This window comes from Brevibacterium casei CIP 102111 (assembly GCF_900169275.1).
Taxonomy (GTDB): Bacteria; Actinomycetota; Actinomycetes; order Actinomycetales; family Brevibacteriaceae; genus Brevibacterium; species Brevibacterium casei.
In genome coordinates this window covers 113,931-170,014 of the sequence record NZ_FXZC01000006.1, presented here as the reverse complement: position 1 = coordinate 170,014, position 56,084 = coordinate 113,931, and the positions used below count along the sequence as shown (strand labels likewise).

53 protein-coding genes and 5 pseudogenes (2 of these 58 cut by a window edge) are annotated in these 56,084 nt (G+C 67.2%); 34 read left to right on the top strand and 24 right to left on the bottom strand.

What is annotated here, in order from left to right; all coding sequences use genetic code 11:
• The 6 genes from BC102111_RS14290 to BC102111_RS14265 all read left to right on the top strand — a co-directional run.
• Positions 1 to 511: the 3' portion of a hypothetical protein gene (locus BC102111_RS14290; RefSeq protein WP_101624739.1), read on the top strand. Its footprint begins 173 nt before the window's first position; the window shows 511 of its 684 coding nt (coding positions 174-684); its start codon lies off the left edge, out of view; its stop codon occupies positions 509 to 511.
• A gap of 56 nt (positions 512 to 567) precedes the next feature.
• Positions 568 to 2,166, top strand: coding sequence for a M23 family metallopeptidase (locus BC102111_RS14285; protein ID WP_180960661.1), 1,599 nt, complete (start codon positions 568 to 570; stop codon positions 2,164 to 2,166).
• A 174-nt stretch (positions 2,167 to 2,340) separates the two neighbouring features.
• Positions 2,341 to 3,462, top strand: coding sequence for a tyrosine-type recombinase/integrase (locus BC102111_RS14280; RefSeq protein ID WP_232252487.1), 1,122 nt, complete (start codon positions 2,341 to 2,343; stop codon positions 3,460 to 3,462).
• A gap of 5 nt (positions 3,463 to 3,467) precedes the next feature.
• The gene (locus BC102111_RS14275) at positions 3,468 to 3,812 is read left to right on the top strand and encodes a helix-turn-helix domain-containing protein (protein WP_101624677.1); all 345 of its coding nucleotides are present in this window, start codon (positions 3,468 to 3,470) and stop codon (positions 3,810 to 3,812) included.
• Between the two features lie 266 nt (positions 3,813 to 4,078).
• Positions 4,079 to 6,004 (top strand): hypothetical protein, encoded by a 1,926-nt coding sequence (locus BC102111_RS14270; protein ID WP_232252488.1) that lies wholly within the window; start codon positions 4,079 to 4,081, stop codon positions 6,002 to 6,004.
• A gap of 350 nt (positions 6,005 to 6,354) precedes the next feature.
• Entirely contained in the window at positions 6,355 to 7,920 is a 1,566-nt protein-coding gene (locus BC102111_RS14265; protein WP_146001434.1) for a hypothetical protein, read from the top strand.
• Positions 7,921 to 8,282: 362 nt separating this feature from the next.
• On the opposite strand, the gene BC102111_RS14260 is transcribed toward BC102111_RS14265, so the two are convergent.
• Entirely contained in the window at positions 8,283 to 8,672 is a 390-nt protein-coding gene (locus BC102111_RS14260; protein WP_101624675.1) for a heavy metal-responsive transcriptional regulator, read from the bottom strand.
• Positions 8,673 to 8,767: 95 nt separating this feature from the next.
• Here BC102111_RS14260 and merA point away from each other — a divergent pair, with 95 nt between their 5' ends.
• The 4 genes and pseudogenes from merA (at position 8,768) to BC102111_RS14240 (ending at position 12,232) form a co-directional block, all read left to right on the top strand.
• Complete coding sequence (gene merA / locus BC102111_RS14255) at positions 8,768 to 10,198, top strand: mercury(II) reductase (RefSeq protein WP_101624674.1); 1,431 nt, start codon at positions 8,768 to 8,770, stop codon at positions 10,196 to 10,198.
• A 132-nt stretch (positions 10,199 to 10,330) separates the two neighbouring features.
• Positions 10,331 to 11,553 (top strand): IS3 family transposase gene (locus BC102111_RS14250; RefSeq protein WP_101624673.1). Its coding sequence is split into 2 segments (ribosomal slippage): positions 10,331 to 10,616 and positions 10,616 to 11,553, totalling 1,224 coding nucleotides; the frame shifts between segments, so codons are not numbered across the junction.
• 34 nt (positions 11,554 to 11,587) lie between these two features.
• A pseudogene (locus tag BC102111_RS14245) lies at positions 11,588 to 11,896 on the top strand (hypothetical protein); the annotation flags it as partial.
• Positions 11,897 to 11,920: 24 nt separating this feature from the next.
• Entirely contained in the window at positions 11,921 to 12,232 is a 312-nt protein-coding gene (locus BC102111_RS14240; RefSeq protein WP_101624672.1) for a metal-sensitive transcriptional regulator, read from the top strand.
• Positions 12,233 to 12,254: 22 nt separating this feature from the next.
• Here BC102111_RS14240 and BC102111_RS14235 read toward each other — a convergent pair whose 3' ends face one another.
• The 7 genes from BC102111_RS14235 to BC102111_RS14205 all read right to left on the bottom strand — a co-directional run bounded on the left by BC102111_RS14235 (position 12,255) and on the right by BC102111_RS14205 (position 19,347).
• Positions 12,255 to 14,132, bottom strand: coding sequence for a heavy metal translocating P-type ATPase (locus BC102111_RS14235; RefSeq protein ID WP_101624671.1), 1,878 nt, complete (start codon positions 14,130 to 14,132; stop codon positions 12,255 to 12,257).
• Between the two features lie 58 nt (positions 14,133 to 14,190).
• A complete protein-coding gene (locus BC102111_RS14230) occupies positions 14,191 to 14,919 on the bottom strand; it encodes a Crp/Fnr family transcriptional regulator (RefSeq protein WP_026139334.1) in 729 nt (242 codons plus the stop codon).
• 47 nt (positions 14,920 to 14,966) lie between these two features.
• Entirely contained in the window at positions 14,967 to 15,554 is a 588-nt protein-coding gene (locus BC102111_RS14225) for a class I SAM-dependent methyltransferase (RefSeq protein WP_232252490.1), read from the bottom strand.
• Positions 15,555 to 15,631: 77 nt separating this feature from the next.
• Complete coding sequence (locus tag BC102111_RS14220) at positions 15,632 to 16,537, bottom strand: NADP-dependent oxidoreductase (protein WP_101624669.1); 906 nt, start codon at positions 16,535 to 16,537, stop codon at positions 15,632 to 15,634.
• A 35-nt stretch (positions 16,538 to 16,572) separates the two neighbouring features.
• A complete protein-coding gene (locus BC102111_RS14215) occupies positions 16,573 to 17,004 on the bottom strand; it encodes a cupin domain-containing protein (RefSeq protein WP_101624668.1) in 432 nt (143 codons plus the stop codon).
• 15 nt (positions 17,005 to 17,019) lie between these two features.
• Positions 17,020 to 19,059, bottom strand: a complete 2,040-nt coding sequence (locus tag BC102111_RS14210) for a heavy metal translocating P-type ATPase (protein ID WP_101624667.1) — start codon at positions 19,057 to 19,059, stop codon at positions 17,020 to 17,022.
• 51 nt (positions 19,060 to 19,110) lie between these two features.
• A complete protein-coding gene (locus BC102111_RS14205; RefSeq protein ID WP_017791819.1) occupies positions 19,111 to 19,347 on the bottom strand; it encodes a heavy-metal-associated domain-containing protein in 237 nt (78 codons plus the stop codon).
• Between the two features lie 239 nt (positions 19,348 to 19,586).
• On the opposite strand from BC102111_RS14205, the pseudogene BC102111_RS14200 reads away from it, so the two are divergent.
• Positions 19,587 to 19,730 (top strand): annotated as a pseudogene (locus BC102111_RS14200) (IS3 family transposase); the annotation flags it as partial.
• A gap of 57 nt (positions 19,731 to 19,787) precedes the next feature.
• Here the strand turns inward: BC102111_RS14200 and BC102111_RS14195 are convergent.
• Positions 19,788 to 20,144 carry an ArsR/SmtB family transcription factor gene (locus BC102111_RS14195; protein WP_101624666.1) on the bottom strand — a complete coding sequence of 119 codons (357 nt, stop codon included), beginning with the start codon at positions 20,142 to 20,144 and terminating at the stop codon, positions 19,788 to 19,790.
• Between the two features lie 133 nt (positions 20,145 to 20,277).
• Here BC102111_RS14195 and arsB point away from each other — a divergent pair, with 133 nt between their 5' ends.
• The 3 genes and pseudogenes from arsB (at position 20,278) to BC102111_RS17885 (ending at position 22,231) form a co-directional block, all read left to right on the top strand.
• Positions 20,278 to 21,342: an ACR3 family arsenite efflux transporter gene (gene arsB, locus BC102111_RS14190; protein ID WP_101624665.1), complete on the top strand. Its 1,065-nt coding sequence runs from the start codon at positions 20,278 to 20,280 to the stop codon at positions 21,340 to 21,342.
• Positions 21,339 to 21,770 carry an arsenate-mycothiol transferase ArsC gene (locus tag BC102111_RS17890; RefSeq protein ID WP_197907865.1) on the top strand — a complete coding sequence of 144 codons (432 nt, stop codon included), beginning with the start codon at positions 21,339 to 21,341 and terminating at the stop codon, positions 21,768 to 21,770. The genes arsB and BC102111_RS17890 overlap by 4 nt, the downstream gene beginning before the upstream one ends.
• A gap of 30 nt (positions 21,771 to 21,800) precedes the next feature.
• Positions 21,801 to 22,231 (top strand): annotated as a pseudogene (locus BC102111_RS17885) (arsenate reductase ArsC).
• A 69-nt stretch (positions 22,232 to 22,300) separates the two neighbouring features.
• Here BC102111_RS17885 and BC102111_RS17600 read toward each other — a convergent pair.
• The gene (locus BC102111_RS17600) at positions 22,301 to 22,495 is read right to left on the bottom strand and encodes a hypothetical protein (protein ID WP_146001433.1); all 195 of its coding nucleotides are present in this window, start codon (positions 22,493 to 22,495) and stop codon (positions 22,301 to 22,303) included.
• A 318-nt stretch (positions 22,496 to 22,813) separates the two neighbouring features.
• Between BC102111_RS17600 and BC102111_RS14180 the strand changes: the two genes are divergently transcribed.
• The 6 genes and pseudogenes from BC102111_RS14180 to BC102111_RS14155 all read left to right on the top strand — a co-directional run bounded on the left by BC102111_RS14180 (position 22,814) and on the right by BC102111_RS14155 (position 29,288).
• Entirely contained in the window at positions 22,814 to 23,080 is a 267-nt protein-coding gene (locus BC102111_RS14180) for a DUF6112 family protein (RefSeq protein WP_101624664.1), read from the top strand.
• A 104-nt stretch (positions 23,081 to 23,184) separates the two neighbouring features.
• On the top strand, positions 23,185 to 23,514 hold the full coding sequence (locus BC102111_RS14175) for a DUF6112 family protein (RefSeq protein ID WP_101624663.1): 330 nt from the start codon (positions 23,185 to 23,187) through the stop codon (positions 23,512 to 23,514).
• A 49-nt stretch (positions 23,515 to 23,563) separates the two neighbouring features.
• The gene (locus BC102111_RS14170) at positions 23,564 to 25,009 is read left to right on the top strand and encodes a conjugal transfer protein TrbL (RefSeq protein ID WP_101624662.1); all 1,446 of its coding nucleotides are present in this window, start codon (positions 23,564 to 23,566) and stop codon (positions 25,007 to 25,009) included.
• A gap of 6 nt (positions 25,010 to 25,015) precedes the next feature.
• Positions 25,016 to 26,488: an SCO6880 family protein gene (locus tag BC102111_RS14165; protein WP_101624661.1), complete on the top strand. Its 1,473-nt coding sequence runs from the start codon at positions 25,016 to 25,018 to the stop codon at positions 26,486 to 26,488.
• An 81-nt stretch (positions 26,489 to 26,569) separates the two neighbouring features.
• Complete coding sequence (locus BC102111_RS18225) at positions 26,570 to 27,796, top strand: hypothetical protein (RefSeq protein WP_373270483.1); 1,227 nt, start codon at positions 26,570 to 26,572, stop codon at positions 27,794 to 27,796.
• Positions 27,793 to 29,288, top strand: a pseudogene (locus tag BC102111_RS14155) (putative type IV secretion/conjugal transfer ATPase). Before BC102111_RS18225 ends, BC102111_RS14155 begins: the two are co-directional and overlap by 4 nt.
• A gap of 9 nt (positions 29,289 to 29,297) precedes the next feature.
• Here BC102111_RS14155 and BC102111_RS14150 read toward each other — a convergent pair.
• The gene (locus BC102111_RS14150; protein ID WP_197907866.1) at positions 29,298 to 30,227 is read right to left on the bottom strand and encodes an endonuclease/exonuclease/phosphatase family protein; all 930 of its coding nucleotides are present in this window, start codon (positions 30,225 to 30,227) and stop codon (positions 29,298 to 29,300) included.
• A gap of 284 nt (positions 30,228 to 30,511) precedes the next feature.
• Here BC102111_RS14150 and BC102111_RS14145 point away from each other — a divergent pair, with 284 nt between their 5' ends.
• The 4 genes from BC102111_RS14145 (at position 30,512) to BC102111_RS14130 (ending at position 33,931) form a co-directional block, all read left to right on the top strand.
• Positions 30,512 to 31,018 (top strand): hypothetical protein, encoded by a 507-nt coding sequence (locus BC102111_RS14145; protein ID WP_101624736.1) that lies wholly within the window; start codon positions 30,512 to 30,514, stop codon positions 31,016 to 31,018.
• Entirely contained in the window at positions 31,015 to 32,799 is a 1,785-nt protein-coding gene (locus BC102111_RS14140; RefSeq protein WP_101624659.1) for a type IV secretory system conjugative DNA transfer family protein, read from the top strand. The genes BC102111_RS14145 and BC102111_RS14140 overlap by 4 nt, the downstream gene beginning before the upstream one ends.
• Before the next feature lie 87 nt (positions 32,800 to 32,886).
• Positions 32,887 to 33,348, top strand: a complete 462-nt coding sequence (locus BC102111_RS14135) for a single-stranded DNA-binding protein (RefSeq protein WP_101624658.1) — start codon at positions 32,887 to 32,889, stop codon at positions 33,346 to 33,348.
• Positions 33,349 to 33,358: 10 nt separating this feature from the next.
• On the top strand, positions 33,359 to 33,931 hold the full coding sequence (locus BC102111_RS14130; protein ID WP_101624657.1) for a hypothetical protein: 573 nt from the start codon (positions 33,359 to 33,361) through the stop codon (positions 33,929 to 33,931).
• 114 nt (positions 33,932 to 34,045) lie between these two features.
• On the opposite strand, the gene BC102111_RS14125 is transcribed toward BC102111_RS14130, so the two are convergent.
• Positions 34,046 to 35,542: a recombinase family protein gene (locus BC102111_RS14125; protein WP_197907867.1), complete on the bottom strand. Its 1,497-nt coding sequence runs from the start codon at positions 35,540 to 35,542 to the stop codon at positions 34,046 to 34,048.
• A 34-nt stretch (positions 35,543 to 35,576) separates the two neighbouring features.
• On the opposite strand from BC102111_RS14125, the pseudogene BC102111_RS14120 reads away from it, so the two are divergent.
• The 4 genes and pseudogenes from BC102111_RS14120 to BC102111_RS14110 form a co-directional block, all read left to right on the top strand.
• Positions 35,577 to 36,107: pseudogene (locus BC102111_RS14120) on the top strand (ABC transporter ATP-binding protein); the annotation flags it as partial.
• A gap of 49 nt (positions 36,108 to 36,156) precedes the next feature.
• Complete coding sequence (locus tag BC102111_RS14115; protein ID WP_101624656.1) at positions 36,157 to 36,519, top strand: TraR/DksA family transcriptional regulator; 363 nt, start codon at positions 36,157 to 36,159, stop codon at positions 36,517 to 36,519.
• Positions 36,516 to 36,812 (top strand): hypothetical protein, encoded by a 297-nt coding sequence (locus tag BC102111_RS17595; protein ID WP_063249314.1) that lies wholly within the window; start codon positions 36,516 to 36,518, stop codon positions 36,810 to 36,812. The genes BC102111_RS14115 and BC102111_RS17595 overlap by 4 nt, the downstream gene beginning before the upstream one ends.
• A 186-nt stretch (positions 36,813 to 36,998) precedes the next feature.
• On the top strand, positions 36,999 to 38,048 hold the full coding sequence (locus BC102111_RS14110) for a homocysteine S-methyltransferase family protein (RefSeq protein ID WP_009376063.1): 1,050 nt from the start codon (positions 36,999 to 37,001) through the stop codon (positions 38,046 to 38,048).
• Between the two features lie 144 nt (positions 38,049 to 38,192).
• Here BC102111_RS14110 and BC102111_RS14105 read toward each other — a convergent pair whose 3' ends face one another.
• Both BC102111_RS14105 and gnd read right to left on the bottom strand, forming a co-directional pair.
• Positions 38,193 to 39,335, bottom strand: a complete 1,143-nt coding sequence (locus BC102111_RS14105) for an aminotransferase class V-fold PLP-dependent enzyme (RefSeq protein WP_009376064.1) — start codon at positions 39,333 to 39,335, stop codon at positions 38,193 to 38,195.
• Positions 39,336 to 39,387: 52 nt separating this feature from the next.
• Complete coding sequence (gnd, locus tag BC102111_RS14100) at positions 39,388 to 40,914, bottom strand: NADP-dependent phosphogluconate dehydrogenase (RefSeq protein ID WP_100227382.1); 1,527 nt, start codon at positions 40,912 to 40,914, stop codon at positions 39,388 to 39,390.
• Positions 40,915 to 41,049: 135 nt separating this feature from the next.
• Here gnd and BC102111_RS14095 point away from each other — a divergent pair, with 135 nt between their 5' ends.
• Positions 41,050 to 41,604: a gluconokinase gene (locus tag BC102111_RS14095; protein ID WP_040341214.1), complete on the top strand. Its 555-nt coding sequence runs from the start codon at positions 41,050 to 41,052 to the stop codon at positions 41,602 to 41,604.
• Positions 41,601 to 43,001, top strand: coding sequence for a GntP family permease (locus tag BC102111_RS14090; RefSeq protein ID WP_101624655.1), 1,401 nt, complete (start codon positions 41,601 to 41,603; stop codon positions 42,999 to 43,001). The genes BC102111_RS14095 and BC102111_RS14090 overlap by 4 nt, the downstream gene beginning before the upstream one ends.
• A gap of 15 nt (positions 43,002 to 43,016) precedes the next feature.
• Here BC102111_RS14090 and BC102111_RS14085 read toward each other — a convergent pair whose 3' ends face one another.
• Genes BC102111_RS14085 through rsmA form a run of 3 tightly spaced genes read right to left on the bottom strand, consistent with a single transcriptional unit; the run spans position 43,017 to position 45,533 of the window.
• Positions 43,017 to 43,748 (bottom strand): FadR/GntR family transcriptional regulator, encoded by a 732-nt coding sequence (locus BC102111_RS14085; RefSeq protein ID WP_009376072.1) that lies wholly within the window; start codon positions 43,746 to 43,748, stop codon positions 43,017 to 43,019.
• Positions 43,741 to 44,691, bottom strand: coding sequence for a 4-(cytidine 5'-diphospho)-2-C-methyl-D-erythritol kinase (locus BC102111_RS14080; protein ID WP_101624654.1), 951 nt, complete (start codon positions 44,689 to 44,691; stop codon positions 43,741 to 43,743). The genes BC102111_RS14085 and BC102111_RS14080 overlap by 8 nt, the downstream gene beginning before the upstream one ends.
• Positions 44,688 to 45,533 (bottom strand): 16S rRNA (adenine(1518)-N(6)/adenine(1519)-N(6))-dimethyltransferase RsmA, encoded by an 846-nt coding sequence (gene rsmA / locus BC102111_RS14075; protein WP_095376454.1) that lies wholly within the window; start codon positions 45,531 to 45,533, stop codon positions 44,688 to 44,690. The genes BC102111_RS14080 and rsmA overlap by 4 nt, the downstream gene beginning before the upstream one ends.
• Before the next feature lie 123 nt (positions 45,534 to 45,656).
• Between rsmA and BC102111_RS14070 the strand changes: the two genes are divergently transcribed.
• Positions 45,657 to 46,877: a class I SAM-dependent methyltransferase gene (locus BC102111_RS14070; protein ID WP_101624653.1), complete on the top strand. Its 1,221-nt coding sequence runs from the start codon at positions 45,657 to 45,659 to the stop codon at positions 46,875 to 46,877.
• Positions 46,878 to 46,908: 31 nt separating this feature from the next.
• Complete coding sequence (locus tag BC102111_RS14065) at positions 46,909 to 47,742, top strand: sulfurtransferase (protein WP_063249322.1); 834 nt, start codon at positions 46,909 to 46,911, stop codon at positions 47,740 to 47,742.
• A gap of 31 nt (positions 47,743 to 47,773) precedes the next feature.
• Here BC102111_RS14065 and BC102111_RS14060 read toward each other — a convergent pair whose 3' ends face one another.
• Together BC102111_RS14060 and BC102111_RS14055 are read right to left on the bottom strand one after the other, a co-directional pair.
• Positions 47,774 to 48,871, bottom strand: coding sequence for a sensor histidine kinase (locus BC102111_RS14060; protein ID WP_425322158.1), 1,098 nt, complete (start codon positions 48,869 to 48,871; stop codon positions 47,774 to 47,776).
• A complete protein-coding gene (locus tag BC102111_RS14055; protein WP_101624652.1) occupies positions 48,864 to 49,538 on the bottom strand; it encodes a response regulator transcription factor in 675 nt (224 codons plus the stop codon). The genes BC102111_RS14060 and BC102111_RS14055 overlap by 8 nt, the downstream gene beginning before the upstream one ends.
• A gap of 86 nt (positions 49,539 to 49,624) precedes the next feature.
• Between BC102111_RS14055 and BC102111_RS14050 the strand changes: the two genes are divergently transcribed.
• A complete protein-coding gene (locus BC102111_RS14050) occupies positions 49,625 to 50,113 on the top strand; it encodes a M15 family metallopeptidase (RefSeq protein WP_232252491.1) in 489 nt (162 codons plus the stop codon).
• 83 nt (positions 50,114 to 50,196) lie between these two features.
• On the opposite strand, the gene BC102111_RS14045 is transcribed toward BC102111_RS14050, so the two are convergent.
• Positions 50,197 to 51,804, bottom strand: coding sequence for a glycoside hydrolase family 3 N-terminal domain-containing protein (locus BC102111_RS14045; protein ID WP_232252492.1), 1,608 nt, complete (start codon positions 51,802 to 51,804; stop codon positions 50,197 to 50,199).
• 83 nt (positions 51,805 to 51,887) lie between these two features.
• Between BC102111_RS14045 and BC102111_RS14040 the strand changes: the two genes are divergently transcribed.
• Positions 51,888 to 53,015 carry a glutamate--cysteine ligase gene (locus tag BC102111_RS14040; RefSeq protein WP_101624650.1) on the top strand — a complete coding sequence of 376 codons (1,128 nt, stop codon included), beginning with the start codon at positions 51,888 to 51,890 and terminating at the stop codon, positions 53,013 to 53,015.
• Between the two features lie 3 nt (positions 53,016 to 53,018).
• Here BC102111_RS14040 and BC102111_RS14035 read toward each other — a convergent pair whose 3' ends face one another.
• The 4 genes in view from BC102111_RS14035 to BC102111_RS14020 are tightly spaced (each overlapping or abutting the next) and all read right to left on the bottom strand, a layout consistent with a single transcriptional unit that may run on beyond the window.
• Positions 53,019 to 53,549: an NUDIX domain-containing protein gene (locus tag BC102111_RS14035; protein ID WP_095376445.1), complete on the bottom strand. Its 531-nt coding sequence runs from the start codon at positions 53,547 to 53,549 to the stop codon at positions 53,019 to 53,021.
• Positions 53,536 to 54,615, bottom strand: coding sequence for a tRNA (adenosine(37)-N6)-threonylcarbamoyltransferase complex transferase subunit TsaD (gene tsaD / locus BC102111_RS14030; protein ID WP_095376444.1), 1,080 nt, complete (start codon positions 54,613 to 54,615; stop codon positions 53,536 to 53,538). Before tsaD ends, BC102111_RS14035 begins: the two co-directional genes overlap by 14 nt.
• Positions 54,612 to 55,226 carry an SRPBCC family protein gene (locus BC102111_RS17830; RefSeq protein WP_095376443.1) on the bottom strand — a complete coding sequence of 205 codons (615 nt, stop codon included), beginning with the start codon at positions 55,224 to 55,226 and terminating at the stop codon, positions 54,612 to 54,614. Before BC102111_RS17830 ends, tsaD begins: the two co-directional genes overlap by 4 nt.
• Positions 55,223 to 56,084: the 3' portion of an aldo/keto reductase gene (locus BC102111_RS14020; protein ID WP_227007012.1), read on the bottom strand. Its footprint extends 86 nt past the window's final position; the window shows 862 of its 948 coding nt (coding positions 87-948); the start codon falls outside the window, past its right edge; its stop codon occupies positions 55,223 to 55,225. The genes BC102111_RS17830 and BC102111_RS14020 overlap by 4 nt, the downstream gene beginning before the upstream one ends.

The window sequence follows — 56,084 nt, the reverse complement described above, 5'->3', positions numbered from 1 at the left end:
AGGCGACCCGGTACCGGCCACGCCACCGCGACTTCCAGTCGTGCGCGCCTCGGCCGATCCGGAGACCTTCGCCCGCAACGTCGCCACCGCGCTGTTCAAATGGGACACCGGCTCAGGGTTCATGCCACTCGACTACACCAGCGTGATCCTCGATGTCGGCGACCCCACCGGCCAAGAGCAGGCAGGGCTGGCCTCCGATGTCGCCGCCTACCTCCCGAATCGGCAGGCGTGGATCGAGTTGCGTCAGTACGCCACCGCACAGCACCTGACCATCGAGAACATCTATGTCCCTGAGGCGTGGGACACCGCGCTGGAACAAGCACAGCCGGACCAGCTCCCCGAAGGTGCGGTGGCGTACACCATCGAGGGCACGCGCCACCGAAACGGGCTCTGGAACGACGAACAGGTCACCAGCGTGCACCCGGTGGCGTTCACCGTGTTCATCGCCTGCCCACCAGAGCAGACCTGTCATCTCCTGCGGTTGTCCCAGCTCGACAACCCCCTCACGTGAGGCCGGGGGTGTGACTGGTGAAGAAGGCATTGCTCGTTCTCCTCGCCGCTGCCGTGATGCTCGGCCCCTCGGTGGTGTTCCTTTCGGTCGGGGTGTTGTTGAATCCGGCCTCCCGCGCTGAAGCCACCGTCTGCGCGCCCGGGGACGCCGAGCTGGATGTCGAGGAGGTCCCGGACTCGTTGACGGCTACTACGCGTAACGGCGAGACGATCACGTTGGTGCGGTTCCAGTTGGAGCACGCGGCCACCATCATCGAGATCGGCTCCGAGACCGAGGGGATCGATGACCGAGGCGTGCTGATCGCGCTGATGGCCGCGCTCACCGAATCGGGTCTGCGGCAACTGGCCAACAGCACCGCCTACCCGGACTCGATCCTGTGGCCCAACGACGGTGACGGCTCCGACCACGACTCCCTCGGGTTGTTTCAGATGCGCCCAGAGATGGGCTGGGGCACCGTCTCTCAACTCATGCGTCCCGACTACCAGGCCCGCGCTTTCTACGGCGGACCAGAGGGCCCTAACCACCCCGATCCACCGGGCCTGCTGGACATCGACGGTTGGCGGGACATGGACCCCGGCGAGGCCGCCCAGGCCGTCGAACGCTCCGCGCACCCCGACCGGTATCAGAACTATCGACCGGTCGCCGAGACCATCCTGACCACCCTCACCGGCACACCACCCACCGGAACAGGCGATGACGACAGCTCGGTGCCGGAGACCAACCGGGTCGTCTTCCCGCTGCCAGAGGGCACCTGGGTCAAGACCTCCGACTGGGGCTGGCGCTCCGACCCCTTCACCGGTGAGCGGTCCTTCCACGCTGGTACGGACTGGGCCGCCCCCGACGGCACGGCGTTGTTCGCGTTGGCCGATGGGCGGGTGGTCTCGGCCTCCTACACCGAGGCCCGCGGCGGGGTCATCGTCCTGGAACACACCGTGGCCGGGCAGGTAGTGACGAGCACGTACGTGCACATGTGGGAGACAGGTATCCACGTCACCGACGGGCAGACGGTGCGCGCCGGTCAGCACATCGGCGATGTTGGCTCCTCCGGCCGCTCCACCGGCCCGCACCTGCATCTGGAGATCCGCCCCGGCGGACAGGACGCTGAGACCGTCGACGCCGAGCAATGGCTGCTCGACCAGGATGCCGAGGGCATCACTGGCGGTGACCAGACCACCCCACCAGGGCCCGGCTGCACGCCCAAGTACGGCGAGGCAGACGCTCCCGAACCGTTCACCGGCGATGACCCCGACGCCCTGGTGGACGACCCCACCAGCAATGGGCAGATCACCGCACGGACTGCTCACATCCTCGACCAAGTCCAAACAGCCTTCCCGGACTCGCACTGGGTCTGCTACTCACCCCGGCCCGGGCAAGCATCCGATCACCCCCTCGGTCGGGCCTGTGATGGGACCTTCGGCAACGCCATCGGCGAAGCCGCCACCGGCGACGCGCTCGAACTCGGCTGGGCCGTGACCAACTGGCTCCAAGAACACGCCGACATTCTCGGGATCGACTACCTGATCTGGCAGGGACAAATCTGGTCCGCTGGTCGCGCCGACGAAGGATGGCGCGACTACGACGGCGGCGGCATGCACGACGCAGAGTCGATTACTGGCGGTCACTACGACCATGTCCATCTCTCGGCCGTCGAGTAATGTCCGAAGTTGCATCTAATGTATGATTCTTACGTTAGATGTAAGCCGGATTCACGCTGATCTGCGGGATCGCGAGTGTCTCCAACCTAACCGCTGCACCCCTATCTGACCAGGGCTTTCGCGCTTGATCTTACATTTGATGCATGATTCGTACATTTAATGTAAGGTCGTGGTGTGGTGTTCACGGATGGCCAGGGGCCTGGCTCGGAGGCGTCGCCGTCGATCGGCGGCGTGACGCTGCTGCGGCCCGCGGAGCAGGTGTTCGAAGAGATGGTGTCGGGTTGGTCGGCGCAGCAGACCTCGCGGATGCTGCGGGCTCAGACGATCAGGACCAGGGCCTCGCAGGTGCGGCGGTTCGCGGACTTCTGCGGCACGTCGCCGTGGGAGTGGTCCCCGGCCGATGTCGAGGAGTGGACGACCTCGATGGTCTCGGGGGCTCGTCCGTTGTCGGTCTCGACGGTGAGGGCGTATCAGAACGCGGTGGCGATGTTCTGCGACTATCTGACCGATCACCGCTACGGGTGGGCGGATCGGTGCGTGGAGCTGTTCGGCACCCATCCGGTGCAGGTGTGCCATGAGTGGAACACCGCCGTCCACGCCAGCGACCACGAGGGTCGTGCGGCGGTGCGGCCGCTGTCTCGGACCGAGTTGCAGTCGTTCTTCGACTACGCCGACGACCTGGTGGACCGGGCACGCTCATCGCGGCGCAAGGGCTGGTTGACGCTGTTCCGCGACGCGACGCTGTTCAAGATCATCTACGCCTTCGGGCTGCGCCGCCGCGAGGCGGCGATGCTCGACCTGCACGACTTCACCCGCAACCCTCAAGGCCCGGAGTTCGGCCGGTTCGGGGTCTGCAACGTCCGCTGGGGCAAGGCGATGCGCGGCTCGCCGCCTCGCCGCCGAGCGGTACTGGCAGTGTTCGACTGGACCCGGCCGGTGATCGAGGAGTACGTCACCGAGGTCCGTCCCCGGTTCGACATCGCGGACGAGGCGATCTTGTGGCCGACCGAGCGACAGGGCCGCATCCGGCTCAAGCACATCGACGACCGGTTCGCCGAGTGGCGCGACGACCTCGGCCTGGACCCGGTGCTGCACCCGCACTGTCTGCGGCACTCGTACGTGACGCATCTGATCGAGGACGGCTTCGACCCACTGTTCGTCCAACAGCAGGTCGGGCACCGCTGGGGCTCGACCACCGCCCTCTACACCGGCGTCTCGGGCGACTACCGCAACCGCACCCTGCGCCGCGCCCTGGACGCGGCGTTCACCCCACCATCGGCGATCGAGGAAGGCTGACCATCATGACGAAGACCGTCGCCTACCACTGGCATCTACGCAAGGTGATGAACGAGCACGGCATGCAGTCCACCACCGATCTGGTGCCGCTGCTGGCCGATCGGGGCGTGGTGATGACCTCCACGCAGGTCTACCGGATCGTGGTCGGGCAGCCCGAACGGTTGAACATGCAGTTCTTGGCTGCGCTCTGTGACATCTTCGGCGTCACGCCCAGCGATCTGATCGCGCCCTACGTCGCGTCGTCCTCGCAGCGCGGGCGCAAGACCGGCACCACCGGGGCGGCCACGCCGCCGAAGCCGAGCAAGAACCGTCCGAGGCGCGCCACGATCCGCGGCGCTGAGGAGTCCTGAGCACCAGCGCCCGCCGCTGCGCTGCCTGTGGTCTGCCAATCCAACGCTCCGACGTTGCCGGCCCGCGGTGCCGATGCAGCGACACGTGGCTCGCCGCCGCCCGTCTCGCCGTCAAGCGCGAGCAGCAGCACGCGACGATCCTGGGCCTGCTGCACACCGTCGATACCACCGTCTCCGGCGAGCTGGTCGAGGGCCTGCTCACCAAGGTCGCTGCGGCACCTGCCGCCCGGTCACAGCTCACCAAGCACCTGGTCGCTGATCCGGGCGTGCTCACCACCGGCGGGTCGCGGATGCCGAAGGCCGTCGGTGAGTTCCTCTACGCCGCTATCGCCGCCGGCGTGACCGGGCTGGTCTCGCCCTCGTGCGCGCTGTGTTCGCGGCCCCGCACTCTGTTCCACACCCACGGCGAGGGTGAGCGCATCTGCACGAGCTGCTACAGCCGCGTACGCACCGCGACCTGCTCCCGCTGCGGACGCGAGAACCAGCGCATCAAGACCACCGACGGCCACGGCCCGATCTGCGAACGCTGCCACCAGCACGACCGCCCACAGGAAGTCTGCGCGAGTTGCGGCCGCACCCGCGTCCTCACCCGCTCCCGCGACGACGGCTTGGGCTACTGCCGAGGATGCCGCGCCGAGCGAGGACGGCGTGAGGCCTGCATCGGCTGCGGACGAAGCCGCCGGGTCAACGCCCGTACCGCCGAGGGGGACGCGATCTGCGGCACTTGCTACGCCCGCACCCGCGCCGCCGAGGACGCCTGCGACGAGTGCGGCACCATCGGGCCATTGGCGGTCAGAGCCGGTGGACGACGCGACGGATCACGCAATCTCTGCGTCCGCTGCTACCGGCATCCCACGAAGCCCTGCGGCATCTGCGGACGGTCCAGACGGGTCGCGCTGAAGGCCACCGACACGACACCGGACATCTGCCCGACCTGCTACCAGGCGCCGATGATCGACTGCTCCCTCTGCGGCCAGCAGGCCCTCGGCCGACGCACCACCAACCACGGCAGGCCCCGCTGCTTCGCCTGCCAAGCCGCCCAGCAGATCGACGCCGCACTCACCGGCTCCGACGGGACGATCCGCCCCGAGCTCAAGAGCGTCCGCGACGCGCTGACCGAGCTGAAACAGCCCCGGTCCCTTCTGAACAACTGGCACAGTCTCGCCAGCCTGCGCCTGCTCACCGACATCGCCCAGGGCCGGATCGACCTGTCGCACGATGCCCTCGACGCACGCCCGCAGGTCTTCTCGGTGACCTACCTGCGCGCCATGCTCGTCGCCGCCGGCGCGCTCCCGCCACGCGACGAGAACGCCGCCCGGCTGCACCGCTACGCCACCCAAGCCGTCGCCGACATCACCGACCCCGAACTGCGCGGGGTGCTGTCCCGCTACGCCCGCTGGCACGTCGCCGGCCGCGCCAAGGCCGACCGTCACGGCCGCATCACCGCCCACGTCGCAGCCCGCTGCCGGGGCGACATCCACACCGCGCACGCCTTCCTCGACTACCTCACCGACAGCGGCCACACGCTCGATGACTGCCCGCAAGCCTGCGTCGACGCCTGGCTCAGCAGCAGCCGAGACGCCCGACTGATCTTCATCCGGTGGCTCAAACGAGGCGGCTACCTCCGACACATCAGGCTCCCCGATCCCGTCGTGCCCAAGCACCCCGGCCACGACATCGACCCCGACGAACAGTTCGCCCTGGCCCGCCGGCTCCTGCACGACCCGGACGCCGCCAGCATCGAGGACCGCGCCGCCGCCTGCCTGATCCTGCTCTACGCCCAACCCGCCGCGAAGATCGCCGCCCTGACCACCAGTGACATCGAGACCCGCGACGGCGACACATACCTCGCCCTCGGCCCCGAGCCGCTGCTGCTCATCCCGCCCCTGGACGCCCTCGTCACCGCGCTACCAGTCGCCAAACCGTTCGGCACCGCGAGCACCCTGGCCGATGGCCGGTGGCTGTTCACCGGCAAGAACGCCGGCACCCACCTGCACCCCACGTCGCTCATGGCACGCATGAACCGGCTCGGGATCACCACCCGAGCCAGCCGGAACACCGCGCTTCTGCACCTGGCATCCACGACCCCGCCCGCCGTGTTCGCCTCCCTCATCGGCATCAGCATCGGCACCGCCACCCGCTGGGCCGCACTCGCCGGGGCCTCCTGGAACACCTACGCGACGATGCGCTAGTGGACCATCGCCAGCACTGGCCGCCTCCGCCATGTCAGTGCTTCATGATCTACTGAGATACCTAGTTCAAAACGGAGGCAGCAGGAGCATATATGGGGCGACGGAAGCGCAAAGAAGGATTGCTCTTGAAGTTTGGCACTATAACCTGCACGGGATGCGACGGAGTGCGGTTGCTCGCGCGAGAATGCCACGACTGTGGGGCACAACCGAAACCCCATGAGGTCCAGCACGACCTCCAGCGTCGAGAACGCCTCGTCGTTGAGTTTCGGGATAAGCGACGGCCACCGGATCACGATATCTCTCCTGAACTAGACAACCTTCTTACGGAACAAGACCGAGCGATAAAGCGCGTGCTCCAAGCCCTGGCCGATGCCTCCCGGACAGACCGCACCGCCGACTCATTGGTGGCAGCATTTGCCTTGCTGGATCAACTGGTAGCCACTTGGCAGAACAAACTGCCAAGGCCACAGCGAAATCGCGGCAGAATCATAGGTAACGCGCTTCGGAAGTTCGCTGAGGGTTCTGATCTTTTCGTCGAAGCATTAAGAGCACCCGACATGCTCTCAGCCCAGGAGCTTGAACGCCAGGGCAACAAGATTTTTGACGAGGCAGCGACCATACTCGCGGATCTCAACCGTATAAACCAAGCTGACGAGGTTTTCTCGGAAGAATCGCCCTCGGAAGCGCTCAACAGGATTGGCCAGTCTGCACGACAACTTGCAGGACATGAGCACTCCCTAAAGGAACTGGACCAGGCATTAAGGATCGGAGCAGGATGGGAGTCTGCCTCAGAGGGCATGGGGCTCCAGGCGCACACTATTCACTCCATGGCTCTGGCCTCCTTCGATCTGGATTCCTTCACTCAAATCATGTCCGCTTCGGATGCCGCTGTCGGGATAGGCGGCAAGGACTTCGCGCAGTCTGAGGAATGGAAGCGTCGACACGCTCGTGCGGCGGCGTTTCTCGGGAGCGCGGCCGCGTCTGTTCATCAAGGGATTTTTGCGGAAGGTGGCAGCGACTTCGAAGTAGCGCATCGGGCAGTCGAAGCGGTGGCCACCTTTCGCGACGGCGTATTGAAGCACACTCTAGCGACTACCCTCTCGAACTCGACGGATGAGTACGTGAGGCTGAATCGCAAGAATGGCGGAGCTGTCATAGGAAAAGCCGCATCAGCTCACCCCGAGCTTCTCTTAGACGAGAATCTGACTCCCGCACTGCGTAACGCCGGAGCACACGCTGGCATTGATTTGATCGAGCACGGTCTCAAGATCGATGGCAACAACTTCACGACGGATCATTTCATTGATCGATTCCTCGCCTACCTCGAAACTGCGATAGCTACCTTCATGGGTGTCACACTTGCCATGGCACGCCTCGGGGTTGATTTTGAATACAATCATTACCTGGCATCTAGAGATCGCGACGCTGCGGTCGCGCTCTTACTGGGAGCATTCAACCTCAAGTGCGACTCTGTTGATGTCAGTAACGAAGGCGTGACCATTCACGCGAGTGGACCTGAACCGGACTGGATGACCCTCGCTGCGGTGCTTAGTGCCATGTTCTTAAGCTCGACAACTTTAGGAACAATCTGTGTCACCACGGAGTCGCGAGAGCATGTTTTCGTCACCTCCCTAGACAGGTTCAGAACCTATACGGAAGGCATTGAATCGCTAGACGCAAAGCAATCCATCCTTCGACTTACCGCAATCACTGCCGCCAGTAGCCTCGACGGCACTTCGCCTTGGCCTAAGGAAGAGTGGGACCGAGTAGCGAGGGCAATAATCGCTAGAGAAGAGTCAGAGGACCTTCGCACCTGGGTGCGTAATATTCGCGAACTTCGCGGATACGCTCGCGAAGCTCACCTTGCCGAAGTTGCGAGCGCCTGTGACGACGCGTTAGCCGCACTACGCCGTTAGTCGCACGTTCGTTCAGCAGTCTCATTGTCGGTTATGCAGTGATCGGTGCTCCTATACCTAACTCGATCAGCGCCGAGGAACCTCAGGACGTCCCGCCCCGGAGAGCTAGGCACTGGGAGCGCACCTGACTGCCATGCATACTCTTAGCGCTAACCTCCTATTCCGTCACTTCGATCATCGGACCCTGCCGGTGTAATCTCGGAAATTGCATCTAATGCACGATTCTTACGTTAGCTGTACGGCGGATTCACGCCGACCTAGGGGGATTGCAGACTCCTCGAACGTAGCGCCCACGCTACCTGGAACAGCTACGACCGCTCCAAGGTGACAGGACTTCGCAGGCGAACGAGGCTCCGGAATCGCTAAAGGTAGACACAGACCGCACCCGCCTGGCACGTCTCGGGCTCAACGTCCTCAGCAGCCGCCCGTAGCTGGGCGATGGTCTCACGCAGCCGGCCGAGTTCGGCAATCTGCTCATCGACTTCGGCCAGGCGCATACCCAGCAGTTCCCGGACGTGTTCACACGGGGCCGTCCCGCTGTCCCGGATCTGGAGGATCTGTCGGATCTGCGCGAGCGTCAGTGCTGCGGCTTGGCCGCGATGGATGAAATCGAGCCGGGCGAGAGTCTCCGGGCCATAATCGCGGTAGCCCGATGCGGTTCGCGCAGCAGGCAGCAGAAGCCCCTGGTCTTCGTAGAATCGCAGCGTCTTGGCAGTCGTGCCCGCCGCTTGGGCCAGCTCCCCGATACGCATGACGTCCTCCTCCGCCCTCGCTTGACCTTCCAGTGTAGTGGAAGGTTGAGAATGATGGTCGGAGGCGAGAACCGAACGTCTGGGAGGAACGCATCATGGGCTCGAAGGTCGATCTGGCGATCATCGGATCAGGCGGCGCGGCCTTCGCCGCAGCGATCCGGGCCACCTGGCTGGGCAAGTCGGTGGTGATGATCGAGCGGTCAACGTTCGGGGGCACGTGCGTGAACACCGGTTGCATTCCCTCGAAGAGCCTGCTCGCAGCCGCCGAGGCGCGGCATACAGCGTCCGATGCCGCGCGGTTTCCGGGGATCGCGGCGGCGGCCGGCCCCGTGGACATGCCGGGCCTGGTCGGTGCCACTCAGTCACTGGTGGAATCATTGCGCGGTGAGAAGTACGAGGACGTGGCCGACGCCTATGGGTGGCGGGTCCTGCACGCCGACGCCTCGTTCGCCGGGACCCCGGACGGCCCGTTGCTGCACACCGTCACCGGTGACGGCAAGGCTGAGGCGATCAGGGCCGATCACTACCTGATCGCGACGGGATCAGCCCCCTGGGCGGCACCAATCCCCGGCCTGGCCACCATGGACTATCTGACCTCGACTACCGCGATGGAACTCACCGAGGTCCCCGACTCCCTGCTCGTGCTCGGTGGCGGCTACGTGGCGATGGAACAAGCACAGTTGTTCGCCCGACTCGGCGCCCGGGTCACCATGCTGGTCCGCTCCCGGCTGGCATCGAAAGAGGAACCCGAAGCCTCCCGGGCCCTGGAGGACGTGTTCGCCGACGAAGGCATCCACGTTGTTCGACCCGCCGAGGTCACCTCCATGCTCCGCGACCCGGCCAGCAGCCAGGTCGTCGCGACGGCGAACGTCTCCGGCACCGAGCAGGAGTTCCGAGCCGACCGGGTGCTGGTGGCCACCGGCCGTCGCCCGGTCACCGAGGGACTCAACCTCGACGCCGTCGAGGTCAACACCGGCCAGGCCGGAGAAGTCGTGGTCAGCGACCAACTTCAGTCGACGAACCGGCGGGTCTGGGCTGCCGGGGACGTGACCGGGCACCACGAGTTCGTCTATGTTGCCGCGCAACACGGGGCGATGATCGTCGACAATGCGTTCACCAGCACCGACCGCACTGTCGACTACGCCCGCCTGCCACGAGTGACGTTCACCAGTCCCGCCCTTGCAGCGGTGGGTATGACGGAAGCAGACGTCCTCGCTGCGGGGATCCGGTGCGACTGCCGGGTCCTGCCCCTGACATACGTGCCCCGCGCGCTGGTCAACCGAGACACCCGCGGCTTGATCAAGATCGTCGTCGACGCCGACACCGGTCGCATCCTCGGACTCACTGCGGTCGCCAAGGACGCCGGTGAACTCGCCGCAACCGGTGTCTACATCCTCGAAGGCGGGATGACACTCGAACAGGTCTCCCGAAGCTGGGCGCCGTATCTGACGATGGCCGAAGGCATCAGGATCGCCGCCCAATCATTCACCACCGACGTCTCCAAACTCTCCTGCTGCGCGGTATGACCCGCTGGGCCGAACTGTCGCGGGCCGCCTGGAACAATGACACGGCGGCCGCAGCTGACGCACATCACACCGTCGAGGTTCACTGAATTGGCCTGGGTTGAGTTCCGATCTTTATACAAGGATGGAACTACGATGCCAAGCACATACGACCCTGAACTTCGTCAGCGTGCACTTCGGATGCTCGCTGAGGCCCGCCCCGAGCACGGGTCTCTGACCGCGGCTTGCCGTCACGTCGGTGGCCTCCTTGGAGTGAGTCCGGAGACGCTGCGCGTGTGGCAGCGCCGCTACGACATCGATACCGGTGTGACGCCCGGCGTCACGAGCGATATGGCCGAAGAGAACCGACGCCTGCGACGCGAGAACGCCGAACTGAAGAAGGCCAACGAAGTTCTTAAAGCTGCGAGCGTGTTTTTCGCGAAGGAACTCGACCGACCACGAACGAAATGATCAGATTCGTTGACGAGTATCGTGATCGTTTCGGGGTCGAGTTCCTCTGTCGTACGCTGCGTGCGGCAGTTCGTGGGTTCCTTACCTCCCGCGGGTACCGGGCCGCGAAACAGCGGCCCGCGTCAGCGAGACAGCTGTGCGATGAACTCCTCGTGCCGGAGATCCAGCAGCTCCACGCCAAGCATTATGGCGTGTACGGACGCCGGAAAATGCACGCGCTGCTGAAGCGTGAGGGGTGGAAGATCGGCCGCGACCAGACCGAGCGTCTGATGCGGCTCGCGGGCGTGCGCGGGGTGCGGAAATCAAAGCGAGTGTTCACCACGCGCTCCGACAAAGCGGCGGCACTGCCTGCCGATCTAGTCAACCGGAGATTCGTCGCGGATGGGCCGCGCAAGCTCTGGGTGTGCGACGTGACCTACGTCGCTACCTGGTCTGGGTTCGCGTATGTCGCGTTCGTCACCGACGTGTACTCGCGCAGGATCGTGGGCTGGAACGTTGCTGCGACGCTGAAGTCTGAGGTCCTGCCGATGCAGGCGCTCGATATGGCGGCCTGGCAGTCAGGCGGCCGGCTCGATGGGCTCATCCATCACGCCGATCACGGGTCGAACTACACCGCCATGGTCTACACGGATCGCATCGCGGAACTCGGAGCGGTGCCCTCGACCGGAACTGTCGGCGACAGTTTCGATAACGCGATGGCTGAGGCGGTCAACAACCTCTACAAGACCGAGCTCATTCGTCAGCAGGGGCCGTGGCGGACGGTTGAGCAGGTCGAGCTCGCGACGCTCGAATATGTGTGGTGGTGGAACCACGAACGCCTCCACGGAGAACTCGACATGCGCACACCAACCGAGGTCGAGCAGGCGTACTACGCTGGAACCGAGACGCTTCTGTCACTGACCGGCTGACAGGAAAACCGGTCGGAACTGAAACCGGGCCAATTCAATCGCGTCGGCAGGGCTGATCCTCGCCAGCTCTGACCCGCGTTCGGTGCTCTCAGTGATCGAACTCTCACGTGCTGCCTACCGCAAGATGAAACAGAACCTGTGGTAGGCGGCGGGGTACAACCTGATTTCGGTGCCGCTTGCCGCCGGTGTGCTCGCCCGCGTCGGGTTCGGGCTGCCGATGTCGGTCGGAGCGATTCTGATGTCGCTGTCGACGATCGTCGTGTCGCTGAATGCCCAGCTCTTGCGCCGCATCGATCTCAGCTCAGAAGCCAGCACTCGCGCCGTGCTCGAACGCACGAACTGAACTCACGCAGCCCAGGATCAGCACATGTCATCAACCGCTGAATCGCATGCGTCGCACCACGGGTGTATCGGCGATATGAAGCGCTACCTGCAGCGCATGAAACGAATCGAAGGTTTGGCCCGGGGCATCGCGAACATGATCGACGAAGAGCAGTACTGTATCCACATTCTGACCCAGGTCAGTGCGCTCACCCGCTCGCTGCAGGGGGTGGCGACGGGGCTGCTCGATGACCACCTGAAGCACTGTGTGCTCGATGCCGCCAAGCTTAGCGACGAGGCCGCCCACGAGAAGATTCAGGAGTCCATTGCCGCGGTCAACCGGCTGATCCGATCGTGACTGTGTGAGTCGGTCTCGCGGGTTAGCCTACCGGCATTTCCCGCCGAGCAGGGCCCTCGCGCCGCGCACCCCGGTGCGCTCGGAGCGCGCGGAGCGCCGACAGAATGGCCACAAGGTCAACAATCTCTTGCAGCAGCGCTCCCACCACCGCCGGCAAATAGCCGAATGCGGCGACGAGCATCAAACCGACTGAGATGATGATGCCCATCCAGATCGACTGCAGGGCGATCTGCACCGTGCGCCGCGAGACATAGGCCACATCTGCCACTCGCGCGATGTCGTTCGAGGTGATCACCGCCGCTGCTGACTCGCTCGCGACCGTTGCACCCCTGCCCGCCATCGCAACACCGACGTCGGCGGCCGCCAGCACCGGGGCATCATTGATCCCATCGCCGACCATGAGTACGGGTCTCGGCCGCATCGCCTGCACAATCCGCACCTTGGTCTGGGGAGTGGTCTCAGCGTGCACCGTCTGAATGTCGACCGCGTGTGCGACAGACTCCGCGGTCGACGTGATATCACCGGTCACCATCGCGATCTCGGCTACGCCTGCTCGGCGAAGACGGGACACCGTGTCTGCAGACTGCTCACGAATCGGGTCGGACAAGATGATCACTCCGGCGAGCTCGTCACCGACCGATACGTAGACGGCCGTCTCCCCAGCTGAGAGTACGGGTCGATCGATCGGCCCGGTCACCTCTTCGATAAATGAGGGCTTGCCCACTCGCACCGAGGTGCCGTCTGCCAGGGAGGCGAGGACACCGTTTGTTGCCACCTCGTCGGCCGTCACCACTTCGGGAAGCTCAAGTTGCTGTGTGCGTGCCGATGCCACGATCGGATCGGCGAACACGTGCACGGAGTACTGCTCGGCGGCGGCCGCGAGCTGCAGCGTCTCGTCTACGGTGCGAGCAGCAGGGTGAATCTCGACGACGTCGGCTTTACCTTCGGTCAAGGTGCCGGTCTTGTCGAATGCGACTGCACGGACCCGGGCGAGCACCTCTAACACGCCACCGTCTTTGATGATGACGTTGAGCTTTGCCGCGGAACTCATCCCGCCCATGAACGCGACCGGGGTGGCGATGAGCAGCGGGCACGGCGTCGCCACGACGAGCACCTCGGCAAATCGCACCGGGTCCCCGCTGAGAAACCACGCGAAGCCCGCAATCAGCAATGACACAATGGTGAACGGCACCGCATAACGGTCGGCGAGTCGCACCATCGGTGCCCGGGAGTCCACGGCCTCCTCGACCAACCGTACGATCGAGGCGTAGTTCGAATCGGCTGCCACCTTCTGCGCGCGCATCGTGAAGCTCGTCGTGCTGTTGACCGTTCCAGAAAGCAGTGGGTCGCCCGCGCGGTAGTTCACCGGGATCGGTTCACCGGTCACGGATGATTCATCAATCGTCGCGTGATCCGATAGGAGCACCCCGTCGACGGGGAGGATCTCTGAGGAGCGCACCAGCAGTTCGTCGCCGACTTTCACCTCTTCGATCGCGATGCGTTCGACCTCACCTGTTACCGGGTGAATTCGACCCGCGAATGCTGGGGCTCGGTTCAACAGTTGGTCGAGTTCTCGGCTCGCGCGGCGAGCGGCGAGGTCTTCGAGCGCTTCCCCTCCGGTGAGCATCAACGCGATGATGAGCCCCGCGACATATTCCTGTACGGCGAGTGTCGCGATCATGGCGATGACCGCAAGAATGTCGAGCCCCCAATGCCCACGCATCAGATCTTTGAACATGTCGATCGCGGTGATCACGATCACGATACCGAGCACCAAGTATGCGGTGACCCCGAGAGCCATCTCTGCGCCGGTCAGCCAGAGCATAACCCCGGTCGCCAAACCGACGAGCACGAACATCATGAGCTTGCGGTTGCGAAGAAATTCCACCGTCGATGACATTGCGTGTGACGCTTCCGAGGTACGTGGGGCGATGGTCTGGGCTGGCACGGTGCTGTTCTCAGTCTCTCTTCGTGAGGGTTGAGAGTGCGGTGAGCGCGGTCACATCAGTGATCGTGATCCGCCCCTGTTCCTGTTGTGAGATCACCCCGGTGTCGGTGAGTTTGCGAAGTTGCCGACTGAGGGACTCTGGTGTCGTGGACAGGAGCGAAGCGATGTCCTTCTTTGCGAGCGGCAGCGTCACGTCGATGGCTCCTCGCGGCCCTGGCGTCGCAGGGAGCGAGAGCAGGTAATCGGCGAGACGAGAGCTCACGTTTCCCGAGATGACAGAAGCCAGCCGCGCCTCAGTATCATCCAAGCGCTGACTCACTCCTTGCAGCATGCGCAGCCCGATGCTCGGATGCTTCTCGACGAGACGCCCGAGATCGGCATGACGGAACACGCACAGTTCGGTATGCACGAGCGCTTCTGCTGCGTGATCGGGTCTCGTGCCGGTGAGAAACGCGGATTCTCCGATGAAGTCGCCCGGACCGAGGACCCGGATCACCTGCTCGTGCCCAGCCGCACTTGTGCGAGCGATCTTCACCTGACCGGTGTGCACCACCATCAACTGCGACATATCCGAGCCTGCTGTATACGCCTGCTCGACAGCGTCTAATCGGACGGTACGTGCAAATCCCGCAACTTCCACTTGCTGCGCATGTGTGAGCCCTTGAAACAGTGGTACACGGGCCACGCAGAGATCATTTGCTGGATCAGCATCCACATCGGTCGAAACAGCCAACGGCATCCTTCCCTTCCCTTCTAGTATGGCGACTCGTGGCAAACACACGCGCTTCAGCTGAAGCCAGGGGTGGCGCGTGCAGTGATGTACGCGTGTGGCGTCCGCGGGTTCGAGCGCTGCCCGATCACCTCGAACCCGGCGTGGGTGAGGGCTTCGACCATTTTGTTCATCGGCCACCGGTATGCGGCGGCGATCGGATGGTCGAATGCCTCCAGCCGCGGCCCCACGAAAAAGGACATCAGCAGCGATCCGCCGTCACCCAGCCGAGTGCGCAGTGTTACGAGCGCGTGTAAGAGCTCTTCTGAGCTCATGTGAATGGTCGAATACCAGGCGAGGATCCCGCCCCAGCGGGTCTCGCAGCGGGCGAGATCTTCGATGGAATCGTGATGGAACACAACCGCGGGATGTCTGGCTCGGGCAATCGTGATGAGGCGATCCGATGGTTCGAGCCCTTCCACCGTGTGTCCGAGGCGTGCGAGGTGACCGGTCCAACGCCCGGTACCCGCGCCGACATCGAGAATGGGGCCATCGACTGCCGCGGCCCACGGCTCGATGACCGCACGGTCAGGGTCATCCGGTGAGATCTCGGCGCCGAGAATGCCCTCGATATCAACCTCAGGCGACCCGTATGCATCGGCCACCCGGTTTATTGAGGCCACAGGATCAGACGTCCGTACTGCTGTGAATACGGCGTCCGTCGGTGCCTCAGGCCGCTGGGTCATGGTTCGATGATCACTTTGCCGGCAGTGTGCCCGGCCTCCACCATGGCGACGGCTTCCGCAGCCCGATCGAGACTGTACCGGTCCGTCACCTGCGGGTCGACGAGACCGTACTGGGCGACGCCGGTGACCTTCTCGAGCCCTTCACGCGTGCGCACCACCGCTACGCCACCGAGTTGCTGCACGGTGGTCGGGTCTGCGGTACTGATGATGACGCTCGGGTCTTTGGCGACGACCGCGAGATCACGAAGCGCCTGCCCACCGACCAGGTCGATGAGCACTTCAACACCCTCCGGCGCGATGGCACGCACCCGGCCAGCCGCACCCTCCCCGGAGGCAACGAACGTCGCGCCGGTCGACTCCACCAGTTCCTGCTTCGCTGCACTGGCCACACCGATGACCGTGAACTTGTGCACATTGCCGATCTGCGCCGCCATCAGCCCGACCCCACCTCCGGCGCCAAGAATCAGCATCGTCTGACCAGGTTCCAGCTCGATCTGATGCGTCACGTCATACGCAGTCGCCCCTGCGACAGGCAGTGCTGCAGCGTCAGCAAAGGAAAGCTCTTCGGGCTTCTGGACGGTTTGTGCCGCATCCAACACCGTGTGCTTCGCGAACGTTCCCTGTCCTTTGGCCGCGAGGCCGAGCACCATGTCACCGACAGCGAAGTTCTCGACCTCTGCGCCTACGGCGGTGACGACACCGGAGGCCTCTCGGCCCATCGGTGCGGGAAGCGGCCAGTGGGAGCCCATCTGCCCCGCACGGATCTTCCAGTCAGCAGGGTTCACCCCGGCCGCTTTCACTTCGATCGCGAGCTCTCCAGGCCCAGGCGCCGGAGCGGGGCGTTCAACGAGTTCCTGCGTCTCGGGGCCGCCATAGGCGGCGAAGACCAGCGCTTTCGACATTATTGACTTCTCCTCATTCTCCAGGTGAGTGACACTTACGTGGTTGCCTGTGGCGGAGCGTCTTCATCCGAAGCCTCTGCCGCATCAGCGAGTTCCTTCGTGGCATACTCCGCGTCAATTGCGTGCTCCGGAGGTGAATAGACGGTGTAGAGCACCAAAGGCTCATCGCCAGTGTTGCGGAAGTTGTGGCGAGTACCGGCCGGGACAGCGCACAGGTCGCCAGCATCAACGGTGTGCGTCTCGCCGTCAAGGTCGGCCTCTCCGCTGCCCGACACAAAACTCAGCAACTGGTCGGTGGTGTCATGCACCTCGTCGCCGATCTCCCCGCCCACCGGAATCGTCATCGCAACGAGTTGGGAATGCTTTCCCGTCCAGAGCACCTGACGAAAATTCGTGTTTGCTTTCGCGACCTCGTCGATGATGAAGTGCGTCGCCTTCTCGCCGACGCTGAACTGGTTCTCACTCATGTGTGTGGTCCTTTCTTAAGATGGAAGTTCGGATGAACTCTGGGCCGTGGCTGGTTCGACCGGGCGGCCTGTTTTATGTGCGGCTCGGGCGCGTTCACTCCTCGACAACGCAGTGGCTCCTTGGGTGTTGCGCAGCAGGCGCATCGCGTTGAGGATTACGATGAGCACCGATCCCTCGTGCACGAGCATGCCGATAGCCATCGTGACACCCCCTGCGAAGACCCCGACGAGCAGCACGACAACGGTGATGAGCGCGATCCAGATGTTCTGGCGCATGACGTTCACGGTGCGTTTGGCGAGGCTGATTGCTTCGGGCAGTTTCAAGAGGTTGTCGCCCATCAGGGCAATGTCTGCCGTCTCCACGGCCACCGCTGAGCCCGCTGCACCCATGGCAACACCAATGTCGGCGGTCGCGAGGGCCGGGGCGTCGTTCACGCCGTCGCCCACCATCGCGACCGTGTGCCCCTCGCGCTGCAACCGCGCGACAGCGTCGAGCTTGTCCTCGGGTAGCAACGAAGCATGGATCTCATCGATACCGACCGCCTCACCGATGGCTTCGGCGACAAGGCGCGTATCTCCGGTGAGCATCACCACCTTCTGCACCCCGCTAGCGTGCAAGCGCCTGATCATCTCGGGGGCATCTTCGCGGATCGTATCTGCGACACCGATTACGCCAAGCACGCTCTCATCGACCGCGACAATCATGGGGGTCTTGCCTGCCGCTGCCAGTTTGTTCGCAGCCACAGCCGCCCCCGCGTCGTTCACGATCCCGTACTGTTCGAGCAGCGGCACGTTACCGATGAGTACCCGCTTGCCGTGAGCGTCGGCCACGATCCCCTTGCCCACGACCGGTGTGACCGATCCCGGAAGGCCCTCGGGGGCCACTCCTTCTTCTCGTGCGGTGTCGAGGATCGGGCGGGCAAGTGGGTGCTCGGACCCTGCTTCTGCTGCGGCGGCCCAGCGAAGCACCTCGCGCCGATCCGCTTCAGGATTGAGCACAACGATGTCGGTGAGTACCGGGCGGCCCTCGGTGAGAGTCCCCGTCTTATCGACTGCGACGGCCGAGATCTTGGCCGAGGTTTCGAGGTACTCGCCGCCCTTGATGAGAATCCCGTTGCGGGCCGAGCGGCCGATTCCCGCTACGATCGCCACGGGAATCGAGATGACGAGCGCGCCCGGGCAACCGATCACGAGCAACGTGAGGCCGAGCACTACGTCACCAGAGATGAGGCCCGCCGCAAGCGCGAGTACCATCACCGCGGGCGTGTACCACTTCGAGAATCGGTCGATGAATGCCTGCGTTTTCGCTTTCGCATCCTGCGCTTCTTCGACACGGTGAATGATGCGCGCGAGCGTCGTGTCGGCTCCGATGCCGGTCGCCATGACCTGTAGGAATCCGCCCCGCGAGATCGTGCCCGCAAACACGTGATCTGACTTCGTCTTTTCGACAGGGATCGACTCACCCGTGATCGATGCCTCGTCGATCGCTCCGGTGCCTGACACGACCTGCCCGTCGACGGGAACTTTCGCTCCGTTCTTTACGAGCACGATCTCGCCCATGCGCACCTGATGTGCGGCGATCTCGACCTGCTCACCGTCGCGCATCACGACTGCAACGTCGGGGGCCACCGCGACCAACTCAGCGAGCGCTGCACGGGTCTTGTTCATCGTGCCGGCTTCGAGTGCGTGACCGATCGCGAAGAGGAACGTCACGGCGGCAGCTTCCCAGAAGTTGCCGATAAGTGTCGCGCCGATCGCTGCAATCGATACGAGCAGGTCGATACTGATGAACTTTACGAGCAGTGCCCGGACGGCCTTCACGACGATTCCGTACCCCGCGACAATTGCTGCGGCGAGCATGAACGCGTTCGCAAGGGTAAACACATGACCAGAACCGTGGGCGTGTTCGCCAGCGTCGATCCACCATTGCGGACCGACCGTGACGTTCCAGCTGCCGCCGAAGAGCTTTTCGACGCCGAACGACACGAGAATGAGGAGGCCCGAGACAACGGGAATGAACCAGTTGCCATACCGCCACTTACGGAACGCGTTCACGAATGTGCCGCCTTTCGAATTGGTGAACTTAGTGCGTTAGGAGCCGTTTGGCTAGAACGCAGAGGCCTTCGACTTATAGCCGGCCTTATCGACAGCAGCAATGAGATCGTCGACGGAACTTCTTGTCTCATCGTGGTCGATCTCAACGCGACCCGAGGCGAAGTGCACCGTCACGTTCTCGACGCCATCGAGCTTGCCGACCTGCTTCTCGATCTTGGTCACGCACGACGGGCACGAGAAACCCTCGGCGCGCAGCAGAGTGTGGGTGGTGTCAGTAGCGTTCGCCATGATGAGTCCTTTCGCTTCACCCCGAAACGGGGATCGACCAGGAGGTTCCTGGCCTTTACGACCCAGACTATTGTGTTGACAGAGCCTCAGCCTTGACCTAGATCAAGTCGTGCTAGGAGCTCCTCTCTGTGGCTCACCAGCTACTTGGGTGCCGTGAGTCGCTTCTTGGTTGATCTGCTGGGTGCCATGAAGGTCTACAAGACCGAACTGATCCGTCAGCAAGGCCCTGGCGGACGGTCGAGCAGGTCGAGCTTGCGACCCTCGAATACGTGTGGTGGTGGAACCATGAGCGTCTCCACGGGGAACTCGATATGCGTACTCCGATCGAGGTCGAACAGGCGTACTACGCTGAAACCGAGACGCTTCTGTCACCGACCGGCTGACAGACAAACCGGTCGGAACAAGAACCAGGCCAATTCACACCGACTGCCAGATCTGGCTCAGCGCAGATCCAGAAACTGGTGCAGCTCGGTAAATGCCTCGCGGACCACTGTGTAGTGAGCCCACCTGCCGCGCTGCTCCCGGGTCAGCAGACCCGCCTCGACGAGCTTCTTGAGGTGGTGACTCACAGTCGGTTGGCTGATGTCAAGGACCTCGATGAGGTCGCAGGCGCACACGGCCTCACAGCCCTGGGCCGCCACGTGTGACAGCACACGCAGCCGTGTCGGGTCCGACAGCGCTTTGAGTCGCTTCGCGAGGCACTCGGCGTCGGCGGCACCGATCGGGGTCGCGGCCAGCGAGCAGCACTCCGCCGGTGCCTCGACGACCATCTTCGGGCTCTCCAGTGCAGTGCTCATCACCCCATCTTACATTGACGACCATCGATGTGACGGTTAGCGTGGGACATAGACATTCATCAATACGAGGAGTCGGGCGAATGGCACGACAGCAACTACGCCTGCGCCGAATGCCGCGCCGGTGCTGAAGGAGATGTCCTTCCTGGACCGGTGGCTACCGGCCTGGATTCTGCTGGCGATGGGCGTCGGGCTGCTGCTGGGCCGCTTCCTACCGGGACTGAACACGGCGCTGGAATCGATGACGATCGGTGAGGTGTCCCTGCCGATCGCCATCGGGCTGCTGGTGATGATGTACCCGGTGCTGGCGAAGGTCCGCTACGACGAGACCCGTCGCGTGACCGGCGACAAGCGGTTGCTGGGCCTGTCCCTGGTGCTCAACTGGGTCGTCGGTCCGGCAGTCATGTTCGTGCTGGCCTGGGTCTTCCTGACCGACCTGCCCGAGTACCGCACCGGGCTGATCATTGTGGGCCTGGCCCGCTGCATCGCCATGGTCCTCATCTGGAACGACCTAGCCTGCGGCGACCGCGAGGCCGCCGCCGTGCTGGTAGCGGTCAACTCGGTGTTCCAGGTCTTCGCCTTCGGCGCCCTGGGCTGGTTCTACCTCCAGCTCCTGCCGTCGTGGCTGGGCCTGCCGACCACCTCGGCGGACTTCTCCGTCTGGGCGATCGTGGTTTCCGTGCTCGTGTTCCTCGGCATCCCCCTTCTCGCCGGATTCCTCACCCGCGTCCTGGGCGAGAAAGCCAAGGGACGGCAGTGGTACGAGGAGAAGTTCCTGCCCAAGCTCGGACCCTGGGCGCTGTACGGGCTGCTGTTCACCATCGTGCTGCTGTTCGCACTCCAGGGTGGGGCCATCACCTCCCAGCCCTTCGACGTCGTCCGGATCGCCGTTCCGCTGCTCATCTACTTCGCACTCATGTTCGCCATCGGCCTGCTCGCCTCAAGAGCCGCCGGCCTCAGCTACGCAAAATCGACCACTGTGGCGTTCACCGCCTCGGGCAACAACTTCGAACTCGCCATCGCCGTGGCGATCGGCACCTTCGGCGTCACCTCCGGTCAAGCCCTGGCCGGGGTCGTCGGCCCGCTCATCGAGGTCCCCGTCCTCGTCGGCCTCGTCTACGTCTCGCTCTGGGTCGGCCAGCGGCTCTTCCCGAACGACCCGACTGTCCCTGCCCGCAGAACTCAGGAAGCCCGACGATGACCACCGCACCTGCCCCGAAGCCCAGTGTCCTGTTCGTCTGCGTCAAGAACGGCGGCAAGTCCCAGATGGCCGCAGCACTGATGCGCCACCATGCCGGGGATGCGATCGAGGTCCATTCGGCCGGCACCAAGCCCGGCGGGTCGCTGAACAGCCTCTCGACCGAGGTGATCGCCGAAGCTGGGGCTGATATGGCCGGCGAGTCCCCGAGGCCCATCAATCCCGACCTGCTGGCCCGGATGGACCGGGTCGTCGTGCTCGGCGACGAGGCACACATCAAGCCCCTCGACGACATGACCGGGACCATCGAGACCTGGCACACCGATGAGCCCTCCACGCGCGGTATCGAGGGCATCGAGCGGATGCGCATGGTCCGCGACGACATCGACCGCCGCGTCCGCACCCTCCTGACCGAACTCATGAGCGCCTGACCCCCAACCCGCCTGATTGGAAGGCTCCGCATGAGCACAGCACCCGAGACCAAGCCCAGCGTCCTGCTCGTCTGCGTCCACAACGCCGGCCGCTCCCAAATGGCCGCCGGTTACCTGCGCGCGCTATCCGATGATCGCATTGAAGTCCGCTCAGCCGGTTCCGAGCCCGCCGAACAGCTCAACCCTGTCGTCGTCGAGGCGATGACCGAAGACGGCATCGACATCACCGCAGCCACCCCCAAAGTGCTGACTAGGGAGGCGGTCCACGCCTCCGACGTCGTCATCACCATGGGCTGCGGGGACGCCTGCCCGATCTTCCCCGGCAAACGCTACGAGGACTGGCAGCTCGACGACCCGCAGGAGAAGACATCGATGAGGTCCGCCGCATCCGCGATGACATCAAACACCGGATCACCTGGTTGATCGCCGACCTCCTGCCGCAGAAGGACGACGTGCAGTGACGTAGAGGCCACCCCGCCGCATCGGCCACCCCGTTCTACCTCTGCGATTACCGATGGCCGACAGTGCGCTCAGCGAGAATGCACTCGCCTTCGGAACAGGCCTATGGCTGCCACCTTTTCGGTGGTCGGGTACTTCTCAAGCAGTTCCTTGGCCCAGGCCCGGCGGTTGGCCAGCGGTAGTGGGATCGCCGGCGAAAACGTCACGCAACCACTGCCGCGGATTTTCTTGTCGCCAAGCCTGGCGCTGCGCACTGACTGAGCCACGGTAACGATCCTCCGAGCGAACCTGGGCGACTGCGCGGAACACACCACCGCTGCCGGCGATCAATGACGTGTCGGCCCGCTCTTCACTGGCCAGCAGGCCCTCCGGGCTGCCGGCCCCGACCGTCCCGATTCCGAGCCACTGGCGAGCCTTGCCGCCGCTGTTGGTCGCCATCCGCGACGGCATCAAGCAGGACCCGCGACCTCAGATCGCGTTCACGCCATCAGAGAGGGTGGGCGCACCTGGATGACATGAAGGAAGCAATCAAGCTATTCCGGGACTTCGATCATCCGACCCTGCCGGTCGGGGCCTGATCCATCATGGGTGTGTTCCCCGACTTCGAGGGCCTGGGAGGCATCGGTGAACTGCGCGAGGTCATCGGCGCACTGCTGACGTTCGTGCTGATCGTCGCGGTGCTGATGCTCATCGTCTGCGCCATCGCCTGGGCGATCGCCTCCGCCAACGGCCACCACGGCGCAGCGACCAAAGCCCGCATCGGCGCCTGGACCGCCTTGGGCGCCGCGGTGCTCGCCGGCGGCGGGGTGGCGTGGCTGAACTGGCTGATCGACCTCGGCCAACAACTCTGAGCCCCGCGGCTCACGAACCCTTCATGTTCGCGGCGCCTGGGGGCGGGTGGTGCACCTGATCGGCGAGAACCCCTCTCGCCGAACTTTCGAAGGAGCACCCCACGATGAGCACTCTGACTCTCGCCCTGGAAACCGCCACCGCCCTCGGCCCGGGGCTGCCGATGCAGGTCGACATCAACCCCAACGACTCCGGTCTGCCCGGCATCTCCCAGTTGCGCACCATTGTCGGGGCGATCATGACCATCGGCCTGATCCTGTCCGTCCTCGCCTTGATCATTTCGGCGATCGTGTGGGGCTTCGGCGCCAACAGCAGCAACCCCCACCTCGCGGGTAGGGGCAAGATCGGCGTCCTCGTGTCCTGTGGCGCGGCGATCATCTGCGGAGCGTCGGTGACGTTGATCAACTTCTTCTGGAACGTCGGCCAACAGGTCTGACGCCACCCACCAACAACCTTCTCGACTCTTCGTGAGGAAGTGATTCCCGGTGGGCGTCTGCGATGTTCCCATCATCTCCTCGGTCTGCGATGTGGCCGGCGAAGCCGCCGCCACCCTCGTCTCGGCCCCCTTCGACTGGCTCGCCAGTGCGATGGGCGCCGCCGCCGGGTGGTTGTTCGAAGCGGTGTGGTCGGTGTTCGACACCACCACCCTGGTCGACGTCACCCGCGATGAGTACATCGCGGTCTACAACATCCTGTTCGGCATCGCGATCTTCATCATGCTGATCTTCTTCTGCCTCCAACTCATCACCGGGCTGATCCGCCGCGACCCCACCGCCCTGTCCCGAGCCGCCCTGGGGCTGGCGAAATCGGTCCTCGGGTCGTTCGTGGTCATCACCCTGACCGCGCTGTTGTTGGAGATCGTCGACCAGCTCAGCGTCGGGATCATCCACGCCGCAGGCGAGACCACCGAGTCCATGGGCGACAAGATCACCCTCCTCGTCGCTGGACTAGCCGCGATCAACATCGCCGCACCCGGGGTCGGAGCGATCATCACCATCTTCCTCGCCGGGCTCGCTATCAGCGCCGCCGCGATCGTCTGGCTCAGCCTGTTGGTCCGCAAAGCGCTGTTGCTGGTGGCGATCGTGCTCGCACCCCTGGCGTTCTCGGGTGCGTCGTGGGATGCCACGAAGGGGTGGATCAGCAAGTGGGCGATGTTCGTCATCGCCCTGATCGTCTCCAAGCTCGTCCTAGTCGTGATGTTCCTGGTCGCCATCACCCAGGTCTCCGCACCGATCGATGGCGACCTGGCCTCGGTCGCGGACCCGATCGCCGGGATCGTGTTGATGGCGATGGCCGCCTTCGCCCCCTACATGACCTACAAGTTCCTGAACTTCGTGGGCTTCGACATGTACCACGCGATCGGCTCCGAACAGGACGCCAAGAGCGCCCTGAACCGGCCGATGCCGACCCCGACCAAGCCGCAAGGCGGCAACGACCCGAAAAAGGTTCTCGATGAAGGCGGCGGCAAGTCCGGCGGCGGTGGAGGAGACGGTGGCGGTGGGAAGAAACCACCGGAGCCGAAGAACCCGAAACCCCAAGCCTCCAGCGGCGCCGCTGGCTCGGCCGGAGCGGGTGGCGGTAAAGCCGCCGCGAGTAGTGGAGCCGGCGCGGGCGCTGGTGCCAGTGGCGGAGCCGGCGCAGGAGCTGGTGCGGGTGCGGCTGCTGCTGGTCCTGCCGCGGCCGCAGTGGTGGCGGCGAAGGTCGCCAAAGATTCAGCTGCCGCCGGCCCCAAGGCCGGCAAGGCCCTTGGCAATCAGGGCGAAGCCGCCGCCGATTCCGCGGGTCAGGCCGGCAGCACACCACCGTCCGCGCAAGCGCCCCCGCCATCAACGCCGGCACCCAAGACACCCTCGCCTGGCCCATCTGCGTCGGAGGTGCGTCCTCCGACGCAGCCTCCGCCGCCGGCACCGAAGCCCACCGGGAAGGAGTAAGCCCTCGTGCCTACCAAGCAGAACGAGCTCACGACGGGGTCGGCGGAGTTGGTGCCGGTGAAGTTCTCCCGCCTGACCCGCCGCGGCATCCTCCTCGGGTTGTCTTTGTCCCAGCTCATCACCCTCGCCACCGGGGTTCTGTCCGTTGTGGGGGCGCTGTATGCCGGGGGTGGCATCCTGCTCGCGTACACCGCACCCGTCTGGGTTCTCGCTGCGTGCTTGACCTGGATACCGGTCGCCGGGCGTCCGGCGGTGGAGTGGCTGCCGGTCGCGTTCTGGTGGCTCTGGCGTTCGACCGGCGGACAGCTCCTGTACCGCCGCAGGGTCGTCACACCCCGCCCGGTCGGCACCCTCGCCCTACCCGGCGACATGGCGCGGCTGCGCGAGTACACCGACCCCGAAACGACCGCTGGAATGATCCACGACCCCCACCAGCAGACCCTCACCGTGGTCTGCGACGTGAGCCATCCAGCGTTCGTCCTGTTGGACCCTGGTGAGCAGGAACGCCGCGTCACTTCCTGGGGCCGCGTCCTGGCCACCGTCTGCCGCTCCGGCCGCATCGCCACCCTCCAAGTCTTAGAGCGCACCCTGCCCGACTCCGGGACCGGGCTGGCCGAATGGTGGGCCAGCCACGGCACCGCCGACGACACCTGGGCAGCGACCACGTATGCGGAGCTGATCGACCGCGCCGGACCCACCGGCGAACGCCACGCCACCACCCTCTCGCTGTCGTTGGATATGAAGAACGCGGCACGGCAGATCAGAACCGCCGGCGGCGGTATCCGTGGTGCGGCCACCGTTCTCCGCCAAGAGATGTCCACCCTCGTCGCGGCGCTCCGCTCAGCCGACCTGACACCCTCTGGCTGGCTGAGCCCGGGCGAGATCGCTGTCATCCTGCGCTCGGCGTATGACCCGGCGATCGCCGCCACCCTGGAGCGCCACGGCGAACTCGGCCAGTCCCTCGCCACCGCCGGCCCCGTGGCGGTCACCGAGTCCTGGACCCGGCTGCGCACCGACTCCGCCCACCACGCCGTGCTGTGGGTCTCCGAGTGGCCCCGCTCGATGGTCTATCCCGGATTCCTGTCACCCGTGCTGCTGTCCACCGGCATCCAACGGTCGTTCTCGCTGATGTGCACCCCGATGCGCTCGGACCAGGCCGCCAGGGATATCCGCAAGAAGAAGGTCGAGCACATCAGCAATCAGGCGCAGCGGGCGAAGATCGGGCAGATCGAAGACGCCGCCCAGACCGCCGAATACCAGGACGTGCTCCAGCAGGAAGCCGACCTGACCGCCGGCCACGGGGTACTGCGCTACACCGGCCTCATCTCCGTCTCCGCCCCCACCGTCGAGGAGCTGGAAGCAGGGGTCGCGGCGATCGAGCAGGCCGCCATCCAAGCCTCCTGCGAGACCCGCCTGTTGGTCGGCCAGCAGGCGGCCGCGTTCACCGCCGCCGCACTGCCGCTGTGCCGGAGGGTCTGAACGACCCGCGGGGTGCCGCTGCGCACCTGAGGGACGAGTCCGGGGCTTCCGGGCTCGTCCCTTTCGAGCAGGAGGCACCCGATGCCGACCTTCCAAGACCCTCTGGCCGATGCCGCCGAGGCCTCCGAGGCACTGCGCGGTCTCGCCCACGCCTCCCGCGTGTTCGATGACCCGGCCGACACCTACACCGTGTTCGGCGACCTCACCGCAGGCCTACGGTCACTGCGCCAGGTGCTGGACCAGCTCGCCAACGCCCACCTGGCTCACCGTGAGCGAGCGTTCGATGACGACGGCAATCCGGTCGCCGGTGCGGCTGAGGCCCTGGCCGCGGCCGATGGGCTACACCAGGCCGGGACCCTGCTCGATCAAGCCCATGACCGGCTCGACGCGGCGTTCACCCACTCCGGGCGCATCGCCTGGCACCCCCAACCCACACCAGAACAGACGGCGGTGCGTGAGCCGATAGCGGCACGCCTCGACGGCGACCCTGCCACCACCGCACAGGCCGGGACGCTGAGATTGGCAGTGTGGCCCGATGCGCCGGTGGGTGAGCATCACCGCTACGGCTATCGGATCACCGACGTCACCACCGGGCAGGAGCTGGAAGGCCGGGACCTGTTCACCGGCGCCGGCACCCCCGTCGAACCAGACCGCGCCTTGCGGGACCTCGCCACCTTCCTGGGTGCCGCGGGTGAGGCTCACCAGTACGCGCTCGACCACCCCGGCAGTGCCCCGGATCACGCTGGGATGTTCCCCGCCTGGGTAGCCGAGACCGCCCACACCAACACTGACGCGCTGGCCGAGCTGAGCGAGCACAGCCCCTCCGAGCCAGTGGCGGGGCTGCGCTGGCTCAGTGTGGTGTTCCTCCAAGGCGCCGAAGCCGACCAGGTGCTCGATGTGATCGACCGCGACGGCACGGACGCGGCGATCGAGCACCTGGCCCAGTGGGACTACGGGCAGGAGACCACCGAGGCCGCGTTGGAGAACGGCTACGTCTACGACGAACCACCTACCGGGGCACTCGACCGTGTCGTGACCGCAGCCGACTACACGCTGACCTATGACCACGCCCACGGGCATGTCGCCCTGCTGCGCGCCTACGACGTGCCGCCCGACCCAGCACTGGACGATGCCAAGGTCATGTCGGCGCGGGAGGCGATCAGCGGTGTCGGCTCCCACGAACACAGCATCGCGAGAGGCCGGCGCGGGCCCACGGCGCGAGCACCTCAGGCCCCTCAGCGGGAGGTGGACTGGTTCGCCGGCCCGACCCGCTCGTCCAGCTCCGCAGGACGAGGGCTATCGCTGTGAGTGCCGACAACCGAGAACGGTTGCACACCTCGGTCCTGGTCGCCCCGGCCAAGGAACGCCGCCGGCTCCGCAAACAGCGCCGCCAGGCCGCCGCGAAGCTCCAGGCCGAACAACGCGCTGCCGAGAAGCAATCCGCCAAAGCCAAAGCAGAAGCCGAGCGCGCCGAACGCCCGCCACCACCTACCTGCCCGCCGCGGGTGAACCCGGCCCGGCCGCCTTGCGCACGCCGGGCAGGTTCCGTCTTGCCCGCCACCAGGACACGTCCGCGACGTTGGCGGGGGCGTATCCGTTCGTCGCCGAAGGCGGACTCGGCAGTGACGGCGTGTTCGTGGGCCAAGACCTCTATTCCGGCGGCAGCTTCGTCTACGACCCCTGGGTGCTCTACGCACGCGGCATCATCACCGCACCGAATGTGGTTCTGGCTGGGATCGTCGGCTCCGGCAAGTCCTCCCTCGCCAAGTCCCTCTACACCCGCAGCCTGCCGTTCGGCCGCCGCGTCTACGTCCCCGGCGACCCCAAGGGTGAGCACACTGCCGTCGCCGAAGCAGTCGGCGGACGCGCGATCGTCCTGGGCCACGGCCTCAACACCCGCCTGAACCCTCTCGATGAAGGCCACCGACCCGGCGGACTCTCAGATGAGCAGTGGGACACCACGGTCGCCTCACGCCGCCGCGACCTCATCGGCGCCCTCGCTGAAACCGTCCTGGCGCGGGGATTGACGCCTCTGGAGCACACCGCGATCGATCTGGCGTTGACGCAGACGGTGCGGGAGAACACGGTGCCGATCCTGCCGATGGTCGTCGACCACATCCTCACCCCGAGCGATGACGACGAAAGCAGGTTGGCTGAGGACGGTCGGCTCGTTGGACACGCACTCCGCCGCCTGGTCGCCGGTGACCTTCAAGGGCTCTTCGACGGTCCCTCGACGGTGGCGTTCGATCCGTCGTTGCCGATGATCAGCCTCGACCTGTCCCGCGTCACCGAGAACTCCACGCTGATCAGCGTGCTGATGACCTGCAGTAGCGCGTGGATGGAGTCCGCTCTGTTGGACCCGGCCGGCGGTCAGCGATGGGTGATCTACGACGAAGCCTGGCGCCTGATGTCCCACCCGGCCCTGTTGAAACGCATGGATGCGCACTGGCGTCTCGCACGCCATTACGGGATCGCGAACATGCTGATCTTCCACAAGCTCTCCGACCTCGACAACGTGGGCGACGCCGGATCGGCCATGCGCTCCCTCGCCAACAGCCTCCTCGCCAACGCCGAGACTCGGATCGTCTACCGGCAAGAATCCGATCAGCTCGGGCCCACCGCGAAGGCCCTCGGACTGACCGGAACCGAGCAAAAACTCCTCCCCACCCTCGGAGTCGGGCAGGGGCTCTGGCGGATCAAGGATCGCTCTTTCGTGACCCAGCATCAGCTCCACCCGGCCGAATACTCCCTGTTCGACACCAGCGCCAGAGCCGCCGGTCTCGCTCAGAACGCGCACTGAGCAGTGGGCTCACAGGTCGAGGGTGGCGACCACCAGGGCGTGGTCCGAGTACGGGGAATCCCGGCGCGTGTTCGGCAGGTCATCGATGGAGGCCAGCGGCTCGCCACCGGTCAACGTCGTCGCCTCAGTCACGATCTGGCGGGTGGCGTTGGTGACGAACAGGTGGTCGATCAGCTCGCCCCGGCCCCGGTAGACACGGGAGAACCGCAACTCCTCCGGGATCAGCGGGGCCAGGTTGAACAAGCGCCACGCATCGCCTTGGTCGGGGCGGTTCTCACCCGGCGTGCCGATCTCGCTGCCGGGCGGTCCGTGAATGATCTGGGTGGTCGCCGCCTGGACCTCGTCGTTGAAGTCACCAGTTACGACCACATGCCGCCTGTCACCCTCGCCGTCGATCAGCTCATCGGCGAAGCCCCGTACGGCCACGGCCTCCGCCGCCCGCCGGTAGAGCCCGTAGGCGGCGTAGCGGGCGCGCTCGGCCTCATCCCGTGGAGTGAAGCGGCCACCGGGGTAGGTGATCAGCTTGGACTTCAAGTGCACGCTCACCACATCCACCCCCACACCCTCCGGTGTGGGCACTCGGATGTGCAGGGCGCCGCGTCCCATCGCCGTCAACGCTGTCTGGTTGTCATCAACCGGCACACCCTGCAACTCGTCCGGAATCTGATCGTGCTCACTGACGGTCTCGACGGGTAGGCGGGACAGGATGCCGTTGCGGATGGTGTGCGGGGTCGCGAACTTCGTGGACAGCTCACCGGACCATCCTGTGCCGAGCGCGTCGATCAACGCGGCGAAAGCGTCCTCATCGCCGATCTCCTGCACCGCCACCACATCCAGCCCGGCATCGGTGATCGTTGCGGCAAGCCCAGCGATCTTCTCGGTGAACACGCTCTGCTCGCTTGGCCCGTAGCCGGCACCTGGGGTGAACAGGTTCTCCACATTCCACGTCCCTACCCGCATCCCACACCTCCTTTCGGCGTTTCGACAGTGCCATCCGCGCGTTCTGACTCCACCGGAACCGGTCGGCTACATCGGCTGACGTCTGGGCTGAGACTACGAGGTGGAGATGACCTTCCGGTGAACTCACCCACCCCCGCATCGAGGCTTACGTGGCCGCCGGGGTGCACCTGGCCGGTATGGGTTCCTCTGCCGATCTTCCGTCTCGCCGCAGCCGCCGCAACGCCCCACCGGACGCCCCACCGGAGGGGCCGCCGGTGCCGGTGGTGCTGCCGCATGTGGTCATCACCGTGACCGGGGCCGGTGTCCTCGATGCCACTGTTGACGGCGTCGCCTTCCCACCCCCGGAGAGCGGCGCATGGACACGCAGTACCTTCGGCCCGCTGCTGGACGCCATCACCAAGGACCGGACGATCGCGGTGCGCATCGAGGTCCGCGAAACCGACGGGAGCGTGTTCACCGACCTCATCCACGCTCGCCGCCGCACCCGACCCGAGTCCCATGAGACCGAGCCAGAGGCGCCAAGCAGCAAGCAGGCCAAGAGCAGGCGTAAGAAGCGACCGGAGCTGGTGGAGGTCACCGGCGAGGGGTTCGTGCCCGGTGAGGACGTCGCCGCCGCGGTCGTTGTCGCTTACACCGATGCCACCGTCACCGGGCATGCCCGCGCTCTCCTCGACACCGGCCCACTCGCGGACCTCGTGCTCGATGGCACCGGCGAGGTCGTGTTGCTGGGACGTGTCTCGGGCACCGCCGTCGTCAGGCGGCTGTCATGACCACGCCCCAGCAGCGACAGTCGGGCTCGTTCGGGGATGAGTTGACCAATGCCGCGCTCATCGGACTGGTGGGGATGTTTGGGGTCGCGCTGATCCTGCGCGCCGCGGGCAGCGTGGCGGCGTTCCTCACCGGCACACCCCAACCCGATACCGGCCCGGTCTCTGGCTTCGGTGTGCTGTTCAACCCCGGAGACCCCGCTACCGCGCTCGAGGCCGAAGGGCTGAATCCGGTCGCGTACTGGATCGTCACTGCGCTTATGCTCGCCGCCCTCACCACAGCCGGCGCGTGGGTGTGGGTGCGGCTCCGGCGCCGTTCCCGGAAGGCCGAGACTGATCCGCGCCGCCTCGCCGGCACCGCCACCGCCCACGAAGTCGCCCAGACCGCCTCTGCCAAGGCGCTCTTGAAACGCGCTTCGACACTGCGCCCCTCACTGAGTAAGCCGGACGCGTCCGATGTCGGCTATCTGCTCGGTCGTTCACGAGGCAAGCAGGTGTGGGCGAGCGTGGAGGACTCGATCCTGCTCATCGGGCCGCCCCGCTCCGGCAAGGGCCTGCACGTGGTCATCAATGCCATCCTGGATGCCCCCGGTGCCGTGGTGACCACCTCCACGCGCCCGGACAATCTCACTGCCACGTTGCGCGCCCGCGAGCGTGATGGGTGGCCGGTGGCGGTGTTCGACCCCCAGCACCTCGCCGAAGGCATCCCCGCCGGCATGCGCTGGTCACCCATCCGCGGATGCGACGACCCGCTCACCGCGATGATCCGCGCCACCGGTCTCGCGTCGGCCACCGGGCTCAGCGGCGGTGGGGTGGAGTCCGGTGGGTTCTGGGAAGGCAAAACCCGCACCGCTCTCCAATCCCTGCTGCACGCCGCAGCACTGGACCACCGGCCACCGGCCGAGCTGTTCCGCTGGACCCTCGACCCGACTGCCGCAGCCGAGGCCGTCGCGATCCTCACCAACACCACCCAGGCCGCGACCGGATGGGCCGACTCCCTCGGGGCGATGATCGATTCGGACCCCAAGACAAGGGACTCGATCTGGCAGGGCGTCGCGCTGGCCCTCGGCGCCCTGGCTGACCCGCGGGTGCTCGATGCCGTCTCACCCAGGGCTGGTGAGGACTTCGACCCGGAGACCTTCATCCAAGACCGCGGCACCCTGTATCTGCTGGCCACAGGAGCCGGCGCGGGAGCCTCCGCTGCACTGGTGGCGGCGTTTGTGGAAGACCTGATCGAGAGCGCACGCCGGATCGCTGCACGCTCACCGGGCGCTCGTCTGGACCCGCCACTGCTGCTGGCACTGGACGAAATCGGGAACCTCGCACCCTTACCGTCTCTGCCGACGCTGATGGCCGAGGGTGGCGGGACCGGCATCAGCACACTCCCGGTCTTGCAGTCCCTCGCCCAGGCGCGGGAGAAGTGGTCCGACAATGCCGCCGGAGCCATCTGGGACGCGAGCATCGTGAAGATCATCCTCGGCGGCGCCTCCAACAGCCGCGACCTCCAAGACCTCTCCACCCTCATCGGCGAGCGGGACGAGTACACCGACTCGGTGACTCTGGGCGATCACGGCACCCGCTCCAACCAGCGTTCGGTGCGCCGGGTGCCGATCCTGCCGCCCGATCGCATCCGCACACTGCCGTTCGGCACCGGTGTCACCCTGCTGCGCTCTGCGCCACCGATCATCACCGACCTTCGCGCCTGGCCGTCCCGTTCCGACGTCGATCAGCTCAGGACTGACCGGGCCGCGATCGAGACACTGCTGCGCCGCCCCGGCCCCTGAGCCAGCGAGACGTGAACCAGGAAGCGCACCTGTCTGTCACACGGGCCGCCTGGCCGGCGGCCTAAAGCACAGACAAGGAGCATTCTCATGGCAATCGACACCCAGCAGGCCATCTCGGGGTTCATTGCGACCGAGCCGCGGCTGACGTACTCCGATGACGGGGTCCCACGGTTCTACGCACGAATCGGTATCGAGCACTCGCGTCAGGAGGCAGATGGATCATTCACACAACTCGACCCGACGTTCCACGACATGACCGCGTTCCGCAAGGCCGCTGAAGAAGGCGTCGCCCGGTTCAGCAAGGGCGACAAGTTCATCGCGACCGGCCGGGTCCACGAGTACACCTACGACAAGGACGGCCAGAGCGTCGAAGCTGAGGAGTTCATCGTCAGGCGTTTCGGCCACGACCTGGCCCGCACCCGCTACGACGTCGACCGCACACCTCGTCGGCAGGCTCCAAGCCGTGAGGCGCCCGTACGTGAGGCGCCCACCTTCGAGACCAACGCGCAGCCAACGCGGGCTAGCCAGGCACCGAGCCTGGGAATGTGAAGCGCCGGTGATGAGCGACTACGTCCCCGAGCCCGACCCGGCCGACCTCGATGACGATCTGGACGACGACTTCGTGGGCGAAGAGCCCACTGCGGAGCCGCCGCATCCGGTCAACTGGAATCTGCTCTCCGCGCATGACCTGGAGCAGGAATGGTTGGCGCTGAACCGCTGGGTGGACTGGCTGCGGCACACCTACGGACTACCGGCCTCGGTGGTTCCGCCGTTCTGGCACCACCACCCTGAACTCCTCTGGGAACTGTCTGCTCTACACTTGCACTGGCTGGGTGCCTACGACCCCGAGCAGAACGCCTCTGCGGCGATCGGCTGGCACCGTGACTTCGCCGACGCACGGCAGCGCCTACGCGATTGGGTCGCCGCCTCCGGCACCCGCATCGATCGCGACCGACCCACCCGGCAGACGACCTGGCCCGGTGAACCATCCGCGCCGCCGGTCGAAGACGTTCTGATCGAGGACCGCGACGCTGAGTTTGTCGAGTTCGTCTACGCGCAGGTCGCTGAACGCGAAGCGCAAGAGGAAGAGTTCTACCGAACCCTCGATGAACACACCGGGGAAGTGCGATGAGTACCGCACCGAGCATGAAGGAACGCACCGAACTTGACCGACTCCGACAGGCTGGCCGGGAACTCGGTGCGTCCTTCATGCCTCTCACCAAGCAGCAGGCCGCCGCGGTCCGCACTATCCTGATCGGCTCCACTGGTAAGAGTCACGAACAGCAAATCGAGGAGTGATCTTGATTCGCTGGGGATCGAAGACGCCCCCGAGCTGGCGGGCCTTCACGATACGGATATCGAACAGCATCTTGACCATGCGTCGTTTCTCCAGCAGGTCCAAGCGCTCCCATGCCGCGTCAAGGTCCTGAGTACGGACCAGTTCAAGCAGGCCTGCGTCGGAGACCGGCGGAACCGCGGCCTTCGCCGCCTGTTCGATCTGCGGGGTGAGACGTCGCTCGATGCTCGACAGCATCGTCAAGCTGATCGCGCCCTCGGCATACTGTTCAGCGGCCTCGTCCAGGCGCTGCCGCAATGCTGCAAGGCGTTCCTCAGCCTCACCGACACGCTCATTCCAGCTCTCATCAGATGCGGCGATGATCGCCATGCTCTCGGGCTCGGACAGCCACCCCAGAAGTGCGCCGACGACGAACGCATCGGTTCGACCGACATCGATGCTGACCTTCCGGCAGCCGGCGATCGGGCAGACGTAGTTGTTCCGAGAGCTTCCGTCCTTGCGCGGGATCACGCCGTTGAGTCGGACCAACGGGCGTGAGCAGTAGCCGCACTTCGCGATGAATGACAGCAGCCACTTGGGGTGGCTGTGGTTGTCCTCCTCGACATATCGCGTGCGGACCGCGCGATCCGAAAGCACACGGTTGACCTCCTCCCATCGCTCTCGCGGGATGATGGCCGGCCAATCAGCCTCGCCGATCACCTCACCCCGGTACTTGCGCAGTCCGGCGATCGTCGGGCTCTTCAGCAGTTGCCGCAACGAGGAGTTCATCCACCCGCGGGAGTGATCACTGGTCGGCTTCATCGGGGTCGGAACCCCCTGCTTGTTCAAACGTGTGACGATGGCGTTCATCGGAACGCCGCTCAGAATTTCGTCCACCGCGTTGATTATGATCGCTGCCTTCTCCGGGTCGATCTCCTGACGGAGCAAGGCGCCCGTACGCTCGTCATAGACCCGCCGGTACCCATAGGGCAAGCGACCATGCGGTCGACCCTTCTTGGCGTTGAGCCGGACCGTCCGGAGCTGTCGTTCACGGATGACAGCGGCATCCTTCTCCGCGGTCAGGAACTCCAGCCCCATCATGAACGCGTCATCGCTGCGCTCGAAGTCATACACGCGACCACGTGTCAGGTACAGGACACCGGCCTCCTGGCAGGCGGCACGGAGCTGGACGTAGGCGAGAAGTTCACGGCCGGCCCGGGACGGCTCCCACGTGACGAAGGCGTCGTAGTCCTTTGACGCGATGAGTTGTAGTGCTTCCTCGAAGCCCTCCCGCTCACGGGTCCGCCACTGAGAGGCGGAGCGGTTCGCATCGGTGATGACCTTGCCGACCTGCCAACCTTGCTGGTCACACCAGACGCGGCAGTCGGTCTCCTGGTCGTTGGTGGCGCGCATCAGGTAGTGGCGGTCCATTGAGGCTCGGGTGTAGATGAGTGCTGTGGTCTCCATAGCAGTAGGTGCTCTTCCTGTATCTGCTATCGGAGTGCTCGATGAGCCGACGAACGACGTCGACTCCGACATGCTCGCCGCGATGGAGGACCTCCTCGACTCGTGGCCGGGCACCCTCATCGTCGTCTCCCACGACCGGTACCTGCTCGAACGCGTCACCGATCAGCAGTACGCGATCCTCGACCACCGGCTGCGGCACGTGCCCGGCGGGGTCGACGAGTACCTGCGGCTGCGCGCGGCCGGAGCCGGCACGGGTGGGTCGGCCGGCGGGACAGCCGGCGGCAGCGATCAGTCGGGGACCACCTCGGCGGGGGGATCCGACTCCACGGCACCCACGCTCAGCGGGGCCGAACGGCGGGCCGCGACGAAGGAGGTCTCGGCGATCGAGCGGAAGATGGAGAAGCTGAGCACCCGGGTCGACGCCCTTCACGCGGAGATGGCCGCCCACGACCAGTCCGACTTCGAAGGGCTCGCGTCGCTCACCGCCCAGGTGCGCGAGCTCGAAGACGAGACCGCAGCCCTCGAGGAGCGCTGGCTCGAGATGACCGAGGCCCTCGAGGCGTAGCCGCCCACGGGGGTGGTGCCATCGCCCTGGCGGGACTAGGGTCACGTGCATGACCGGTGACCGATGGCGCGAGCGGCTCCGCGAGGAGGACGTGGAGACCCGTGCGCTCATCGTCGCCTTGAGCGCCTCGATCGACGGGATCTCGGCCGCCCGGGAGGGTGACAACAGCGACGACGAGCACGATCCCGAAGGAACGACGATCGCCTTCGAACGATCCCAGGCCGCTGCGATGCGCGATCAGGCCGCTGAGCGGCTCGACGAGATCGCCGCAGCCCTCAACCGCCTCGACGCGGGCACATTCGGGATCTGCACCGAGTGCGGTGGAGAGATCGCCGAGGCGCGCCTCGACGCCAGACCCTATGCCGCGCTGTGCGTGACCTGCGCGGGGCGGAGCACTCGGAGCCCCACATGAGCGCCGCGATCGTCACCCTCTTCCTTCCCGCCCTCGTGCTCGCGGCCATCGGCGTCATGCTCCTCGTCTCCACTCTCCGCCGCCCGGCCTCGGCACCTGTCGCCGGCTTCGTGCTCCGGACCCTTGGGGCCCTCGGGCTCCTCGGGGCCGCGGTTGTCGCCGGCGTCGGCCCGTGGCTGCCGATCCCCTACGGCATCGTCGTCATTCCGCTGCTCGCCCTCGTGTTCGGGTTCGTCTGGGTCGTCGGCTTCCTCGGCGCCGCACTCCTCGTCGAGTGGGCGGCGAAGCGCTGAGACGCCTCGGCGAGCAGAGACGAACGTGACGACATGTGACAGCGTCGTGACCTTCTGTGACGGCCCGCAGCAGACAGCGACGGGCACTGTGATGAGCTGGCGGGGTCCTCAACGCGACGATGCTCGGTCATCGGGATCCACTGTCGCGGGGCCCGCCGGCCCACTTCGGCACTATCGGGAGAACACATGTCACAGTCCAACGCACTCACCCAGCGCCTCGACGCCGGGCCGGTGATCTGCGCAGAAGGATTCCTCTTCGAACTCGAGAAGCGCGGATACCTCTCCGCGGGAGAATTCGTGCCCGAGGTCGCGCTCGAATACCCCGAGGCCCTGCGCAGCCTCCACGTCGACTTCCAGCGGGCCGGCTCCGACATCGTCGAAGCCTTCACCTACAACGGCCACCGCGAGAAGATGCGCGTCATCGGCAAGGAGGACCTCCTCGAGCCGCTCAACCGCGCAGCCCTGCAGATCGCCCGCAGCGTCGCGGACCAGAAGCCCGGCAACCTCGTGGCCGGCAACATCTCGAACTCGAACATCTGGGACCCGGCCAGCGAGGAGAAGCAGAACGAGGTCCGCGGAATGTTCTCCGAGATGGTCGACTGGGCCGTCGACGAGGGCGCCGACCTCATCATCGGCGAGACCTTCTACTTCGCCGGTGAGGCACTGGCCGCCGCGGAGATCGCGAAGGCCTCGGGCCTGCCCGTCGTCCTCACGCTCGCCCCGATGGCGTTCCAGGAGATGGCCGACGGCGTCGGCATCGTCGAGACTGCCGAGCGCCTCGAGCAGTCAGGCGTCGACGTCGTCGGACTCAACTGCTTCCGGGGTCCTGCGACGATGCTGCCGTGGCTGAAGCAGATCCGGCAGGCCGTGTCCTGTCACGTCGGCGCCCTGCCGATCCCCTACCGGACCACCGAGGAGGAGCCGACCTTCTTCAATCTCTCGGATCCGAACGCCGCCGTGCCCTCCCCGCACGGTCGCACGTTCCCCACCGCGCTCGACCCGCTCCAGACCAACAGGTACGAGATCGGCGCGTTCGCGAAGGAGGCGTACGACCTCGGGGTCAACTACCTCGGCGTGTGCTGCGGTGCCACCCCGATGCACATCCGCGAGGTCGCCGAGGCGGTCGGCCTCACCACGGAGGCGAGCCGGTTCTCGGAGAACATGAGCAACCACTTCATGTACGGAGACAACGAGCGCCTCGCCGAGAACGTCGTCGCCCTCGGCGACCGCGCATAAGCGCCGGCCCGCACGGGTTTGAGTCGGTTTCCGCCCGATCGGTCGGTTCGCGAACAGAGCGATCGGGCGGACACTGATCAGTTGCGATGCCGACTCGTTTCGGTGTCGCGTCCACCGCGCGCAAGGGCCGCGGCACGACGGGGGTCAGACGATGTCGACCTCGTCGAGGGCCTTCTCGAGGCGGGCGACGGTGCCGTCGATGTCACCGAGCTTGTCGAGGCCGAAGAGCCCGATCCGGAACGTCGTGAAGCCCTCCGGCTCACCGGTGTGCAGCGGCACTCCCGCCGCGACCTGGACACCGACCTCCTTGAACGCCGCCCCGTTGGCCAGCTGTGGGTTCCTCGTATGGACGACGACGACGCTCGGCGCCTGGTACCCGGCAGCGGCGACCGAGGGAAGCTCCCGGGCGGCGAGGACCGCGCGGACCCGCTCGCCGAGTTCGAACTGCGCGGCCTCGAGTGTGTCGAAGCCGCGCTCCTCGGTCTCGCGCATGAGCGCGGCGTTGTGGGCGAGCGCATCGGTGGGCATCGTCGCATGGTAGGGCGCCCGACCGGCCTCGTACTCGTCGGCGATGAACAGCCACTTCTTGAGATCGAGGGCGAAGCTCGTCGAGGTGCCCGCGTCGACCGCGGCGCGACCGCCCTTGCTGAGCATGACGTAGCCGGCGCACGGTGAGCCGCTCCACCCCTTCTGCGGGGCGCTGATGAGGACGTCGACGCCGAGGTCGCGCATCGACACCCACACCGCGCCCGAGGCGATGCAGTCGAGGACGAAGACGCCGCCCACCGCATGGACCGCCTCGGCGACCGCCCGGATGTACTCATCGGGCAGGAGCATGCCCGAGGCCGTCTCGACGTGGGGGGCGAAGACGACGGCGGGGCGTTCGCGTTCGATCGCTGAGACCACCTCGGCGATGGGGGCGGGCGACCATGCCGCCTGCGCGTCGTCGGAGTCGGGGACGGCGGGGAGGACGACGGTCTCGTCTGCGATCGATCCGGCGTCGAGGATCTGCGACCAGCGGTACGAGAAGAGCCCGTTGCGGAGGATGAGGCACTTCTTCCCCGTCGCGATCTGCCGGGCCACGGACTCCATCGCATAGGTGCCGCCGCCGGGGACGATGGCCGCTGCATCGGCGTCGTAGGCGGTGCGCAGAATCCGGTTGATCTCCTGCATGACGGAGACGAACCGTGCGGACATGTGGTTGAGGGAGCGGTCGGTGAAGACCACCGAGTACTCGAGGAGGCCGTCGGGGTCGATGTCGTCGTGGGGCAGCGTGGTCTCAGTCATAGTCCCACAGTGCCATGTTCGCAGGCCCGGGGCCACCGAACCGTTGCGGCGCTCAGAGTTCGACTTCGCTCCGGTCGCCCGACCACAGCGTGTGGAAGATCCCCGGTCGGTCGACGCGGCCGTAGGTGTGGGAGCCGAAGAAGTCCCGCTGCGCCTGGATGATCGCCGCCGTCGCCCGCGGAGCGCGGATCCCGTCGAGGTAGGCAAGCGCCGAAGAGAGCGCGGGCACCGGGATCCCCTGCCCGATCGCTGCCCCGACGGCCGAGCGCAGCGCCCCCTGAGCCTGACCGACTTCGGCGCGCAGCTCATCGTCGGCCAGAAGCGAGCCGAGCCCCTCCTGCCGATCGTAGGCGGCGACGATCCGGTCGAGGACGCGGGCCCGGATGATGCACCCGGCCCTCCAGATCGAGGCGAGCTCGCCGAGGTCGACGTCCCACCCGTACGCCTGTGCCCCGGCCGCGATCTCGTCGAAGCCCTGGACGTAGGCGAGGATCTTGCCCGCGAAGAGCGCCTGCCGAACCGTTTCGATCCGCTCGCCGAGGCGGTCGGGAGCGACGGGGTCGTCCCCGTCGGCAGCGGCCCGCTCCCCCGTCGGCCCGCCGGCAGCGTTCCGGTCCCCCGTGGACAGGGGCTCGGTGTTCCCGACGGGACCGGGGATGTCTGCGCCGAGGGCGCGCAGGGCACCGGCCTGGGACAGGGACCGGGCGAAGACCGCCTCGGCGATCGTCGGCACGGGCACCCCGAGGTCGAGGCCGACCTTCGCCGTCCATGCCCCCGTCCCCTTCGCCCCGGCGGCGTCGGCGACGATGTCGACGAAGGGCAGTCCGGTGGCCGCATCGGTGTGGGCGAGGACCTCGGCGGTGACCTCGATGAGGTAGGACTCGAGTTCGCCGGCGTTCCATTCCGTGAGCACCGCGGAGATCGCGGCGGGGCTGAGCCCGAGGTCGTCGCGCAGGATCCGGCACGCCTCGGCGATGAGCTGCATGTCCGCGTACTCGATGCCGTTGTGGACCATCTTCGCAAAGTGCCCGGCACCGTCGGTGCCGATGTGGGCGACGCACGGCACGGGCGCCTCGAGGCCGGCGACCTCGGCACGGGCGGCGATCGGAGTGAGCAGGGGACGGAGGCGCTGCCACGCCGCCTCGGAGCCGCCGACCATCATCGACGGCCCGAGCAGCGCGCCCACCTCGCCGCCGGAGATGCCGACCCCGACGAACTCGATTCCGGTGCCTTCGAGCTGCTCACCTCGGACGATGGTGTCGGTGAAGAGGGAGTTGCCGCCGTCGACGATGATGTCTCCGGGTTCGAACACCGCTGCGATGTCGGCGATCGCCGCGTCCGTGGCGGGTCCGGCATTGACCATGAGGATCGCCACCCGCGGGGTTGAGAGCATCTGTGCGAGCGCGGCCGGGGTCTCGGCGACGAGGAATCCGGCCTCGGGGTGGGCTGCGGCCACCGCGCGGGCGCGGTCGACGTCGAGGTCGTAGATCGCCACGCGGGTCTCAGGCTGCCGGGCGAGGTTGCGGGCGAGGTTCGAGCCCATCACTCCGGTCCCGATCACAGCGACATCGGCGTTCATCAGCAGTCCCTCCATCCGGACAGGGCGTCATCGTCCCGAGCTGTTGACACTCGCTCGAGTGTCCCATACGGTTCAATAACTCTGTTTTATTCTGCAGAGCATATCAATATCATCATATGTTTTCGAGAGGTTCTCATGGACCTGCCCCATTCCCTCCCACCGTTGGTCATCATGGGAGTGTCCGGGACCGGCAAGACGGCGGCGGGCCGCCAGGTGGCCGCCCTGCTCAAGGTGGCCTTCATCGACGGCGATGATCTCCATTCTCCGGCGAACAAGGCGAAGATGCACGCGGGCATCCCGCTGAACGATGCCGACCGGATCCCCTGGCTGCGGTCGATCGCCGTCGAACTCGCCCGCACCCCGCCCCCGCTCGTCGCCTGTTCGGCGCTCAAGCGCTCGTACCGGGACCTCCTGCGAGCCACGGCTCCGTCGACGTTCTTCATCCACCTCGACGGTCCGGCCTCGGTCATCACCGAGCACCTGGCCAAGCGGTCCCACGAATTCATGTCGCCGACGCTGCTTCAGTCCCAGCTCGCCACTCTCGAACCCCTCGAGCCGGATGAGGCGCACATGATCGTTTCGATCGAGCAGCCGCTCACCGAGGTGTGCCGGACCATCGTCGACCGCCTCCCCCACCATTTCGCGGCGCTGACACGCCCGAGTCCGACCCTCGACGACGAGGACGCATGACCGAGATCGACCTGGCCTGGACCCTTCCCGCACCCGCCCTCCTCGGCATCGCCGCCGCAGCGATCGGGCTCCTCCTCGTCCTCATCATCCGTCTGCGCCTCCACGCCTTCATCGCCCTCGTCGTCGTCAGCGTCCTCACCGCGCTTGCGGCGGGCATCCGCCCGGCCGACTTCGTCGACGTCCTCTACGACGGCTTCGGCTCGACCCTGGCCAGCGTCGCCCTCCTCGTGGGCCTCGGCGCCATGCTCGGTCGCCTCCTCGAGCTCTCCGGCGGAGCCGAAGTGCTCACCGACCGTCTCATCAGGGTCTTCGGTGAGAAGCGGGCACCGCTCGCGCTCGGGGTGACGTCCCTGCTCTTCGGGTTCCCGATCTTCTTCGACGCCGGCCTCGTCGTCATGCTCCCGATCATCTTCACCGTCGCCCGCCGCCTCGGCGGCTCCCTGCTCCTCTATGCCTTCCCTGCGGCGATCGCGTTCTCGGCGATGCACATCTTCGTCCCACCCCATCCCGGACCGGTCGCCGCCTCCGGCCTGCTCGGGGCCAACGTCGGCCTCGTCCTCCTCTGCGGGCTCCTCATCGCCGTGCCCTCCTGGTATCTGTGCGGCTACCTCTTCGGCCTCGTCATCGGCAGGCGCATCGACGTGCCCGTCCCGACGATCCTCTCCGGACGCTCAGATGAGTTCTCCGACTTCCGCTCCACGCCGAGGCTGGGCACCGTCATCGTCCTCCTCGCCCTTCCGCTCGTCCTCATCTCCTTCAACACTGGGCTCGGCTTCGCCGCCGAAGCCGGCTGGGTCGATCCGGAATCGACGCCGGTCACGGTGCTGCGGATGCTCGGTGAGACGCCGATCGCCCTGCTCATCACCGTGCTCACGGCGATGTGGCTGCTCGGGTGGCGCCAGCACAAGAGCCGTTCGCTCGTCGACACCGTCGTCGACTCCGCGCTCGGACCCGTGTGCTCGATCGTCCTCATCACCGGTGCCGGCGGCATGTTCGGCGGGGTGCTGCGCGCGAGCGGGATCGGCGACTCGATCGCCGACACGCTTGCCGCCCTCGGCCTGCCGGTCATCGTCGCCGGCTTCGTCATCGCCGCGATCGTCCGCGTCGCCCAGGGGTCGGCGACCGTGGCGCTGACGACCGCGGCCGCACTCCTCCAGCCGATCGTCGTCGGCAGCCCGGACTTCTCGGAGCTCCAGGTCGTCGCGATCGTCCTCTCGCTCGCCGCAGGCTCCGTCGTCGCCAGCCACGTCAACGACTCGGGCTTCTGGCTCGTCTCCCGCTTCTTCGGGATGGATACGAAGACGACCCTGAAGACGTGGACGGTCGGGCAGACGATCCTCGGCCTCGTCGGCTTCGCCTTCAGCCTCGCGCTCTTCGGAATCGTCAGCGCGTTCTGAGCGGCGGGCACCCCGTCACGGGCGGCGGGGTTCGCCCTCCCACACCGACGACATCTCGTCGTAGGCCTTGGCGACGATCTTCGCCATCGCCTCCCGTGCCCGCTCTGGCTGCTGGGAGCCGATCGCGTCAGCGACGTCGAAGTGCCACTGCAGCGCATCGGGGTGCGGGTACTGCGGCTGCAGGCCCTCCTCGGTGCGCCCGGCGAGGATCTCGGCGACGACCGTGTCGAAGGACGCGAAGAGCTCATTGCCCCCAGCGCGCAGCACCGCCCGGTGGAACGCCGCATCGGCCTCGAGGAAGGCCTCGACCTCACCGGTGCGCCCCGACGAGCGCATCCGGGCGGCAAGCCGCATGATCTCCTCGGCTTCGGCGGCGTCGGCGAAGGTCGCGGCGAGGCCCGCGGCCTCGGGTTCGATCGCCACCCGCAGCTCGGTGAGCGAGCGCAGCTGCCTGGCCGGGGTCTCGGCCATCCGCCAGCGCACGACGAGCGGGTCGAGGATCGTCCACTCGCTCATCGCGAGGATGATGAGCCCGAGGCGGCGCACCGGCCTGACCATCCCGAGGGACTCGAGGACACGCACGGCTTCGCGGACGACGGAGAGGGAGACGTCGTAGCGGGCGCGCAGCTCCTCGGCCTTGACGACGACACCGGGCGGCAGCTGCCCGGAGACGATGTCGCGTCCGATCGCGTCGAGGACCCGACCGTGGAGGTTCTCCCCCGCCCGGCCGGTCGGGGTCTCAGCCATCGGTGACCACGTGCGCGCCGGGTGCCGGTCCCGTCGTCCGCAGGGCTTCCTTGACCCCGCGGGTGGCCTGGAGGAGGACGGCCAAGTCAAGGGCGTGGCGGGCGTCGCGGGCGAGGAACCCGACGGTGGGACCCGACCCGCTGAGCAGAGGCAGCAGCGCACCGGCCTCACGACCGGCCTCGATGACCTCGGCGAGTTCGGGGCGCAGGGACAGGGCCGCCTCGGTGAGGTCGTTGCCTGCGGCGGCGGCCAGCGTATCGACATCGCCGGCGGCGAGCGCCGTGAGCACCTCTGCGGGCACCTCGGCGGGGGCGGGATCGGGGGTGAGCTCGTCGAAGCGGCCGTAGACCTCCGGGGTCGACAGCTGTCCCGCCGAGGTGGCCATGACCCAGTGGAACTGCCCGCGGGTGAGCACGGAGCTGAGCTCCTCCCCGCGGCCCCGGCCGATCGCCGTGCCCCCGCGCAGGAGGAAGGGCACGTCGGCGCCGATCTCGAGGGCGAGGTCGGCGAGGACCTCGGCGTCGACGCCGCCGATGAGGTGGGCGGCCCCGGTCAGGGCCGCCGCGGCGTCGGCGGATCCCCCGCCCATCCCGCCGGCCACGGGCACCTGCTTGTCGATGACGATGTCGAGGTCGCGCAGCACCTCGACGTCACGCTCGGCTTCGAACGCGGTGATGAGGAGGGTGATCGCGCGTCTGGCGAGGTTGGACTCCCCGACCGGCACGGTCTCGTCGGCGTACCGCCCCTGGACGAGGATCGTGCCCGTCCCACCGGGGATGAGGGTGAGCGTCTCGACCATGCCGAGGGCCTGGAAGACCGTGGCGAGTGTGTGGTATCCGTGCTCGTCGACGCCCCCGACGCCGAGGTGGACGTTGATCTTCCCCGGTGCCCGGACCGTGACCGGGGCCGGGGTTCCCGGGCGGAGCGGGGTCGGCGCACTCACGCGGTCTCCCCCGCCGCCTCGGCGAGGCGTTCGAAGTCGGACACGCTCAGGGCCTCACCGCGCGTGCGGGGGTCGATCCCCGCGGCGACGAGGATCTCCTCGGCCCGTTGGGGGCTGCCGGCCCACCCGGCCAGCGCCGCGCGCAGGGTCTTGCGTCGCTGGGCGAAGGCGGCGTCGACGAGGGTGAAGAGGCGGGTGCGGGACTCGGGGTCCCGGTCGGTGCGGGTCACGTCGATGCGCACGAGCCCGGAGTCGATGTTCGGGGCCGGCCAGAAGACGTTCTTCCCGATCCGCCCGGCCAGGGCCACCTCGCCGTACCACTGGGCCTTGACGCTGGGGACCCCGTAGGTACGGGAGCCCGGGGCCGCGGCGAGGCGTTCGGCGACCTCGAGCTGGACCATGACGAGGACGGTCCGCAGGCTCGGGAAGGTCTCGAGGAAGTGGAGGAGGACGGGGACGGCGACGTTGTAGGGCAGGTTCGCCACGAGCGCCTCGGGCGGGTTCGGCAGCTCGGTGACCCGCAGGGCATCGGCGCCCACGAGATCGAAGCGCTCGGCGGCCTCCGGGGCGAAGGCCGCGATCGTCGTCGGCAGGCGATCGGCGAGGACCTCGTCGATCTCGACGGCGGTGACGGCGTGGCCGGCCTCGAGGAGGCCCACCGTGAGCGAGCCGAGGCCGGGCCCGATCTCGACGACGTTCTGCGCCCCCTCAAGACCTGCCGCGGCGACGATCGAGCGGACGGTGTTGGGGTCGATGACGAAGTTCTGGCCCTTCTGCTTCGTCGGGCGCAGACCGATGTCAGCGGCGATGTCGCGGATGTCGCGAGCGGTCAGTAACGTCACACCCCACAACCTACCGCACGGATTCTCCGCCGCATCCGTCGAACACACCGGGTGGGTCGGGACGGGAATCCGACAGGGCAACCGGACGTCGGCCGGGGCGAACGGGACGATAGGCTGGCACGCATGGATCCGCAGACCCTCACCGAACTCCTCGACGTCACCGTCCTCGAGCGCCTCGAGACGATCGACGACCTTCCCGCGGACGATCTCGCCCGGTCCGCGGCCCTGCGCAAAGAGGGCTTCTCCGCCGAGGTGACCGCGGCCCTGCTCACCCAGGCGCAGCTGCGGAAGGAGGCGGTGGGCAAATTCGGTCCCTACGCCGCCGAGATGCTCTTCACCCGCGACGGCCTCGCCCAGGCCACCCGCCTGCCCGTGGCAGCCCACCATGCCAGGCGCCTGTTGGCCGGTCACGACTCTGAAGACGTGCGCATCGCCGACCTTGGGTGCGGGATCGGGGCCGATGCGTTCGCGTTCGCCGGTCTCGGCGCCGAGGTGGCAGCCGTCGACGCCGACGAGGTCACTGCCGCGCTCGCGAGCTTCAACCTCCGCCACCTGCCCAGTGCCGAGGTCTCCCACGCCCGGGCCGAGGACGTCGACACCGCCGGCTTCGATGCCCTGTGGTTCGATCCCGCCCGGCGCCGGATCGGGCGGGCGAACGCCCGCGGGGCGACTTCGCGGATCTCCGACCCCGACGAATTCTCCCCGTCCCTGTCCTGGGTGCTTGAGACCGCGAGCGCGGCCCCGGCGGCCGGTGTCAAGCTCGGTCCCGCCCTCGACCACGACCTCATCCCCGCCGAGGCGGAGGCCCAGTGGGTCTCCCACGACGGCGACGTCGTCGAGGTCTGCCTCTACTTCGGCACCGCTCGGCAGCGTGCCGGTCGCAGCGCCCTCGTCATGGGCGAGCGCACCCTCCTCGTCCACGAGGACGACGTGCCCGCGACCGACGAGGAGGGCATCGGCGAGCTCGGCTCCTACCTCCTCGAACCCGACGGTGCGATCGTGCGCGCGGGTCTCGTCACTGCGCTCACCGGTCCCCTGCAGGCCCGTCGCCTCCACCCGTCGATCGCCTACCTCACGACGGACACCGCCCCCACGGGACCGGCCGCTGCCGGGGTGAGCGCGTTTGAGATCGTCGATGTCCTGCCCGCGAAGATCCCGAGCCTGCGCAAGGAGCTCGTGTCCCGCGGCATCGGGTCCGTCGTCATCAAGAAGCGCGGTGCGGACATCGTCCCCGACCAGGCGCGCCGTCAGCTCAAGCTCCCCAAGGGGGACAAGGCGACGCTCGTCTTCACCCGCCTCGGGGACAAGCACATCGTCCTCCTCACCCGGCCGCTCGAGCGGTAGAGTCGAGAGGCACAGACGCGAAGGAGATCCCATGTCCCGCTCCGATGTCCTCATCACCGCCGAGGAGCTCTCCGGGCTCACTGCCCGCCGGATTCCGCCGAGGCTGCTCGACGTCCGCTGGACGCAGCTCCGACCCGACGGGCGGGACGACTTCGCCCGTGGCCACCTGCCGCACGCGCTCTACGTCGACCTCGATTCTGAGCTGGCCGACCCCGACCGCAGCGATCCCCGCGCGGGACGCCACCCGCTGCCGAGTCCCGCCCGGTTCGAGGAGACCGTACGAGGTTGGGGCATCGACACGGGCACCGAGGTCATCGTCTACGACGACAACGCAGGCCTCGGGGCCGCCCGCGCGTGGTGGCTGCTCCGGTGGGCGGGGCTGAGCGCCCGTGTCCTCGACGGCGGCATCGACGCATGGGTGGCCGCCGGCGGTGACCTCGAGTTCGGTGCCGGTTCCCCCGTCGAACCCTCCTCCGTCGTCATCACTCCGGGGTCGATGCCCGTCATCGACGCCGACACCGCCGCCCAGTGGGACGGGGTGCTCCTCGACGCCCGCGCGCCCGAGCGCTTCCGTGGAGAGACCGAGCCGTTCGACTCCCAGGCCGGGCACATCCCGGGGGCGAAGAACGCTCCCGTGACGGAGAACGCCGAGGGCGGTCGCATCCTCAGTGAGGAGGCGCTGCGGGAGCGCTTCTCCGAGCTCGGGGCGCTCGACGATCCCGTCGCCGTCTACTGCGGGTCCGGGGTCACGGCCTGCCATAACGCGATGGTGCTCGCGAGCCTCGGAGTCGGCTCAAGCCTCTACCCCGCGAGCTGGTCGGGATGGTCGTCCGATCCCAGTCGCAGCGTCGCGACCGGGGCGTGACCCTGCAGTGACCCGGCGGTAGGGGGCGGTCTCAGCCTGCCGCGGGCAGGACGACGTCGACGCGCAGTCCCCCGACGCGCCTCGGCGTGAGCGTGAGTGTGCCGCCATGGGTGCCCACGATCGTCGTGACGATCGCGAGACCGAGTCCGACTCCGGCATGCCCGTCGTCGCGGACGCGGTCGCTGCCGCGTTGGAACGGTTCGGTGAGCGTGGCCGCCTGCGCGTCCGAGACCACGGGTCCCGTGTTCTCGACGATCAGCGTCGAGTGCCCATCGCTCGTTCCCGTCCGCACCTCGATGACGCCGTGTTCGGCCGTGTTGTGGACGATCGCGTTGTGGACGAGGTTGCTCGCCATCTGGGTGAGCAGCACGGGGTCACCGCTCACCGGTGCGCTCTCGGTGTCGACGGCGATGCTCACGCCCCGCTCATCGGCGAAGGGCACGAGGGTCTCGACGGCGTCCTCGGCGAGGAGGGAGAGGTCGCTCGGTTCGGTGCGGGCGGGCTGGCTGCCGGCACGGCTGAGCAGGAGCAGCGCCTCGGTGAGTGCGATCGAGCGGGCGTTGACGGCCCGGAGCCGGTCGAGGTCGCCGCGCACGTCCCGGTCGGGGTCCTGTGCGGCGACGTCGAGGATCGCCTGCGAGATCGCCAGCGGGGTCCGCAGTTCGTGGGAGGCGTTCGCGGCGAAGCGCTGCTGCTCACCGACGTGGGCCTCGACGCGGTCGAGCATCGCATCGAAGACGTCGGCGAGTTCGCGGATCTCGTCGCTGCGCCCGCCCATCCGGATCCGATGCGCGAGCTCACCGCCGGCCACGCGCCGGGCGGCGCGGGTGATCTTCGCGAGCGGGGTGAGCATGCGTCCGGCGAGGATCCAGCCGCCGAGGAGGCCGACGACGAGGAGGAAGCCAAGGGTGGCCGCGGCGGCGGGGAAGAACGCCCGCTGCAGGTCGGAGCGGTTGGGCACGAAGCCGTCGGGGGCGCTGATGGGGATGTTCGGGACGTAGCGCAGGAGGAAGATCCACACGACGGCGAGGAGGAGGATGCCGGCGACGATGAGGAACCCCGCGTAGCTGAGGGTGAGCTTCCATCGCACGCTCATTCCCGGCCGCCTCGGCGGGGGCTGCTCACTCACCGGTCGGCTCCTGCCCGACCCGGTAGCCGACCCCGGGGACGGTGACGATGAGGCCGGGCTGTCCGAGGCGTTTGCGCAGGGCGGAGACCGTGATGCGCACGGCGTTGGTGAACGGGTCGGCGTTCTCGTCCCACGCCTTCTCGAGGAGCTCTTCGGCGCTGACGACCCCGCCGCCGGCGCTCATGAGGACTTCGAGGACGGCGAACTGCTTGCGGGTGAGCGCGATGTAGCGGCCGTCGCGGTAGACCTCGCGCCGGAACGGGTCGAGGGTGAGGCCGGCGATCTCGAGGGTCGGGGCGCGGTGGCGGTCCCGGCGACGGTCGAGGGAGCGGAGCCGGAGGACGAGTTCGCGCAGTTCGAACGGCTTCGTCAGGTAGTCGTCGGCCCCGAGTGCGAACCCGGTGGCGAGGTCGTCGATCCGGTCCGCGGCGGTGAGCATGAGGATGGGTATGCCGGTGCCCGAGGCGACGATGTGCTCGGCGATCTCATCGCCCGAGGGTCCGGGGATGTCCCGGTCGAGGACGGCCAGGTCGTAGGCGTTGACCGCGAGGAGTTCGAGGGCCGTGTCCCCGTCATGGGCGATGTCGGCGGCGATCGCCTCGAGGCGCAGTCCGCTGCGCACGGCCTCGGCCATATCGGGTTCGTCCTCGACGATCAGCACACGCATCTGCCCAGCGTATCGGCCCGCCCCTATCGTCCGTGTATCGATTTCCGCATACGCTGCGGCAACCCGGGCCCGCGTTGACTGGGGGCATGAACGCACAGATCATCACCCTCACCCTTGTCTCGGCCCTCGTCCTCGGCCTCACCGGCTGCGCCTCGACCGCACCCGTCGAGGAGGCTGCCGTGACCGTCCATGCCGGTGGTTCGGAGACCGACGGCGGGGCCCTTCCCGCGGCTGCGAGGATCGACGACGTCGACCTGCCGGGTATCGCGAACCTCGATGCGGACCTGCGCGCTGCGGTCAGGGACGCCGCCGCCGAGGCCCGCGAGGACGGTGTCGTCTTCACCGTCAACAGCGGATGGCGCTCAGCCTCCTACCAGCAGGGTCTCCTCGACGACGCGGTGAGCACGTACGGCTCGCGGACCGAAGCCGCCCGGTGGGTGGCCACCCCCGAGTCCTCACCGCACGTCACCGGCGACGCGGTCGACATCGGTCCCGTCGACGCCTCGAGCTGGCTCTCCCAGCACGGCGCGGACTTCGGACTGTGCCAGATCTACGGCAACGAGATCTGGCACTAAGAACTCCGCCCGGACGCCGCGACCTCCGGCTGCCCACAGCAGTACGCCGACCCGACCGAGGACCCGCGCATGCGACGGTGAGCTCACCCGCAGTCCGGGGCCTCGTCGCTGCCCTCGTACTCGACGGGCAGCTGTCCTGTGGCGCTGAGGTCGCCCTTGAGCCATTTCGCGACGGCCCCGAGCGCATACGGGTTCGAATCATAGGCCGTGACGGCGGACTTCGCAGGGGTGCCGCGCATCGTCCAGGGAGCGGCGGTGCCGACGGCCACCTCGGCGGAGGTGCCCGGGCTCAGGCTCACCGTCGTCCCCCCGCTGCCCACGCTCAGGCCCGCAGTCTCCGCGGCCCTGCGCAAGGCCGCCTTCTCCTTCTCGCTGCCGCCGACGATGGAGATCGCATCCGTGCCTGCGAACTCGCACTCGCCCTTGAGCACGGTGAGCGACTTCTCGGCGACCTCGGTGAGGACGGCCTCGGGATCGGCGGGGCTGGCGGCGGGGTCGTCCTGCTGCTGCGCTGCCGCGGTCGCGAGCTGCATCGCGACGACCCGTCGCGACTTCTCGACGAGGTCGTCGCGCTTGAGCGTCCCATCGCCGAGCGCCGCGGCGACCGCGTCCTGCGCGGCTGCCGCGTCAGGGGGCATGAGCGCGAGGTCGGCGCCGGCGGCGAGCGCGTTCACTGCCGCATCGCCGTTCGCGCTCTGTGTCACGGCCTCCATGTTGAGCGCGTCGGTGACGACGACGCCGTCGAAGCCGAGGTTCTCCCGCAGCGCCGTGTACGCCTTCGGGTTGAGGCTCGCGGGTGTCGTCTTCGCATCGGGCAGGCCGATGTGGCCCATCATCACCATGGGCACCCCCGCATCGACGGCCGACTGGAAGGGGAGGAGGTCGGAGTCCTCGAGTTCGTCGATCGACTTCTCCGACACCGGCAGACCCTCATGCGAGTCGACGGTGAGACGGCCGTGCCCGGGGAAGTGCTTCGCCGAGCTCGCCACCCCACCGGCGTCGTAGCCCTCGACGGCACGGGCGACCACCTCGGCGACGTCCTCGGCATCACCGCCGGCGGAGCGGACGTTGATGGCGACGTCCTTCGGTCCCACCGTGACATCGGAGTCCGGGGCGAAGTCGATCGTGAACCCGAGGTCTGAGAGGTTCTCCGCCTGCACCGTCGTCGCCGTCGTCGTCAGCTTCTCATCGTCCGCGGCGCCGAAGGCCATGAGCGGCGGGAACGGCAGGGCCGCGGTGCTCAGCCGGGAGACGGGCCCACCCTCCTGGTCGACGGCGATCGACACCGGCTGACCCTTCGTCCTCGCCCCGGCGATGGCCGTCGTCAGCTGCGTGACCTCCTCGGCGGTCGGAGTCTCGGAGAGGTTGTCCGCCATGACGATGACCCCGCCGAGGCTGTCCTTCTCCACCATGTCCACTGCGGTCTGCGGCCCCGTACCCGACCAGGTCCCGATGATGAGGGAGCCTGCGAGCTCGTTATCGGAGAAGGAGTCGACGATATCGGCGGCCTCGTCGGCGAAGTCGGCAGGAGTGGGGCTCGGGACGGCCTCGCTCGACGCAGGCGCGGACGTCCCCGAGCCCGCCGAAGGCTGCGTCCCTTCGTCCCCGGCCCCTCCCCCGCCGGCCGAGCAGCCGGTGAGGGTGAGGGCGAGTGCCGTGGTCAGAGCCGTCAGGCGCATGCGAGTTGGCATGCTCCCATGCTAGTCGGGGCGAAACACGTCCGTCTGCGAAGACCCCGCACGGACCAGTCGCCCTGCCCCACTAGAATCGGTCCATGGTCGATTTCGCTCACTCCGCCCGTTCCACCATCGGTGTCGAATGGGAACTCGCTCTGCTCGACGGTGAGAGCCTGGATCTCACGCCCGCAGCGGAGTCCCTCCTCGCCGACGTTGCCGAACGCGCTCCCGAGTTCGAGAAGCGGATCGTCGGCGAGATGCTCACGAACACGATCGAACTCGTCTCCGGTGTCCACACCACAGTCGCCGACGTCGCCGATGACCTCGCGACCTCGATGGGAGCGCTGCGCACGCTCACCGAGGCCCGCGGGATCGAGCTCATGTCGGCAGGCACCCACCCCTTCGCACAGTGGCAGATGCAGGAGGTCAGAGCGAAGGACCGTTACCTCGAACTCGTCGATCGCACCCAGTGGTGGGGCCGGAACATGCTCATCTTCGGCGTCCACGTCCACGTCGGCATCGACTCCCGGGACAAAGTGCTCCCGATCCTCAATGCGCTGCTCGCCTACGTTCCGCACCTCCAGGCGCTCAGCGCCTCCTCCCCGTTCTGGGGTGGGACGGACACCGGCTACGCCTCGAACCGCGCGATGATGTTCCAGCAGCTGCCGACCGCGGGCCTGCCCTTCCAGTTCGACTCGTGGGAGGCGTACGAGAAGTACGTCGCCGACATGCTCAAGACCGGCATCATCGACCACCTCAACGAGATCCGCTGGGACATCCGGCCGGCGCCGAACTGGGGCACCGTCGAGGTCCGCGTCTGCGACGGGCTGCCGACGATGGAGGAGATCACCGCGGTCACGGCGTTCATCCAGTGCCTCGTCGACGACTTCTCCGCCCGCCTCGACGCCGGGGAGACCCTGCCGACGATGCCCGACTGGTTCCATGACGAGAACAAATGGCGCGCCGCCCGCTACGGGATGGAGGCGATCATCATCGAGAACGCCGCCGCCGACGAGCGTCTCGTCACCGAATGCATCGCCGACGAGATCGAACGTCTCGCCCCCGTGGCCGAGCGTCTCGGCTGCTCCCGGGAGCTCGCCGGGGTCACCGACCTCATGGCCCGTGGTGTGCCCTATCAGCGTCTCGAGGACGTCTTCCACACAACGGGCTCGCTCACCGAGGTCACCCGGTCCCTCATCCGGGACCTGCGCACCTCGTACGTGTAGCGCTCAGTCCCGCAGGTGCGGGACCAGCAGCTCCTCGAGTTCGGGCAGGCTCGCGGCGACTCCGGGATGGAGGTCGAGATCGCGCAGCTCACCCAGCGGCACCCAGCGCAGCTCGATGCTCTCGGGGTCGCTGATGACCGGCTCGAGGGGACGCCGGGTGCGTGCGATGACCGTCGTGTACGTCCAGGTGTCGAGGTCGAGGACGTGGCAGTCGAGGATCTCGACGTCGTCCCCGTCCGGGTCGGGCACCCCGGCCTCTTCGAAGGACTCTCGGATCGCGGCGTCGATCGCCGCCTCGCCCATATCCCGCGCGCCGCCGGGGAAGCCCCACGTCCCGCCGGCGACCGACCACAGGGCCCGGTGCTGCATGAGCACCCCGCGCTCGGGGTCGACGAGCATGAGCCCGGCAGCTCCGTTGAGCCCCCAATGCCTCTCCCCGTCCGATCCGAGCGTCCAGCCGTCCCCGGAGCGCCGAGGCGGCAGGGAGTCCGGCAGGTGCCGCGAGCGAGCAGGTTCCTCCTCAGACGAGGACATCATCGACGTCCAGGGACGAGACGGCGGCGAGTCCGAGGTCGCTCGGTCCGGCACCGCGGGTGACGAGTTCGGCGCCGAGGGCTGCGACCATCGCACCGTTGTCCGTGCACAGGCTCAGCGGCGGCACCCGCAGGGTCACCCCCGCCTCGGCGCAGCGGGTCGCGAGCACCTCGCGCAGATGGGCGTTCGCGGCCACCCCTCCCCCGAGGACGACATGGTCGATGCCGGTGTCGGCCGCGGCGAGCAGGGTCTTGGTGACGAGGACGTCGACGACGGCGTCCTCGAACCCGGCGGCGATGTCGGCGACCCGCAGGTCGGTGCCGAGCGTCTCCGCCTTCGTCACTTCGCGCAGGGCGGCGGTCTTGAGCCCGGAGAAGGAGAAGCTGTACCGACGCTCGGGGTCGCGCAGGTCGCTCTTCTTCGCCAGCCCCCGGGGGAACCGCACGGCGCTCCGGTCCCCGGGCACCCCGGTGCCGTCGAGGAGGCCGAGCGCGGCCTTCGAGACGTTCGGTCCGCCCGGGTAGCTCAGGCCCAGCAGACGCGCGGTCTTGTCGAAGGCCTCACCGGCGGCATCGTCGATCGTCGCGCCGAGGAGCTCGATGTCGTCGACGATGTCGCCGATGCGCAGGATCTCGGTGTGCCCGCCGGAGACGAGGAGGGCGATCGTCGGAGTGGTCAGTCCGTCGATGTCATCGGCGACGAGGTCGACGGCGACGTGCGCGGCGAGATGGTTGACCCCGTAGAGCGGAAGTCCGAGGGCCGCCGCGAGTCCCTTCGCCGCGCCGACGCCGACCATGAGCGCCCCGGAGAGTCCGGGGCCGGCGGTGACGGCGACCGCGTCGAGCTCGGAGAGCTCGACCCCGGCCTCGTCGCACGCGGCGACGATCGCCGGGCCGATCGCCTGGACGTGGGCACGCGAGGCGACCTCGGGCACGACTCCTCCGAAGCGCACGTGCTCGTCCATCGACGAGGACACGGTGTTCGTCAGAAGCGTCCGGCCCCGGACGATCCCCACCCCCGTCTCATCGCACGAGGATTCGATGCCGAGGACGAGCGGGCCGCTCACCGCGGTCCCCCGTCGTCGCCGAGGTCGTCGTCGCCGAGCGCATCCTCGGCCTCATCGTCGACCTCGAGGTCGAGATCGGCGTAGACCGCCTCGAGGTCGTCCTCACTCGCCTCGGGGACGTCGAGGCCGAGGGTGCGGGCGAACATCCGCAGGTGCGTGTCCCACATCGGACCGAACTGCGCGGCCGCGCGCCTTGCCCTCTCCTCGTCGGCGGCCGACTGGGTGAAGACGAGCACGGTCCCCGCCGGCACGACCCCCATCGCGGAGACGGCGGCCGCCTCCGGGCCCGCCTCGACGGGCAGGTCGGGGTCGACCTCGACGGGCAGGAGCTGGATCCCGAGCACCCCGAAGTCGGGGAACTCGACGAGGACGTGCTCGTCTGCCTCACAGCTGAGGATCTCCCCGACGAGGGCGGAGTCCGCGGACTCGGTCCCCTCGAGTTCGAGGGTGACGGTGTCACCGTCGACGGTGAAAGGCGCGAACCACTCACCGGCGCGGGTCCCGTCGGTCAGTACCGCCCAGGTCGCATCCGGGGCCACGGACAGCGGCATCTCGATGACGAGGTCGGTGCCGTTCTCCCAGGTCACCAGGCGGGGTGCGGGAGTGCTCATGCTTCGGTCCATGCGGTGTTCAGCTCTTCCACCTCGGCATCGGTGAGGACGAGCTCGGTGCCGGCGAGGAGCTCGGTGAGCTGGTCGGGCACCCGCGCCGAGGCGATCGTGGCGGGGATGAAGTCGTGGCTGAGCTGCCATGCGATGGCCGTCGCCGTCATCGAGGTGTCGTGGCTGCTCGCGATGTCGTGGAGGACCTCGAGGGCCCGCAGCGCCGCCTGGTCGTCGAGGAGGTCGGTGACCCGGTCCCCGCGGACGCTGCCGGTGGCGTCTCCGCCCGTGTGCTTGCCGGTGAGGAAGCCCGAGGCGAGCGAGTGGTAGGGCAGTTCGGCGATGCCGCGCGAGCGCAGGTACTCCTGCTTCTCCGCGTCGACGGCCGCCCGGGAGACGAGGTTGAATCTGTCCTGGACGACCCGGTAGTGGGCCAGCGAGTACTTCTCGCTGATCTTCATCGCCGACTTCAGCCGCGCCAGGCTGAAGTTCGAGGCACCGACGTAGCTCACCTTGCCCGAACGCACGAGGGCGTCGAAGGTCTCGGCCACGGCGACCTGGTCGACCTTCTCGTCGTCGGTGTGCGCGTAGTAGAGGTCGACATGGTCGGTGCCGAGGCGCCGCAGAGAGGCGTCGAGCGCTTCGCGGATGTTCACCGGGTCGAGGCCCTTGTGCTTCGGGTGCATCCCGACCTTCGTCGCGATGACCATCTCGTCGCGGTTGCCGCGGGCGGCCATCCATTCGCCGATGATCGTCTCGGACTCTCCCCCGGTGTTGCCGTCGACCCACACCGAGTAGGCGTCGGCGGTGTCGATGAAGTTCCCGCCCGCCTCGGCGTAGGCATCGAGGACGGCGAAGCTCTCGTCG

What these genes read in the sequence shown, in the direction of transcription:
- arsB (WP_101624665.1), top strand. Translation starts at nt 20,278, where the DNA reads ATGTCCTTCCTGGACCGGTGGCTACCGGCCTGGATTCTGCTGGCGATG.
- BC102111_RS18225 (WP_373270483.1), top strand. Translation starts at nt 26,570, where the DNA reads ATGCCGACCTTCCAAGACCCTCTGGCCGATGCCGCCGAGGCCTCCGAG.
- BC102111_RS14070 (WP_101624653.1), top strand. Translation starts at nt 45,657, where the DNA reads ATGGATCCGCAGACCCTCACCGAACTCCTCGACGTCACCGTCCTCGAG.
- BC102111_RS14195 (WP_101624666.1), bottom strand. Translation starts at nt 20,144, where the DNA reads ATGAGCACTGCACTGGAGAGCCCGAAGATGGTCGTCGAGGCACCGGCG.
- BC102111_RS14235 (WP_101624671.1), bottom strand. Translation starts at nt 14,132, where the DNA reads ATGTCATCGACGGTGGAATTTCTTCGCAACCGCAAGCTCATGATGTTC.
- BC102111_RS14115 (WP_101624656.1), top strand. Translation starts at nt 36,157, where the DNA reads ATGACCGGTGACCGATGGCGCGAGCGGCTCCGCGAGGAGGACGTGGAG.
- BC102111_RS14180 (WP_101624664.1), top strand. Translation starts at nt 22,814, where the DNA reads ATGGGTGTGTTCCCCGACTTCGAGGGCCTGGGAGGCATCGGTGAACTG.
- BC102111_RS14050 (WP_232252491.1), top strand. Translation starts at nt 49,625, where the DNA reads ATGAACGCACAGATCATCACCCTCACCCTTGTCTCGGCCCTCGTCCTC.
- BC102111_RS14085 (WP_009376072.1), bottom strand. Translation starts at nt 43,748, where the DNA reads ATGGCTGAGACCCCGACCGGCCGGGCGGGGGAGAACCTCCACGGTCGG.
- BC102111_RS17595 (WP_063249314.1), top strand. Translation starts at nt 36,516, where the DNA reads ATGAGCGCCGCGATCGTCACCCTCTTCCTTCCCGCCCTCGTGCTCGCG.
- BC102111_RS17830 (WP_095376443.1), bottom strand. Translation starts at nt 55,226, where the DNA reads ATGAGCACTCCCGCACCCCGCCTGGTGACCTGGGAGAACGGCACCGAC.
- BC102111_RS14275 (WP_101624677.1), top strand. Translation starts at nt 3,468, where the DNA reads ATGACGAAGACCGTCGCCTACCACTGGCATCTACGCAAGGTGATGAAC.
- BC102111_RS14105 (WP_009376064.1), bottom strand. Translation starts at nt 39,335, where the DNA reads ATGACTGAGACCACGCTGCCCCACGACGACATCGACCCCGACGGCCTC.
- BC102111_RS14175 (WP_101624663.1), top strand. Translation starts at nt 23,185, where the DNA reads ATGAGCACTCTGACTCTCGCCCTGGAAACCGCCACCGCCCTCGGCCCG.
- BC102111_RS14045 (WP_232252492.1), bottom strand. Translation starts at nt 51,804, where the DNA reads ATGCCAACTCGCATGCGCCTGACGGCTCTGACCACGGCACTCGCCCTC.
- BC102111_RS14135 (WP_101624658.1), top strand. Translation starts at nt 32,887, where the DNA reads ATGGCAATCGACACCCAGCAGGCCATCTCGGGGTTCATTGCGACCGAG.
- BC102111_RS14095 (WP_040341214.1), top strand. Translation starts at nt 41,050, where the DNA reads ATGGACCTGCCCCATTCCCTCCCACCGTTGGTCATCATGGGAGTGTCC.
- gnd (WP_100227382.1), bottom strand. Translation starts at nt 40,914, where the DNA reads ATGAACGCCGATGTCGCTGTGATCGGGACCGGAGTGATGGGCTCGAAC.
- BC102111_RS14230 (WP_026139334.1), bottom strand. Translation starts at nt 14,919, where the DNA reads ATGCCGTTGGCTGTTTCGACCGATGTGGATGCTGATCCAGCAAATGAT.
- BC102111_RS14065 (WP_063249322.1), top strand. Translation starts at nt 46,909, where the DNA reads ATGTCCCGCTCCGATGTCCTCATCACCGCCGAGGAGCTCTCCGGGCTC.
- BC102111_RS14260 (WP_101624675.1), bottom strand. Translation starts at nt 8,672, where the DNA reads ATGCGTATCGGGGAGCTGGCCCAAGCGGCGGGCACGACTGCCAAGACG.
- BC102111_RS14090 (WP_101624655.1), top strand. Translation starts at nt 41,601, where the DNA reads ATGACCGAGATCGACCTGGCCTGGACCCTTCCCGCACCCGCCCTCCTC.
- BC102111_RS14240 (WP_101624672.1), top strand. Translation starts at nt 11,921, where the DNA reads ATGTCATCAACCGCTGAATCGCATGCGTCGCACCACGGGTGTATCGGC.
- BC102111_RS14055 (WP_101624652.1), bottom strand. Translation starts at nt 49,538, where the DNA reads ATGCGTGTGCTGATCGTCGAGGACGAACCCGATATGGCCGAGGCCGTG.
- BC102111_RS14215 (WP_101624668.1), bottom strand. Translation starts at nt 17,004, where the DNA reads ATGAGTGAGAACCAGTTCAGCGTCGGCGAGAAGGCGACGCACTTCATC.
- BC102111_RS14130 (WP_101624657.1), top strand. Translation starts at nt 33,359, where the DNA reads ATGAGCGACTACGTCCCCGAGCCCGACCCGGCCGACCTCGATGACGAT.
- BC102111_RS14285 (WP_180960661.1), top strand. Translation starts at nt 568, where the DNA reads ATGCTCGGCCCCTCGGTGGTGTTCCTTTCGGTCGGGGTGTTGTTGAAT.
- BC102111_RS14125 (WP_197907867.1), bottom strand. Translation starts at nt 35,542, where the DNA reads ATGGAGACCACAGCACTCATCTACACCCGAGCCTCAATGGACCGCCAC.
- BC102111_RS17890 (WP_197907865.1), top strand. Translation starts at nt 21,339, where the DNA reads ATGACCACCGCACCTGCCCCGAAGCCCAGTGTCCTGTTCGTCTGCGTC.
- BC102111_RS14035 (WP_095376445.1), bottom strand. Translation starts at nt 53,549, where the DNA reads ATGTCCTCGTCTGAGGAGGAACCTGCTCGCTCGCGGCACCTGCCGGAC.
- merA (WP_101624674.1), top strand. Translation starts at nt 8,768, where the DNA reads ATGGGCTCGAAGGTCGATCTGGCGATCATCGGATCAGGCGGCGCGGCC.
- BC102111_RS14040 (WP_101624650.1), top strand. Translation starts at nt 51,888, where the DNA reads ATGGTCGATTTCGCTCACTCCGCCCGTTCCACCATCGGTGTCGAATGG.
- BC102111_RS14110 (WP_009376063.1), top strand. Translation starts at nt 36,999, where the DNA reads ATGTCACAGTCCAACGCACTCACCCAGCGCCTCGACGCCGGGCCGGTG.
- BC102111_RS14220 (WP_101624669.1), bottom strand. Translation starts at nt 16,537, where the DNA reads ATGTCGAAAGCGCTGGTCTTCGCCGCCTATGGCGGCCCCGAGACGCAG.
- BC102111_RS14140 (WP_101624659.1), top strand. Translation starts at nt 31,015, where the DNA reads ATGACCACGCCCCAGCAGCGACAGTCGGGCTCGTTCGGGGATGAGTTG.
- BC102111_RS14205 (WP_017791819.1), bottom strand. Translation starts at nt 19,347, where the DNA reads ATGGCGAACGCTACTGACACCACCCACACTCTGCTGCGCGCCGAGGGT.